Raw genomic sequence first — 55058 nt, 5'->3', positions numbered from 1 at the left:
CAGCCCGCCCAGCCAGACGCCGCTGAGGACCTCGCCCACGATCAGGACGAGGAGGCCGGAAACCTCCGCCGGAAGATCGGGAAGCCCCGGCGACAGGGGCGGAAGCAGCGCGAAGACCAGGCCCAGGGCCAGAGCCAGACGGACCGTCGTGGGAATTTCCGCCTCCCCCACGCCCGGCAGGAGCATGACCGCAGCACCCATCCGGCAAAGAAGAAGCGCTGCGTGGAAGGCAAGGCCGGGCAAGGCCGCCAGCAGCGCAACCTCGCCAGAGACGCTCATGGCAGCCCGCCGATCGCGATGACCTGATCGAACAGTCGCTGGGCCCAGGCCTGAAGCAGCCCGGCCATCGAGGGCCCCATGAACAGGAGGAGCCCGCCGATCGCCGCGAATTTCGGCAGGAAGGCGAGCGTCGCCTCCTGGATCTGCGTCAGGGCCTGCAGCAGCGAGACGACGAGGCCGATGGCCAGCACCACGAGCAGGGGCGGCGCGGCCAGTTGGAGGCAGACCCAAAGCGCCTCCCGCATCGCCATGACGACGGGCTGTTCCACCATTCAACCCCGCCTCCTGCGGGCAAGCGGCCGAGCCGATAGGGCCGCTAGATCGGCATGCGCATCACATCCTGGTAGGCCGAGACCACGCGGTCCCGCACCGCCGTGGCCATCTGGAGCGAGAGCTCGGCCCGGGAGACCGCCAGCACCACATCGGTCACGCTGCCCTGGCCCGTCAGCGCGCTGGTCGAGGCCGCGTCGGCGCGGCGGCCCGTGTCGATGGCCCCCTGCACGGCCCGCGTCAGGGTCTCCCCGAAGCCCGCGCCCTGCGAGATCGCTTCGCCCGCGCCCTGGACGGCACGGTAAGCGGCGGCGGCGGCGCCCGCGGCGCCGAGAATGGGAAGCGCCATCAGCGAAGCGCCTCGATGGCCCGCATCAGCATCCCGCGCGTGGTTTCCAGCACCGCCAGATTGGCGGAGTAGGAGCGATTGGCCTCGCGCATGTCCATGTTCTCGACGACGCTGTCGACATTGGGCGTGCGCACATAGCCATTGCCGTTCGCGGCGGGATGATCCGGCTCGAAGCGCTCCGGGAAGTCCCGGGAGTCACGGCCGATGCGCGCCACGCGCACCGTTTCCGCGCCGAGCTCGCGGTCCAGGCGGCTCGCGAAGGTCACGGTCTTGCGGCGATAGGGATCGGCCCCGGGCGATTGCCCCGTGCTGTCACGATTGGCGATGTTCTCGGCCACCACGCGCAGGCGCGTGGATTGGGCGGCCATGCCTGCCGCGGAAATCGAAAGCGCGCGATCGAGATCCATACGCCGTTTCCTTTCAGGGACGCCCCAGCGCCGTGCGGAACAGGCCGAGGTATTTCCGGTGCAGCCCTATCGCGAGCGCCTGCGCCTGATCGGTTTCGGCGATACGGATGGCCTCGTCATCGAGCGAGACGGCATTGCCGTTGCGGCTCCTCTCCACGACGCTGCGGTCCTGCAGGGCCAGGGCGACGTGCTGACGCGGCGAGAGGTGGCGCGTGTCCGTGGCGGCCATGGCCACCGGAAGGCGGCGCTGCAGCACATCCCGGAACGGAACGGCGTCACTTGGGCGAAAGCCCGGTGTATCGGCATTGGCGACGTTGCGCGCCAGGATGCGCTGGCGCGTATCGAGCCAGGCGAGCCGGTTCTCCGCGAGGTTGACGGGGCCACTGAAGGTCAGGTCCATGACCGCAGGAAACACGCCATCCGGTTAACGCATTGTGAAGACGGCGACGCGCGGCGATTGCAGCTTCCTTAACCCTCGCCCCCGCATCCTCCGCCCATGTCCGATGTCGCGAACCCACCCTTACCTGCCAGGAGCTTCGATGTCCTGGCCATCATGACCGCGATCGAGAGCCTGCTCGGCATCCTTGTCATGGCACGCGCGCTCGTCATGGCCGGACGCGCCATCGACCTCGCCGGGCTGGACAGGGAGGCGGCCCGGCTTGCCGCAGCCATTGCCTGCCTGCCCCCGGGCGTCGGGCATCCCTTGAAACCCTCGCTCGAGGCGCTGATGCGCGAGGCCGATCTCCTCGCGGAGCATCTGCCGCGCCCGTGACCCTCCCCCTCAGCGCCGGCAGGAGGCCGCGCCATGTCCTTTCTCGATACGACTTCCCTGGCCCAGATGATGGGCGCGCTCGGCGCGGTCCTGTTGCTGCTCTGGGGCATCTCGCGCCTGGCGGGCCATTCCAAGGCGATGCTCCGGCCCGGCGGAAGCCGGGTCGGCGTCCGCTCCATCTGCGCCCTGGATGCGCGCCGCCGCCTCGTCCTCATCGCCTGCGACGGGCGTGAAGGATTGCTTCTCGTCGGCCCTTCCGGCGACCTGTTCCTCGGCTGGCTCCCCAGCGCATGAAGGCCCTCGCGATCCTGGCCGCGCTGGCCCTGCTGGCCAGCGACGCTTCGGCGCAATCGGTGTCGATCGATCTGGGTGCCGCCGGCCAAGCGGGCGTCACCTCCCGCCTCGTGCAGCTGACGGCGGTGATCGGCCTGCTCTCCCTGGCGCCTTCCCTGCTGATCATGACCACCGCCTTCACGCGCATCGTGATCGTGCTGGCCCTGCTGCGCTCGGCGATCGGCGCGCAGGGCGTGCCGCCCAATCCGGTGCTGATCGGCCTCGCGCTCTTCCTCTCGCTCTTCGTGATGCAGCCAGTGCTGGAGGAGGCCTGGCGGCTCGGCATCGTGCCGCTGAACGAGGGCAGGATCGGCGATCTGGAGGGCCTGACCGCCATTGCCGAGCCCTTCCGCAAGTTCATGGCGGCCAATGTACGGGAAAGCGATCTCAACCTGTTCCTGGAGCTCGCGCGCCTGCCCCTCGGCCCGCCGGAGCAGGCGCCTTTCCGTGGCCTCATGCCCGCCTTCCTGGTCAGCGAGCTGAAGCGCGCCTTCGAGATCGGCTTCCTGCTCTTCCTGCCCTTCCTGGTGATCGACATGGTGGTGGCCTCCATCCTGATGTCGCTGGGCATGATGATGCTGCCGCCCTCCATCGTGGCGCTGCCCTTCAAGCTGATCTTCTTCGTGCTCGTGGACGGATGGACGCTGTTGTCGTCGAGCCTCGTCCAGGGCTTCGCCTTGCCGTGAGGTCACTCGCTCTCGGCTGGTGGCTCGTTCGTCCGGGATCGCGGCAAGGGAGGCGGCGGCACCCAGGGGCGGTCGCCGCGCCAGGCGCGATCCGACACCACGCGCGCCCGTCCATCCTCCAGCCAGATGGCATGCGCGCCGTCTCGCCAGACGGAGAAGCGGTCCACCACCTCGCTGCCATCGCAGGCGCCGCGGACGGGCTCCGGCGAGACGATCACCGGCGCCCGGCCGCAGGCCGGATGTGGCCCTGGGTCGAAGGCCGCCCGCTGGCCGCGCGGCAGCACGGGCGGGCGAAGCAGGATGAGGCCCGGCTCTCCGGTCGCGCTGAAAAGCGTGCAGGCCTCCGGGCGGCAGCGGATGCGCCCTTCCGCCGCCTCGCCATGAGCCGGCAGCGGCGATGCTTCGACTCCGCCCAGGCCGCGCAGCCAGGAATCGCCGATGAAGCGTGACGCGCCGGGTCGCCGCTCGAGGAAGACATGGCCCTCCGTCTGCAGGGCGAAGAGCCGCCCATCGGCTGCGGCCATGGCATCGGGTGGGCGGACGAGGTGCCAGCTCGCAAGGCCGGCGCCGATCGCCACAAGGCCTAGGAGCCGCCATCGCGTGCGCCACAGGCACAGCCAGCAAAGCCCCAGACTGAGCAGCGCCAGCCCCAAGGGTGGCAGCGGCGGCATCGCCATCGCCGCCCCAGGCCACGCCGCGACCCCGCGCGCCACGGCGAGGATGCCCTCGATGCCCCAGCCCATCAGGCGAAGGGGCCAGGCCTCGAGGCCCAGGGGGAGCAGCACCATCGCCGCCATCCCCGCCGGCATCACCAGCAGCGAGGTCAGCGGCACGGCCACGGCATTGGCGGCGACGCCATACAGCTGGAGGCGGCCGAAATGGTGCAGGCCGAAGGGCGTCGTCGCGGCGCCGGCGATGGCCGAGGTCGCGATGCCGCCCAGGACCACGAGCATCGGCCGCCACCACCAGGGGCGCGGCGTGCCGGTGCGCGACAGCCAGGGTCGCGCCGCCTCATAAGAGGCGATCAGCGCCATGACGGCGGCGAAGCTCATCTGGAAGGAGGGGCCCAGCAACGACTGGGGTTGCAGCGCCATCACGCCCAGCGCCGCGAAGGCCAGGACCCGCGGATTCAGCGCTCGCCGGCCGGCGAGCAGGGCCAGCGTGACCAGAGCCGCCATGAGAAAGCTCCGCTGCATCGGCACCTGGCTGCCCGTCAGCACCATGTAGAAGCCCCCCATCGCCAGGGCCGCGAGGGCGGCGAAGGGACGGGTCCCCCAGCGCAGGGCGAAGCCGGGCCAGAGGGCGAGAGCGGCACGCACGGCGGTAAAGGCCAGCCCCATCACGATCGCGATATGAAGGCCGGAGACCGAGAGCAGATGCGCGAGGCCCGAATCGCGCATGGCCTGCATGTCGGCCGCCGGGATCGTGCTCTGCCCGCCGGTCAGCAGCGCGGCGGCCACGGCGCCGACGCCGCCCGGCAGCAATCCCGTCACCCGCGCCTCGATCCGGCTGCGCATGGCCGAAAGGGGCGGCGCCGCGCCATTGCTGGCCAGAACCTCGACCGGACCGAGCGCGAAGCCGGAGCCGCCCAACCCCTCGAAATAAGCGGCGCGCTGAAAGTCCCAGGCACCCGGATGGGCGGGAGCCGAGGGGGCCCGGATGAGGGTCCGCAGCGCGACGGTGTCCCCCGGCAGGGGCCGGGCGGGATCATCGGTCCGGAGACGGACGCGGATCGCCCGTCTGGCCGGCATGTCCTGCCCCTCCCATCGCCCCTCGGCCAGGGTGATCCGGATCCCGCCCGGCAGGAGATCGGTCTCGGTCACCAGGCCGGTCAGCCCCGTGGCGCCACGCGGCAGCTCGAGCGGGGGCGGCGCCCGGGCCGCATGCCAGGAGGCCAGTGCGAAGCCGAGCCCTGCCGACCCCAGCAGCGCCAGCGCCCAGGCCGCCAGGGGAAAGCGGTCCCGGAGCCAGAGGGCCACCAGCCAGAAGACCAGGCCGGCATATCGCCATCCCGCCCAGGGCTCATGACGGGGCAGGAAATAGAACAGGATCCCCGCCGCCATCGCGACCGGCAGCCAGAGGGCCAGCCGCCCCTGCTCGGCAGCCAGGATCGCGGCGAGGCGCCCGGGGACGACCGATCCGGCCTCGCGCGGGGGCGCGAGGGCGCGGAACCACCTCCAGGAGGGCGCGGCCGGCAGCATGTCATCAAGACGTGCCCCAACCCCTCAACCGCGGGCAAGCGTCGTGTTAAGAATGCCGCATGACCGTCCGAACCCGCTTCGCCCCCTCGCCCACCGGCTTCCTCCATATCGGAGGCGCCCGCACGGCGCTGTTCAACAAGCTGTTCGCGCGCCGGCACGGCGGCGCCTACCTGCTGCGCATCGAGGACACCGACAAGGCCCGCAGCACGCGCGAAGCCGTCGACCAGATCCTGGAAAGCCTGGCCTGGCTGGGCCTGAGCCCGGACGAACCGCCGGTCTTCCAATCCTCGCGCGAAGCGCGCCATGCCGAGGTCGCCCGCGAGCTGCTGGCCAAGGGCAAGGCCTATCGTGCCTATGAGACGCCCGAGGAGCTTGTCGCCATGCGCGAGCGCGCGATGGCCGAGAAGCGCCCGCCCCGCTACGAGGGCATCTGGCGCGACCGCGAGCCGGGCCCCGAGCAGGAGGGCAAGCCCTTCGCCATCCGCCTGCGCGCCCCGCGCGACGGCGAGACGGTGATCGAGGATGCGGTGCAGGGCACGGTCCGCGTCGCCAATACCGAGCTGGACGACATGATCATCCTGCGCTCGGACGGCACGCCGACCTACCTGCATGCCGTGGTGGTGGACGACAACGACATGGCGATCACCCATGTCATCCGAGGCGACGATCACCTCACCAACACCTTCCGCCAGTGCATGGTCTATGACGCGATGGGCTGGTCGCGGCCGGTCTTCGCGCATATCCCGCTGATCCACGGCGCCGACGGCGCCAAGCTTTCCAAGCGGCACGGCGCCGTCTCGGTGCTCGACCTGCGGGAGCAGGGCCTGCTGCCGGAGGCGGTGTGCAACTACCTGCTGCGCCTCGGCTGGGGCCATGGCGACGAGGAGATCATCTCGCGCGAGCGGGCCGAGGAGATCTTCGACATCGGCGATGTGGGCCGTGCGGCCTCGCGCATGGACTACACGAAGCTGGCCCATGTGAACGGCGTCTATCTCCGTGCCGCTGACCCCGAGGCGCTGCTGCCGCAGGTGCTTCGGCGCCTGACGGCCGCCGGAGAAGGTTTCGGGACCGAGAAGATCGCGCGGCTCAAGATCCTGCTGCCCGCCCTGCAGGAGCGCGCGAAGACCCTCAACGACCTCGCGGACAGCGCGGCCTTCGCGGTGACCGACGGCACGCCCGAGATGGACGCGAAGTCCGCCGCCATCCTGACACCCGAAGCGAAGGGCCGCCTCGAGGACCTGGCGCAGTTCCTGTCCGGCGCGCCCTGGGAACGGCAGGACCTGGAGCAGTGGCTGCGGGATTATGCGGACGTGAAGGGCGTCAAGCTGAAGGACGTGGCGCAGCCGCTGCGCGTGGCGCTGACCGGCAGCACGATGAGCCCGCCGATCGACCTCACCCTCTTTGCGCTCGGGCGCGACGAGGCGCTCGCGCGCATGCTCGTGGCGGCCGGCGACGATCTGCTGCCGCCGGTTTAAGAGCCGTTTCGATCAGAAGGCCGGGCATCCTGTGCCTGGCCTTCTTTATTTCGAGGGGGCCTTGGCCGGCCGACATCCCCTCTTTAGGTCGCGACTGGCTCCAATAGCGCCTCACCTCGGCCCGCATCACGGGCCTTGTGGATTGTCTCGGGGCCGCTTGGGCGCTTCTATCCGGAAAACATCCGGGGAAACGTCGCCATGAACCTCTCCCGCCTCCTCGCGGCACGCGCTGCGGCAGGCCGGCCGATCACCGTCGGCGTCATCGGCGCAGGCAAGTTCGGCTCGATGTTCCTTGCCATGGCGGCGCGTTCGCCCGGCATCCACGTCGCCGTCATCGCCGATCTTTCCCCTCCCCGCGCCCGGGAGAATCTCGGCCGCATCGGCTGGAGCACCGAGCAGTCGGCGGCCAGCTCCCTCGACGCCGCCCTCGCGGCCCGCGCCACCTTCGTCACCGAGAATGCGGCCGCGGCAAACGACCCGCGCATCGAGGTGGTGGTGGAAAGCACCGGCAACCCCGCCGCGGGAATCCGTCACGCCCTGGCCGCCATCGCCGCACGGCAGCACATCGTCATGGTGAACGTGGAGGCCGATGTGCTGGCCGGCCCGCTCCTGGCCGCCCGCGCGGCGGCGGCCGGCGTCGTCTATTCCATGGCCTATGGCGACCAGCCCGCCCTGGTCTGCGAAATGGTGGACACCATCCGCGCCATGGGCCTGCCGGTCGTGGCCGCCGGCAAGGGCACGAAGTACCTGCCCGTCTTCCACGAATCCACGCCCGAGACGGTCTGGGGCCATTACGGCCTCTCGCCCGAACAGGCGAAGGCGGGCGGCATGAACCCGCAGATGTTCAACTCCTTCCTCGACGGGACCAAGAGCAGCATCGAGATGGCCGCCATTGCCAATGCCACCGGCCTGCTGCCGCCGGAGGACGGCCTCTCCTTCCCGCCCTGCGGCGTGCAGGACCTGCCGCATCTCTTCCGCCCGCGCGCGGAGGGCGGAATCCTGCCGCGGAAGGGCGTGGTGGAGGTGATCTCCTCCGTAGAACGCGACGCGCGCCAGGTGGTCGGCGACCTGCGCTGGGGCGTCTATGCGGTCTTCGAGGGCGAGACCGACTACATCCGCCGCTGCTTCTCGGAATATGGCGTGCATACCGACAGCTCCGGCCACTATGCCGCGCTCTGGCGGCCTTATCACCTCATCGGGCTGGAGCTGGGCGTCTCGGTCGCCTCGGCCGCCCTGCGCCGCGAGCCGACCGGATGCGGCGATACCTGGCGCGGCGATGTCGTGGCCACAGCCAAGCGCGACCTGCGCGCCGGCGAGATCCTGGATGGCGAGGGCGGCGCCATGGTCTGGGGCAAATGCATCCCCGCCGCCCGCAGCCTTGCCGAAAACGCCCTGCCCATCGGCCTGGCGCATGGCGTTCGGCTGCTCGCCGACGTCCCGAAGGGTGCCGCGCTGCGCCAATCGGACGTGGCGCTGGACGGCTCCGCCGAGGCCGTGAGGCTGCGCCGCGAGATGGAAGAGCTGCATCCGGCCGCCTGAGCCCCCTTCTGGCCCGGATGTAACGCGGCTAGGTTCCCGGCAACGTTTCTGGAGGGATCCATGAAGAATCTGTTCGACCTGACCGGCAAGGTCGCCATCGTCACCGGCGGAAGCCGCGGCATCGGCCGCGCCATCTGCGAGCGGCTGGCCCAGCACGGCGCCAAGGTCGTCGTCTCCTCGCGCAAGCTCGACGCCTGCCAGGAAGTGGTGGACGGCATCAAGGCCAATGGCGGCACGGCCATGGCCATCGCCTGCAACATCGGCCGCAAGCCGGAGCTCCAGGCGCTGGTCGACCAGACGGTCGCCGCCTATGGCCCGGTGGACATCCTGGTCTGCAACGCCGCCGTGAACCCCTATTTCGGCCCCTCGCAGGACATTCCGGACGAGTCCTACGACCGCATCATGAATTCCAACGTGCGCTCGAACCTCTGGCTCAGCCAGATGACGATCCCCTCCATGGCCGAGCGCGGCGGCGGTTCCGTGATCATCGTGAGCTCGATCGGCGGTTTCCGCGGCTCGCCGCGCCTGGGCATCTACGGTGTCTCGAAGGCGGCGGACATGCAGCTGGCCCGCGCGCTGGCGGTGGAATGGGGCCCGAGCGGCGTCCGCGTGAACGCCATCGCGCCCGGCCTGGTGAAGACCGACTTCGCCCGCGCGCTCTGGGAGGATCCGGTGAACCTGAAGAAGCGCACGCGCGACACGCCGCTGCTGCGCATCGGCGAGCCGGACGAGATCGCCGGCGCCGCGGTGTTCCTGGCCAGCCCCGCCTCGGGCTTCATGACGGGCCAGAGCATGGTGATCGACGGCGGCGTCCTCGCCGGCCCGCCGTTCAACGCTGACGAATAAGGCCACGAAGGCGGCCGGTTCCTGCCTTGGCAGGAATACCGGCCGCCGCCGCCTCTGACGTGAACGGGCCCAAGCCCAGGCGAGACCCTTCCGCAACGCCCCTCCACCGAGGGGAGCACCCGAACGAGGCAGCCCGCAGGCCGCGCCGCCCGGTGGCGGGACCGGAGAGCGAGAATATCGCCCGCCGGACAGAGACCTCGCCGCAAACACGCGCAAAGCACGGCGGCAGCCGGAAGACCGGGCCTGACCGACGGAAGAACCCGCCGACCAGGCCGAAGGCGAAATCAGCCCTCGAGGTTTTCGGAGATATAGGGCGGGAGCTGGAAGGCCCCCACGTGGATCTCCGGCGTCCAGTAGCGCGTCTTGCCCAGGATGCCGGCCTTCTCCGCCCGCGCCCGGATCTCGGCCACCGGCACGTCGCGCAGGCCCTTGGCCTTCGCCGCCCAGCCAAGCGTCATGTAGCCGCCGACATAGGTCGGAACCGCCGCGACATAGGCCCAGATGTCGGGGAAGAACTTCCCACGGCGCTCCGAGGTCTCGCGCAGCTCGTCGGCCTGCATGAAGGGCACGCCGCACTGATTCACGATCACGCCGTTCGCCGAGAGCAGGCGGGCCGCGTTCTGGTAGAACTCGTCCGTGAAGAGCACCTCGCCCACGCCGATGGGATCGGTGCTGTCCACGATGACGACGTCGAAGGAGCCGGCCTCGGCCTTGCGGACATAGTCGATGCCGTCGCCGACGATGACCTCGGCCCGCGGGTCGTTCCAGGCGTCGCCGGAGATGGCGGGCAGGAACTCCTTCGCGAGACGGATCACCTCGCCGTCGATCTCGACCATAACGGCCTTCTCGACATTGCGGTGCTCGAGCACGCGGCGAAGCACGCCGCCGTCACCGGCGCCGATGATCAGCACGCGCTTGGCCGCGCCATGCGCGAGCAGCGGCTGATGCGTCAGCATCTCCTGGTAGACGAACTCGTCGCGCTCCGTGATCTGGACCACGCCGTCGAGCAGCATCACGCGGCCATGCGAGAAGCTCTCGAAGATCAGGATGTCCTGGAAATCGCTCTTCACGCGGGCGAGTTCCTGCTTCACGCGGAAGCGCTGCGCCCAATCGGGGTAGAGGGTCTCGTTCACCCAGGTCTCGGTCATGGTCTCACCTCGTCGCCAATAAGAAAGGGCCGGACGTTGCCGCCCGGCCCCGTTCACATCTACCTCGGATTTATGTCAGCCGATGAGGCCGCGCTTGTGCTCCGCGAGCTGCACGCGTTCCGGAAGGAAACCGCGCTTCAGCACCGGGATGGCCTTGTAGGGATCGCAGTCGCCGCAGACGAAGATGTCCAGCGCCGCGTAGTCCCGCTCCGGCCAGGTGTGGATGGAGACATGGCTTTCGGCCAGCACCAGCACGCCCGACACTCCGCCGTTGGGCGAGAAGTGGTGGAAGTGCCCGTGCAGGATCGTCGCACCGGTCTCGATCGCGGCTTCGCGCAGCACCGCATCGATGTGCCCGGGGTCGCCGAGGTTGGTCGCGCCCCAGAGGTCGATGATCAGGTGCGTGCCGGCGTAACGGACGCCGTTGCGCTCCACGAAATAATCCTTCTGCTCCACCGGACCGTTGGCAGCCGAAGCATGAGTCGTCTGGGCGTCGCTCGGAAGAATATCCGAGTCCATCCCCAGTCGGACGAGAGAGTCCATATCGGGTTCCCTTTCCCACCAGTAGATGACCAGGTGTATCGGCTGTGCGGCCACAGTCGGCCGTCGGTTCGATAAGGTCAGCGGCGGCGCATATGGGCCATGGGGGTCGGGGGGTCAAATGAAATTCCTGCTCACCAGCCCGAAAAAATCGCGGACCTCCCCCCCACCCCACGCAAGACTCATCCTGCCGTGCGTTGCGCGGTCCGCAATGGCTCCAGACTTTGGGGGAATCGCCGGAAGAGATTCAGTTCGCGGCTGAGGCGCGGAAGATCGGCCAGGCCCCGAACTGGATCGACCGTCAGCGCCTCGAAGGCCGCGGACAGGTCGGGCCGCGTGACACGCCCGGCGCAGAAGGACCGATGCGCGGCGAGCCCCGCCTCGTCTCCCGCCATGGCGAGATACACCGCATTGCGAAGGGCGATGTATTGCAGGGGCTCAGACCATTCCGATCTCGCACCGATATTGGCCAGGTGGCGGGACAGGGCCATGGCGGCACCGGGAAAATCGCGCCCCTCTGCCAGAAGCTCCGCCAGCTGTTCGTCGCCGGCCGGGCCGAGCGCCCTTACCGCTTCCAGGGCGAGCTGACGGTTGCCGCGGCGCGCCTCGGCCTGAGCCGCCAGCAAGGTGCGGCGATCCGTCAGGGCGGAAGGAAGCCGCGGCGCCGAGCTGAGCGCCAGGGCCTCCAGCGCGCGGTCGGCTTCGCCTTCGCCGAGATGGCGCTCGGCGAGCAGCGCACCGAGCGTGGCTCGGCTTTCGCCCGCGGGCAGGCGCTCCACCGCGCGACGCAGCACTTCCGCCGCACGGTTCGGAAGATCCAGCGCGGTAAGCCGTTCCGACAGAAGGGCCAGGACCGCCACGCCCTCGGCGCCGGTGGGAAGAAGGTCCGGATAGGCATCATAGAGGCCCACGGCCCCTAATGGGGGCTCCATCTCGAGGGCCTGCAGGAAGGCCTGCTGGAGGCGGCCACGCAGAGCTGCGGCACGCTCCGGGAAGAGCGCTTCGGTCTCCCGCAGCAGTGCGAGCGCCGCGCGCGGATCGCCCGCCTGCCCCCGCAGCTCCGCCAGACGCTCCCGAAGGCTGATTTCCTGAGCATCGCCGCGCCAGGCGAAGAGCGTCTGTTCCAACTGCTGGGCCGCGGCTGCCGCGTCGAGACGCCCAGTTCCCAGGCGGAGCTCGGTCGCGCGGCGAAGGGCGCGCGCGCGGGCCAGACGATCCCGCCCCCCGATTGCGCGGTCATAGGCCTCCAGAGCCTCCGGGGCATTCCCCTGCGCTTCCTCGAGCAGGCCCTGGGCGAGCACCAGCGAAGGATCCTCTCCGGCCTGATCGAGGAGGCGCCGGGCCTCCGCCGGCCGGCCGCCCTCCGCCAGGGCTTCCACGGCGATCGGCAGGACTCGTCGCCGCAGGCCTTCCGGGTAGGACAGCAGGAGCGGCATCGTCGCCGCGAGGCCTGGCGCGGCATCGACCGGCTCGCCCCGAAGCGCGGCACGCAGCGCACGCCAGAGAAGCACCTCGTCCGATCTCGGCAGTTCCGCATCAAGTCCACCCGCCTCGCCCGGACGGCCGCCGATCAGGGCGCCCATCCCCGCCAGGAAGGCCAGCCGGCCCTCCTGCGCCGCCTGCGGGCTTTCCTGCGCTGCCACCCGCAGCATGGCCTGCGCCTCTTGCGGGAGGCCCAGCGCCAAAAGCGTCTGAGCGGCCGCCAGGCGGGGTTCGGTGCGCAACAGCGGCGCTGCCTCGCCGATGCTCGCCTGCTCGACCCGGAGGCGCTCCTGCAGGGCCAAAGCCGGCAGCGACGGCAGGTCGAAGCTGCGGGTCATGCCCGGGCGGGAAGCCGTCTCCCCCGAGAGTGATCCTGCCGCGGCAACGGCGCCGCCTTCGACGGAAATCAGGAAGCGACCGGCCCCCGCGCGCAAGGAAACCCGATCCGCGCGCGCGACCACGGCGGCGCCCAGGAAGGTCGCGACGAGATCGAACTCCGCCAGGCTCCGGCTCGCAACCAGCTGGGGTGCGGCCTCGATCACCGTGCCGATCAGGAGCGGAAGTCCCGTCAGCGGATCGCTGAGGGCGACAACGCGCGAAGGCTGTTCCGTCCGCAGGATGAAACGCTCTCCCTCACTCGTAAGATCCAGAGCTTCCGGAGTGGGCGTCGTGACCTGACTCCCCATCACCTGCTGCACAGACCAGTCCTGCCCCTCCCTCCGAAGCAGCAGCCGTTCATCCGCCGGCAACTTCCAGGTGATCAGCGTGCCACCGGCTAGCCGCTGCATCCTGATCTCGGGAAAAGCCGAAGACCGGAGGGCCTGCCCCAAATCGACCGGGCGATCGGCATCGAGGATGACCAGCGCGTGATCCCCCCGGCGCAGCGCTGCCGCTCCCACACCGGCGCCAGCCGGGATCCGGAGGATAGGCTGCTGCCCCTCCTCCCGCTGGAGGCGCGCCCTGATGGGCGCCGGATCGGCCAGACTCACCCGGGTGGAAGTGGGCGGAACGTGGTCCTGAACTGGCAGTACCGGAAAGGACTGCGGTGGGGCGGCAACCGCAGCCTCCTCAACAGGGCTTTGATGCGGCGATGGCCCCTCGGCCGGCTTCGTCGAAATGGCCTCCGCAGGCTCGGGTTGCGGACTGGGCGGCGCATTCGGAATTGCCTGCTCTTCGACCACGGCCGGGGCTGGTGGCGACAACTCAGGCACGGCGGGAGGTGCGGGAACGCCGGCCATGACCGGAGGCGCGACACGAGCCGGCGCGGCGGCCCTTCGCTCGCTCTGTGGATAAGGCGGATCCAGGAAGTCGAGGGCCACCTTTGGACCGTTGCGAAAATGCCGGAGACGGGCGCCAGGCGCCATCTGGAGCTCGATCACGCCATCCCCGCGGCTGACGGCCAGCAGGTTGCGTGGCAGGCGATGAGCGCCGGAGAGATCGACAGGCTCGATCGTCCGGAACCGCAACAGCACACGATCGTCTTGTACTTGCACCTGGTAACGGGGCGGCGCTGCCCAGTCGAAGACGATGCGTCCGAAGCCCGGATGATCGCCGGTCCGGACGCCGACGCGCTCTTGCGCCGCCGCCGTCCCTGCAAGCAGACCGAGAAGAAGGCAGAGCAGGACGCGGCGCATCAGTCGAAGCTCGCCAGGAGCTTGTCGATCTCCTGCTGGCTGCTGGCCGTGGCAGGAAGTTGCGGGCCATTGGCCAGGGCCCGCCCCTCCGTCATCGGAGACACGTTATCCGGCAAAGGAGGCGCCTCGGTACCGATAGAGAAGCGCGCGGACACCGCCGCGATCCTCGCCTCGATGGCCTTGAGCGCGCTGACGACCTTGCTGATGCGCTGACCGGTGATGTCCTGGAAACCGCAGGCCTCGTAGATGCGGGTGACGGCCGCCGCCAGCTTCTCCCCCTCCTCTGACGGCAGGCGCGCCTGCATCGCCTCCAGCCCTTCGCAGACATCGAGAATCTCGTTGGTCGCGGTCGCCGTATGCTCGACCACCGCGTCCAGCTCGTCGGTGGCGCTAGGGATGTGGCTTGCATTGATGTCGTCGACGCGCAGCGCCGCGATCTCCGTCTTGGCTCGCTGCACCTCGCGGCCCAGCGCATCCAGTTCGGCGAGCAACGCCGCTTCGGTCGTGGTCATGGCGCCGGCCAGGCTTTCGAGCACCTGCCGCACCGCGAGCTCGATGGCATCCGGTCCATCCCGCGCGATCTGGCTGTCAGGCATGGACGAGCACCTTTTCGATCTTCTCGCGCAGCGTCTCCGCGTTGAAGGGCTTGACGATGTAGTTGGAGACGCCTGCCTGCTTGGCGGCCACGACGTTCTCCGTCTTGCTCTCCGCGGTGATCATGATGAAGGGCAGGTGCTTCAATCGCGCATCGGCCCGGACCTCCTTCAGCAGGTCGAGGCCCGTCATCGGCTCCATGTTCCAATCGCTGATGACGAGTCCGAAATGGCCCGCGCGAAGCTTGGCCAGGGCCTCGGCCCCGTCGGTCGCTTCCTCGACATTATTGAAGTCGAGCTGCTTCAGAAGATTGCGGATGATGCGCAGCATCGTCTTGTAGTCGTCGACGATGAGAACATTCATCGTCCTGTCCATCGGCATATTGCGATCCCTTTCGCGGTGGGCTCTCCGGAGGCTTCAGTCATTGGGGCGTGAGCGATGGCGGGCGAGCTCGGTCGTGACGAGGCGCGCGCGTTCCGGGCGCATGGCCGCAAGAACCGGGGCCGCCTTCGCCTCCCGCATGCGCCCGACCACCTGGATCAGCACCGGCATGTCGAGTTCGTCGAAGATGCTCGCGGCCTCGCGCGCCCGCATGCCCTCATAGAGCCGCACCATCTGGCGCCAGCCCTGCTCGGTGCGCTCATCGCGCGCGCGGGCCTCGGTCTCGAGCTGCCGTTGCAGGGCCGAGAGCTCCTCCATTCGGCCCGTCAGCCGGCGCTCGAGGGCCGCGATCAGCATTTCTCGTTGGGCGAGCGCCGCTTCCCGTGCCTCGATCTCCGCGCGACGGGCTCGCAGTGATTCGAGTAGCGTGCGCTCCGCCGTGACATCCGGTGACAGCACCGTGCTCGAGTCGGCCGCCGGGCGCGCCGGCGCCGGCGAGGCCGTCGGAACCGCAGCGGCAGGTGCCGGCGGCGAGTTCGCCTGGGCCGAGCTCAGAAGCTCGACGGACGGCATTCCATCCCGCCGGATCCCGTCGAGCTTGATCGCCATCAGCGCCAGCATCGCCATCAGGGCAAGCGGCAGGAGGCGCGGCTGCGGCATCATGGCAGCTTCAACGCCCGAAGGAGGTCACGCTCCGCCTCGCTGCGGACCGTTGCGGAAGACGACGCGACGGCACCCGCCATCGGTCGCGCCGCCTGAACCGCACCTTCCAGGCGGTCGGCCAGGGTCTCGGACCGTTCGGCGAGGTAGCGGAGATCGTCCCGGACGGCCTCCGCCCCCGCCACGCATTCCGACACCTGTCGCCCCGCCAGTTCGGCCGTGGCGCGCAGCCGGATGAGGGCCGCTTCGGCGAGGCGCGAGGCCTCGGCGAGCTCCCGGGCGCCCGCATCCAGCGCGGCGCGATCGGCGCGCAGAGCGCGCAACATCCGGTCCAGCCGCCAGGCCATGGGCAGCGTGGCGCCCAGCAGCGCGATGACGGCGACCTGCACGGCCCATTCGGCGACGGTCATGCCACCAGATCCGCCATGTTGCGCAGCGTCTCGGAGATGCGGACGGCCGGGCGGTTCTCCCGTCGGCCGAACTCGCCCTGGAAGATGGGCACGGGGCCGCAATGCAGCCGCACCGGCGATCCCGGCGAGGTGTTGAGCATGATGCGGTCGCCGGGCTGCAACGCGATCACGCTCGAAAGCGGCATGATCTGCTGGTCCAGCACCACGTCCAGCGAGACCTCGGTATGCCGGAGCTGCTCCGCGAGGTGGGTTTCCCAGATGCTGTCGCGGCCGAACTTCTCGCCCATGAACTGCTGCAGCAGCAGCTCGCGCACCGGTTCCAGCGTCGCATAGGGCAGCAGGAGCTCCAGCCGCCCGCCCCGATCCTCCATGTCGACACGCAGCCGAGTCAGGACGCAGGCATTGGAGAGGCGAGAAATCGCCGCGAAGCGCGGGTTCACCTCCAGCCGCTCGAACAGGAATTCCACCTCGGTGATGGGCGCGAAGGCATCGCCCAGGTCCTTCAGCAGGACGCCGATCAGGCGCTCGACGAGCGTGCGCTCGATGGTGGTGTAGGGCCTTCCCTCGATCCGCATCGCCGCCGTTCCGCGGCGGCCGCCGAGCAGCACGTCCACGACCGAGTAGATCATCGGGGAATCCACGACGATCAGGCCGAAATTGTCCCATTCCTCGACCTTGAAGACCGCCAGCATCGCCGGAAGCGGCACGCTGTTCAGGTAGTCGCCGAAGCGCTGGCTCGCGATGCTGTCGATGGACACCTCGACATTGTCGGAGGTGAAATTGCGCAGCGAGGTGGAGAGGATGCGCACCAGCCGATCGAAGATGATCTCCAGCATCGGCAGCCGCTCGTAGGAGATGAGGCCGGAGTGGATCATCCGCTCGATGCCGGTCCGGGCGGCGTTGCCCCCTTCCCCGTCGCCCTCGAAGCCCAGCAGGCTGTCGATTTCCGCCTGGTTGAGGACGCGCGCGGCATCGGCCGACACCTTCGCCTCCGGCTCCGCCTTCCCGTCCTCAAGGGCTGCGCCCCAGGCGGCGGCGAGATCGTCCTCCTCCTCGCTGCTCATTGCACGAGGATCTCCGTGAAGAGGACGTCCGTGACACGCGCTGGCGAGGCAGCGACATTGGCGCGCGCGATGAGCTCCTCCCGCAGCCTATGCGTGCCGGCGCTGCCGCGCAGCTCCTCCGGCCGGATCTCGCGCAGATAGGTCGTGAAGAGGTCGACGAGGCGGGGCATGGCGGCGCGAAGCGTGGCGGCGTCCTGTGCCCCCGCCACCTCCACCTGGCTGCGGACACGGATGAAGGCGCGCCGGCCGGGCGCGTTGAGGTTGGCGGTGATGTCGGGCATCGGCACGAAAACCGGCTGCCGCGACGTGGCTGCGAGGTCCGCGGAGCCGCCACCGGCCTGCTTGGCCTCCTGACGACCAGTCGCACCGGGCAGAAAACCTCCGAACCAGAGACCGCCGCCGATGCCGGCCAGGAGCAGAGGCAGCGCCAGCAGAATCAGCTTCTTCTTCGCGGTGCGCGAAGAGGCGCCTTCTGCCACAACGAGGTTCTTCGTCGACACGCCGCCCCATCCTTCCGGCCTCAACGGCCCCGAGGGGCAATCTGGCGGCGGACGATTAACGAAGCCTTACGCGCGAAATGCCGTCCCAAGATTGCCGAGGCTGGGCAGCCCTTGCCCCGGCGGATCCGGCAAATCATGCCGGAAAACCCCTCCATCCATGGCACGGGCTTTGCCTCCGTGACGTCAGCCCCCTCACGGAGCGGACCATGGACAGCCCGAGCTACATCATCCTTTCGCGCCTCACGGCCCAGATGCGGGCGGGCGAGCTGACCGCCCACAATCTCGCAAATGCGGACACGCCGGGCTTCCGCGCCAGCCGTCCGGTTTTCGCCGAGGTGGTCACCCGGCAAGGGCGCGTGGCGGGGCCGCGCAGCGCCAGCGAGGTGGGCTACGCCTGGGATCGCGCGAGCTGGCGGGACATCGCCACCGGGCCGATCACCACCACCGGCAATCCCTTCGACCTGGCGCTCTCCGGCGAGGGATACTTCGTGATCGATACGCCGCGCGGCGAGCGCTACACCCGCGCCGGGCGCTTTGCGCTGGGGCAGGACGGCCGGCTCGTGGACCAGGCCGGCCATGCGGTGCTGAACACGAACTCGCAGCCCGTCGCGCTCGCGCCGAACGACACGCGCGTCGAGATCCAGGGCGACGGCACGATCCGCAGCGAGAACGGCATCCTGGGCCGTCTACGCGTCGTCCGCTTCGGCAATGAGCAGGCGCTCCGTGCCGAAGGCGACCGCAACTTCGATGCCGCGGGCGAGCCGCCGCAGGACATGCCGCGCCCCAGTATCGTGCAGGGCGCGATGGAAGGCAGCAACGTGCGCTCCGTGCTGGAGATGACGCGCATGATGGCCGAGCTGCGCGAGTTCCAGCTGGCCAACCAGTTCCTCGAGCGTGAAGGCGACCGCCAGCAGAGCGCCATCGATCGCCTGCTCCGGCGCCGGAACTAGGAGCCGCCCATGCGATCCCTCCATATCGCCGCCACGGGAATGCTCGCGCAGCAGACCAATGTGGAGGTGATCTCCAACAACCTCGCGAATATGAGCACGACGGGCTACAAGCGCCGCCGCGCCGAATTCCAGGACCTCATCTACCAGAACCTGCGCCGCGTCGGCTCGCAGAGCAGCGACACGGGCAGCGTGCTGCCCTCCGGCGCGCAGATCGGCCTCGGCGTGCGCGCCGCCGCCATCTACCGCGTCGTAGAGCAGGGCAGCCTGCAGCAGACCGAGAACCGCTTCGACCTCGCGATCCGCGGCAACGGCTATTTCCAGATCCTGATGCCCTCGGGTGACATCGCCTATACGCGCGACGGCACCTTCGCCCTGAGCCCGGAGGGCGTGATCGTGACGGCCGAAGGGCATGTGGTGCAGCCCGGCATCACCATCCCGGCCGCGGCCCGCGACGTCACCATCAATGCGAGCGGCGAGGTGCTGGCGAGCCTGGACGGCCAGATCACGCCGCAGAATGTCGGGCAGCTGCAGACCGCCATCTTCGCCAATGAGGGCGGGCTGGAAGCGATCGGCGACAACCTCTTCCTTGCCACACCCGGCTCCGGCCAGGCGCAGCAGGCGGCACCCGGCCAGCCGGGGCACGGGGCGGTTTCGCAGGGCTTCATCGAGACCAGCAACGTGAACACGGTGCAGGAGATCACCTCCCTCATCACCGCGCAGCGCGCCTACGAGATGAACAGCCGCGTCATCACGGCCTCGGATTCGATGCTCGAGACGCTGACGAGGCTCCGCTGATGCGCCGCCGGTCCTTCCTCGCGCTGCTCTGCCTCCCCGCGACGGTGCGGGCCGCCGAGCCGGTGCTGCTTCGCCCGCACGCGTTGCTCGAAAGCGACGTCCTTCGCCTCTCGGACCTCTTCGATCCCGCGCCGGAGACGGCCATCGCCGCTGCCCCCCTGCCCGGCCGGCGCATGGTGCTGGAGGCGCAGCACCTGCTGAATATCGCGCGGCGCCATGGCCTCGCCTGGCGCCCGATCACCGCCGCGGACCGGATCGTCGTGGAGCGTCCCGGCCGGCAGGTCCCGCGGCAGGATATCGAGGCGGTCCTGCGCGAGGAGCTTGCCCGACACGGCGTCGATGCCGAGATGGAGGTCGAGCTGCCGGGCCTCGTCCCGCCCATGATCCCCGCCGCCTCCTGGTTCCAGCTGGCGGTGGAGGGCGTGACCGTGGAGCAGCCGCAGCTGCGCTTCCAGGCAACGCTGGTTGTCCTGGCGGATGGCACAGGGGTTCAGCGCCTGCGCATCGCCGGGCGCGCCGTCCCGACCGTGCCGGTGGTGGTGACGACGCGGCGGATGGCGCTGGGCGACGTCGTGGGGCGCGACGATGCGCGGCTCGCCCGGATGCGCAGCGAGCGGGTCCGGCCCGGCCAGGCCCAGATGCTGGCGCAGGTGATCGGCCAGGAGCTCCGCCGCCCCATGGCCGTCGAGCAGGCCTATGCGCTCATCGACCTCGGCCCGCCTTCGATCGTGCAGAAGAACGCGCCGGTGACCCTGCTGCTGGAGGCGCCGGGCATCTCCCTCACCGCGCAGGGCCGCGCGCTGGAGGCGGCCGCCCGGGGCGGCACGGTGCCCGTGATGAACCTGACGAGCCGGCGGATCGTCGAGGGCGTGGCGGTGGGGCCGGGGCGCGTCAGGGTGGCGATGGGCAGCATTCCGCTGGCCGCGCGATGAGGGCGCTTCCCCTTCTTTGCGCCCTCCTGGCCCTGGCAGGCTGCGGCCAGGCCGAGCGCCTGTCGCGCATCGGCCGCGCGCCGGACATGTCGCCCGTCACCAATCCGACGGAGGATCCGCGCTGGCGCCCCGTCACCATGCCCATGCCGCAGCCGCGCGAGGCGCCGCCCATGGCGAATTCCCTCTGGCGCCCCGGCAGCAGCACCTTCCTGCGGGACCAGCGGGCGGCCCAGGTGGGCGATCTCATCACCATCCTCGTCGAGATCCAGGACACCGCCCAGCTCCAGAACCGCACGCAGCGCAGCCGCAACGGCTCCGAATCCATGGGCGTTCCCAACCTCTTCGGGCTGGAGACCCGGCCGCGCCGGCTGCTCCCCAGCGGGGCAGATCCTGCCAACCTCATCAACACCAGCGGCGTCGGCTCCAGCGACGGCAACGGGACGGTGCGGCGCAACGAGCAGATCATGCTGCGCCTGGCCGCGACGGTCACCCAGTCCCTGCCCAACGGCAACATGGTCGTCGCGGGGCGGCAGGAGGTGCGGGTGAACAACGAGCTCCGCGAGCTCTCGGTCCAGGGCATCGTTCGCACACAGGACATCGGCAGCGACAACACCGTGCGGCATGACCGGCTGGCCGAGGCGCGGATCGCCTATGGCGGCCGGGGGACGCTGTCGGACATTCAGCAGCCCCGGCTGGGCCAACAGCTGCTGGACATCTTGTCGCCCTTCTGATCGACGCTACCCTGCTTCCAAAACAGGGGACGCACGATGGACGAGTTCGACTACGTGATCGTGGGCTGCGGCGCCGCCGGCTCGCTTCTGGCGGCTCGCCTCAGCGAGGACCCGGCCGTCTCGGTCTGCGTGCTGGAGGCCGGCCCGAAGGACCGCAACCCCTTCATCCATATCCCCGCCGGCTTCATCAAGACGCTGAAGGACCCGGGCGTCACCTGGCAGTTCAGCACCGAGCCGACCGAGCGTACGGGCGGCCGGCGAATCGACACGGTGCAGGGCCGCACGCTCGGCGGCAGCTCCTCCGTGAACGGGATGATCTACAATCGCGGCCAGCCCGGCGACCTCGACCACTGGGCGCAGCTGGGCAATCGCAGCTGGGGCTATGCGGACAGCCTGCCCTACTACCGCCGGACCGAGCGGCGCATCGGCTTCGGCGACGACGCCAAGCGCGGCCGCACCCAGGGCATCCCTGTCACGGACATGGACTGGATCCACCCCCTGTCGGAAGCCTTCATCGCGGGCTGCGTGGGCATGGGGATTCCCCGGAACCCCGACTACAACAGCGGCGACCAGGCCGGCGTCGGCTATTTCCAGCGCGCGATCCAGAACGGCAAGCGCGTCAGCTCCTACCGCGCCTTCCTGCATGGTGCGCTCAACCGGCCCAACCTCTCGCTGCGTACCAATGCCCGGGCGAGCGCCATCATCCTCGACGGCAAGCGCGCGGCCGGCGTGCGCTACATCAGCCAGCGCGGCGGCACGGCCACCGAGGTGCGGGCGCGGCGCGAGGTCATTCTCTCCAGCGGCACGGCCAATACGGCGCGGCTGATGCAGGTCTCGGGAATCGGCCCGGCCTGGCTGCTGCAGAAGCTCGGCGTCGAGGTGAAGCACGAGCTTGCCGGCGTGGGCGAGAATTTCCGCGACCACTATGCCAGCCGCTTCGTCATGCGCGCCAAGCCGGGCGTCGAGACGCTGAACGAGCTGTCGCGCGGCCTGAAGCTGGGCAACCAGATCCTGCGCTGGGGCACGGGGCGGGACAGCATCCTCGCCACCGCGCCCTCGCATGTGCATGTCTTCTGGAAGAGCTTCGAGGGGCTCGACCAGCCGGACCTGCAATGCGTCTTCACGCCCGGCTCCTACAAGGAGGGCATGGTCTATGTGCTGGACGACTATCCCGGCATGACCGCCGGCGCCTGGCAGCACCGGCCCGAAAGCAAGGGCTGGGTGCGGGCGCGTAGCGCGGATGTCTTCGACGATCCCGAGATCCAGCCCAACTACCTCTCGGACGAGATGGACCGCCGCGTGCATATCGGCGGCATGCGGTTGCTGCGCCGCATGCTCTCCACGCCGGAGCTGGCGCCCTTCGTCGACAGCGAAACGCTGCCCGGCAAGGATGTTCAAAGCGAGGACGAGCTGCTCGATTTCGCCTTCAGGAACGGCAGCACGACCTATCACCTGATCGGCACCGCCCGGATGGGGCCCGACACCGACCCGATGGCCGTGGTGGACGACCGCCTGCGCGTGCGCGGCCTGCAGGGGCTGCGCGTGGTGGATGCCTCGATCATGCCCTCGATGACCAGCGCCAATACCTATGCGACGACGCTGATGATCGCGGAGAAGGCGAGCGACTTCATCCGGGGCCGCGAACTGGAATCCGCGGACTGATCGCCCTTCCCTAGGAGGAGGCCGAGAGCGCGCTGAGCTCCTCGAGGTCGAGGTCGCGCTCCAGGTCATGCAGCGTCTCCTCGTCGATCTCGAAGGCGCGGTGCAGGCGGACGAGTTCCGCCCGCCCCGCCGCGATGGCGGCCAGCACCACGTCGAAATGCGCCTTCAGATTGGGCGCTAGCTCCTCTTCACGGCCGGGATAATTGGCCCGGATCGCGGCCCGGCGCTGATAGGTATTGAGCAGCTGCGGGTGGATCAGCTTCCCCTCCTCGTCATAGGCCAGCCTCTCGACGACCTGGAGCTGGACCTGGCCGATGGCGGCCTCGGCCTGCGACAGGGTCAGCTTGGGACCGACTTCCTGGACCCGGCCGACGCCCGTCAGGCGGATGACGAAGCCCAGCGTCATGCCCTGGATGAGCACCGTGCCGAGGATGACGGCGAAGGCCGTGACCAGCATGAAGTCGCGCCCCGGCATTGCTTCCGGCAAGGTCAGGGCGACCGCGAGCGTCACCACGCCCCGCATCCCCGCCCAGCTGATCACCGTCGAGGCCCGGGGGCCGAGGGGCGGCTTGCGGGTCAGCCTGAGCCGGTGCGCCGCCGCGATGACGAGATCCGAGGCGAAGACCCAGGCGAACCGCGCCAACGTCATCGCCACCACGATGACCGTGACGGGCCAGGCCATCTGCTCGATCACGACCTCCAGCCCGCCCACGCGGTCCAGCACGCCGCGCAGCGAGAAGCCGATCAGGATGAAGACCGCGGCCTCGAAGAAGAAGACCATCACGGACCAGAACGACGTCCCCCGCATCCGCGTCCGGGCGGAGAGGACGACGTGCTGGTACCATCCGGTCACCAGCCCTGCCGTCACCGTCGCGATGACGCCGGAGACATGCAGCTTCTCACCCGCCAGATAGGCGCTCCAGCAGACGAGCATGGAGATCGCGATCACCAGGTCATCGTCGCCGAGGCGACGGGCCAGCAGGACCCAGAGCCCGCCGATCGCGAGGCCGACGACCACGCCGCCGACCGCCAGCACCCCGAAGCTCATCAGCGCGTCGCTGGCGCTGAAGGCGCCTGTCACCGTCGCGGCGACGGCGAAGCGGAAGAGCACCAGGCCCGTCGCGTCGTTGAGCAGGCTTTCCCCTTCCAGCAAGGTCATCACCCGCCGCGGCAGGCGCACGCGCTGCAGCACCGCCCGGGCCGAAACGGCGTCGGGCGGCGAGACGATGGCCCCGAGCGCGGCGCAGGCGGCCCAGGGCAGCGAGGGCAGCAGCAGATGCGCGACGACGGCGACAACGATCGTCGTGAAGACCACAGCGCCGATGGCCAGCGACAGGATGCCGACGAGATGTCGCCGGAAGTGGCCGAGGGCCGTGAACCAGGCGCCGTCCATCAGCAGCGGCGGCAGGAAGATCACCAGCACCAGTTCGGGATTGAGCGAAATCGCCGGCAGGCCGGGCAGGAAGGCCAAGGCAGTCCCCCCCGCCAGCAGGGCGACGGCCGGCGGTAGGAAGAGGCGGCGGGCGGCGAAGTGGAGAATGATGATCGCGAGGCACATCGCGATCACGAGTTCAAAAAGCTCGACAGGATGCATGCGATCGCCCTGCTTCAGGCCGGGACATCCGGCCCTGCGAAAAGCCCAATCTATGCCTCTGACTTCATCGAAAGCTATCGCGAACGACCGGAACTTCGTTACCGCGCCGCCAGCTCCTTGCCGACGATGGCGGCGAAGGTGCTCGCGCCGATCGGCAGAAGCTCGTCGTTGAAGTCGTAGCGGCCGTTATGGAGGGGGATCGCGTGGCTGCCCTCCTCCCCCGCCTGCCCGAGCAGGAGGAAGGCGCCGCCCGGCGAGGATTGCAGCATGTAGGAGAAGTCCTCGCCGGCCGTGAGCGAGGGAAAATCGTCCTTGATGCCCTCGGCGCCGACCACGGTCTCCGCCGCGTCGCGGGCGAGATCCGACTGCTCCGGCGTGTTGATCGTGGGCGGGTAGGAACGGCGATAGTCGAGCTCCAGCTCCAGCCCATGGGCCGCGGCGGTGCCGGCGACCATCTGGTGGAAGAGCTCGTCCATCTGCTTCCGGTTCTCCGGCGTGAGGGTCCGGATGGTTCCCCGCATCTCCACCTCCTCGGGGATCACGATGTCCGAGGTGCCGGCGTGGAACTGGCCGATGCTCAGCACGGCCGTGCTGTGCGGGCTCATCCGGCGGCTGACGAGGGATTGCAGCGCGCTGTAGAGCTGCGTCGCACCCGGCAGCGGATCGAGACCGCGATGCGGTTCGGCGGCGTGGCTGCTGCGCCCCCTCAGCTTGATCGCGAAGTAGTCCACCGCCGCCAGCACCGTGCCAGGACGGATCGCCACCACGCCGAGTGGCAGCTGCGGCAGGTTATGGATCCCGTAGACCGCGTCGCAGGGAAAGCGGTGGAACAGGCCGTCCTCTACCATGGCCAGCGCGCCGGTCAGGCCCTCCTCGGCGGGCTGAAAGATGAAATGGACGGTGCCCGCGAAGTCCCGCGTGGCGGCGAGATGCCGGGCGGCCCCCAGCAGCATGGCCGTGTGGCCGTCATGCCCGCAGGCATGCATCTTGCCAGGGTTGGTGCTGCGATGGGCGAAGTCGTTGAGCTCCGGCATCGGGAGCGCGTCCATGTCGGCCCGCAGCCCGATGCTGCGATTGCCGGGGTGCCGCCCGCGCAGCACACCCACGACGCCCGTCCGCCCGATGCCGCGATGTACCTCCAGGCCCCAGGCCTCCAGCTTCTCGGCGACGATGCCGCTGGTGCGGACCTCCTCGAAGCCGATCTCCGGATGGGCATGGAAGTCGCGGCGCCAGGCCGTCATCTCGGGCTTCAGGGCGATGAGAGCGTCGAGGACGGGCATGGCGTGCTCCTTCAGGATGAGCCGCCGGAAGCCGGCGGCTTCGGGTGGGTCGGTCCGCCTATTTCGCCCGGCCGGCGCCGAAGCGGCGGTTGTCGCCAGGTCGAAGGCGCATGTCCTCGCGCAGGGCGGTGAAGGGCAGCGTCGCGGGGTCGGCCACCACCGGGCCGGGCGCGGCCGCCACGATCACGGTCTCCGCGATCGGCTGGAAATGCGCGCGGAAATGCACGCTGGACTTCACGGCGACGATCTTCTGCTCGGAGGGCTCGACGCCGATGTGCCGGAACATCTCCTGGTCGTGCGCCTGCATCTTCCGGCTGACGATGACGACCCGCACGCCCCCGATGCGCAGCAGCGCGGAGAGGCCGAGATCGGCCGGATTGCCCTTCCCCATCGGGCCGGAGAGCGTGAACTTGCCGTCGGCCAGCCGCTCCACGACACCGGTGACCTGCAGCGGCGCGCCGTTGCTCTTGCCGCCGAGCGCGAAGCTCACCGTGGCGCCCTCGCCCGCCGCATGGCAGGCGGCCGCCGCTTCGGCGTCGTTCATCGGCGCGATGACCGCGCCCTGCGCGTCCTGGCGGATCAGTTCGGCGAGCAGGCCCGTGGTGTCGCCATGGCCGCCACCGCCGGGATTGTCCTGCGTGTCGGAGATCACCACCGGCTTGCCGGCATTGGCGGCCACGCGGATCGCCTCGGCCACGGCCTCGGGCGCTTCCTGCACGCCGCCGATGAAGGCGCTCTCCAGCCCCGCGATGTGCTTCGCCAGCGCATCGGCCGCCGCGGAGGCGGCTTCCTTCGTCTCGGCATAGGCGGCGATGGCCTGGCCGCAGCCGGGGAAATCCGCATAGGGAAAGCCGAAGCAATAGGCGAGCTCGACGATGTCCTGCTCGAGCTCCGCCCGCTTCGTCATCACGCCGGCCATGGGCTCGACCATGGTGCACTGGCTGGTGATGGGGATGAGGAAGTCGAGCTCACGGAACTCCATCGCCCAGGGCTTGCCGCTGGCGATGCGGGCCAGCAGCAGGCTCATCGAACGCCGGCCCACGGCCAGCATGTCGACATGCGGATAGGTGCGGTAGGGCACGATGACGTCGGAGAGCTCCGCCATCTGCCGCGTCATGTTCGCGTGCGGGTCGAGCGTGATGGCGATGGGAACATCGCGGCCCGCAGCGGCGCGGACGCGGCGCAGCACCTCGCCCTCCGCATCGGGAAAATCCTCGCTGACCATGGCGCCGTGGAGGTCGAGGAAGATGCCGTCGAGCGGGCCTTCCATCAGCGCTTCCGACAGCGAATGGACGATCATCGCGCTGATGCGCTCGAAGGCGTCGCGCGTGACGGGCCCGGCGGGCTGCGCGAAGGTCCAGCCGAGGGGGATGATCGTCGCGCCCTTCCCCGTCGCCTCGGTGATCGCACCCGCGGCGCAGACCGAGGTGCCGCGCAGGCCTTCGATCATCACCGCCGGACGCTGGAGCGGCGGCAGGCCGCCCGGCTGCAGGAAGTTGGGCCACATGGTCGCGACGGGAGCGAAGGAGTGGCTCTCGTGCAGGAAGCCACCAACAGCAATGCGCATCTTGTCAGTCCTTGAAATCGGCAATGGTGATGAAACGGAAGCTAGGGCGAGACGAGCCGGGCTGTCGCGATGGCGGCGTCGGCGAGCACCTGCATGCCGGCCGTGGCCCATTCGGGCGTGATGCTCTCCGCCTCGTTATGGCTGAGGCCGCCATGGCAGGGGCAGAAGACCATCACCGTCGGCACCTTGCGCGCCATGTAGACGGCGTCGTGCCCGATGCCCGTCGGGATGTCGCGCCACTTGAAGCCGCGGGCAGTGGCGCCGTCCCGCGCGCGCTGGATCAGCGCCGGATCGAAGGGCGTGAGCGGCGAGTGCCAGAAATCCGTGACGGCGATCTTCACGCCCCGCGAGGCGGCGAGATCCGCCGCACGCGCCTTCAGCGCGCTTTCCATGCGCGCGAGGCAATCCGGATCGCCATGGCGCAGGTCGACCGTGAAGTAGGCACGGCTCGGCGCGACGTTGCGGCTGGAGGGGTAGATATCCACCACGCCCACCGTGCCGCGCCCGGGCTCGCCCGTCGCCGAGACGGTGGAGCGCGCGATCTCCTCCACGGCGGTGATCAGCGGAGCGGCGGCCATCAACGCGTCGCGACGGCCGGCCATGGGCGAGCCACCATGCGCCTCCTCGCCTTCCACCACCACTTCGAACCAGCTCTGGGCCAGCGCATGGGTGACGATGCCGACCTCCTCGCCGCCATCCTCGAGCAGCTTGCCCTGCTCGATATGCAGCTCGAGATAGTGGCCGACCTTCTGCAGCTCCGTCGGATCGGCCGTGCCCTGCCAGCCGATGCGCTTCAGCTCCTCGCCGAAGACCGCGCCGTCGAAGGAGGTCTTGGCCAGGATCTCCGCCTCGGTGAAGACGCCCATGGCGCCCCCACTGCCCATCATGGGCGGCGAAAAGCGCGCGCCTTCCTCATTGGTCCAGTTGATGAGCAGCAGCGGCGCCTCGGTCTCCGCGCCGGCCTCATGCAGGGCCCGCATGATCTCGAGACCCGCCAGCACGCCCAGCACGCCGTCGAACTTCCCGCCCGTGGGCTGCGTGTCGAGGTGGCTGCCGATGGCCACCGGCGGCAGCGACGGATTCCGACCCTCGCGCCGGAAGACCATGTTGCCCAGGCGATCGACGGTGAGGGTCAGGCCTACGGCCTCGCCCCAGCGGCGGAGCAGCGCACGGCCCTCGGCGTCCACGTCGGTCAGGGTCTGGCGATTGCTGCCACCCTTCTCCGTCCCGCCCACCTTGGCCATCTCCATCAGGCTGTCCCAGAGGCGCGCGCCCGAAAGGGGAAGGTTCGTCCGGCTCATGCGCTTTCCACTCCACACCATTGCGCCATGGTCAGCGCGAGGCTGCGCGTGATGCCATGCATGCTCTCGATGCCGACGCTCTCGTCGATGCCATGGATCTCCTGCGCATCCGGACCGAAAACCATGCAGGGAATATCGCCGTGCAGCACGAAGTGCCGCGCATCGGTGAGTCCGAGGATGGGGAAGCCGCGCAGCTCCGTGCCCGTCGCCTCCGAATAGCTGCGGCGCGAAAGCCGGCCGATGTCGGTCTCCACGGAAAGCTCGCAGGCCTCGGCCATGAAGCCCTTGAATTCCAGCTTCACCTGCGCGCCGCGCAGCCGCTCGTCCGTGGCGGCCTTCGCAACCAGCCGCTCGATATCCTCGCGCACCTGGCGGGCGGAATAGCCGAGCATGACGCCGACGCGCATGCCGATGCGGCAGCGGGTCGCGACCGAGCTGTTCCATTCGCCGCCCTGGATCGTGCCGAAATTGACGTTCACCGGATGGTTCACGCCATGGAAGGCCGCGTGGATGTTCTCGGCGCGGTTGCGCTCGGCCTCGTAATCCTTGAAGGCGCCGGCGATGACGTTCGCCGCCTCGATCGCGTTGATGCCCGACTGCATGTCGCGCACATGCGCGGGCCGGCCGCTCACCGTCACCCAGGCCCAGACCACGCCGACCTCGGCGGAGTAGTAGGCGTCGACGCCCGGGCCGGGCTCGGGGATGATGGCGGCGTCGGCCTTGGGCATGGCTAGCATCGTGGCCAGCGCGCCGTTGCCCGTGCACTCCTCCTCGATGACGGCCTGGAGCTGAACCTCGGCCGCGGGCTGCAGCCCCGCCCGCTTCAGGGCGGCGAAGGCCATGCAGTAGCTGACCACGCCCGCCTTCATGTCCCCCGCGCCGCGGCCATAGACGCGGCCGCCGCGGATCGTCGGCTCATAAGGTGGCGATTCCCACATGTCGGCCGCACCCTCGGGCACGACGTCGACATGACCCTGGAGCACGAGGCTGCGTCCCTTCGTCACCTTCGGGCGATGAAGCGCCGCGACATTGTCGCGCCCCTCATAGCCGATGAGCGGCGGCGAGAAGCCGGGATGGCCCTCGAGCTTCTCCGGCACCGTGGGAATGCGCTGCGGCGCGAGGCCGAGATGGCGGTACAGCCGCTCCATCTCCTTCAGCGCCCCAGCTTCGTTGCCCAGTGTCGAAGGGCAGCGGACGAGGCGGAACAGCCAATCCAGCGATTCCTCGCGCAGGGAATCGGCGGCTTCGAGAATGGCGCGGCGGGCGCCGGCGTCGAGCGGGATCATGCCTGGCAGCATGGCCAGCGCAGGACGCGGTTGTCCAGGCCGGCAAGGCGCGCTTCACTGATCGGATGAAGGCGTTCCATCACCCCGACGAAGCCCGCCACGCACCGAAATTCTTTCTGACGCGCGGCACCGTGCGATCTAATTTCGAGGTTCCCGGACGCGCGGCCTCGCTACGGGCGGGGCTGGATGCGCTGGGCCTGGCCCCGGAAACGACGAAGCCCGCGACGCGCAGCGAGCTGCTGAAGCTCCATGACGCGGAGTATCTCGACTTCCTCGAGCATGCTGCAGCGCAATGGGCGGAGATGCCCGAAGCGGGCGCTGAAGTCGTGGCCAATATGCACCCGACGCCGGAGATGCTGCGCGAGTCGGATCGCGCCTCCACCCATGTCATCGCCCGCGCCGGCCGGCACATGGCCGATACGGCCTGCCCCATCGGCCCCGGCACCTGGGAGGCCGCCATCGGCGCGGCGGGCTGCGCGCTGGCCGCGGCGGATGTGGCGGCGAAGGGCGGGGCGGCCTATGCGCTCTGCCGCCCGCCCGGCCATCACGCCTATGCCGGCCGCGCCGGCGGGCATTGCTACATCAACAACAGCGCCCTGGCCGCCCAGCGGCTGCGCGACGCCGGTGCCGCGCGCGTCGCCGTGCTCGACATCGACAGCCATCACGGCAACGGCACCCAGGGCATCTTCTGGGACCGCGGGGACGTGCTGACGGTCTCCCTGCACGGCGATCCGTCGCGCTACTACCCTTGGTATGTCGGCTTCGCCGAGGAGAAGGGCGCGGCGAATCTCAACCTGCCCCAACCCTTCGGCACCGGCGACGAAGGCTGGCTCGCCGCCCTCGACACCGCCATCGCCGCCATCCGCGATTTCCGCCCCGACGCGCTGGTCGTGCCGCTGGGCTTCGACGCCAGCGAGTTCGAGCCGCTGGCCGCGCTGAAGGTCACCGAGGAAGGCTTCGCCCGCGCCGGGGAAGCCATCGGACGGCTCCGCCTTCCCACCGCCATCTGCCAGGAAGGCGGCTACAACGTGGATATCCTGGGACAGCTCCTGAAGCGCTTTCTCACGGGCTTCGGAGAAGCGAAGTGAACCAGATCACCCCCCTCGTCATCGACACGCATATCGACATCCGCTGGCCCGAGACGCCCGACTGGCTCTCCGACACCAAGCAATGCGTGGACCTGCCGAAGATGCTCGCAGGCGGCATGAGCGCCGCCGTCTTCATCGCCTATGTCGGCCAGGGCGCGCGTGACTATACCGGCCATGCCGCGGCCGCCGCACGGGCGGAATCGATGCTGCACCATATCCGCGCCCGCGCCGATGGCGTCGCGAGCCGCTTCTGCACGACGCCGGACGAGGTCGAGGCCGCTTTCGCCGACGGGGTCCCGGCCGTGCTCTCTGCCGTCGAGAACGGCTATGCGATGGGCCACGACCTCGGCCGCATCGCGCTCTGGCGCAGGCTCGGCGCCATCTACCTCACCCTGACGCATGACGGGCATAACGCGCTCTCCGACAGCGCGCGGCCGCGAAAGAACCTGGGCGACAGCGAGACCGAGCATGGCGGCCTCTCCGCCCTGGGCCGCGCGGCCATCCGCGAGATGAACCGCGTGGGGCTGATGCTCGACTGCTCCCATGTCTCCAAGGCCGGGATGATGCAGGCGGCGGAACTCTCCCGCGCGCCCATCGCCGTCACGCACACGGCCTGCGCGGCGCTCTGCCCACACCCGCGCAACCTCGACGACGAGCAGCTGGACGCCATCCGCGCCTGCGGCGGCGTGGCGCAGATCACCGCTGTCGCCTCCTTCCTCAAGGCGCCAGGCGCGAATGGCGTGACCCAGGCGAGCGTCGCCGACCTCGTGGATCACGTGGAGCATGCGATCCGCCGCATCGGCCTCGACCATGTGGGCATCTCCTCCGATTTCGATGGCGGCGGCAGCGTCGTCGGCTGGGCGAATGCGGCCGAGACGCGGAACATCACCGCCGAGCTGGAGCGCCGCGGCTACGGCGCCCGGGAGATCGGGCTGCTCTGGTCGGGGAACTTCCTGCGCGTCTGGCGGCGGGTGCTGCGCGACGCGGGTTGAGCGCCGGCGCCTGGACCGCCCCGTGGCCGCGGGATAGCTTTCCCGCCAAGTCCATCAAAGAAGGCCGCACTGGCGGCCACGGGAAACGTTCCGATGATCTCCTCGCTTCGCCGGCTCCTCACGGGGCTGGCCGTGCTGCTGCCGCTGGCCGCTCCCGCGGCTGCCTCCGCCCAGAGCTATCCCGACCGCGCGATCCGCGTCGTCATCACCTGGGCGCCCGGCGGCACCACGGATTTCGTGGCGCGCCTCTACGCGCAGCAGCTCGGCGCCGCGCTCGGCCAGTCGGTAGTGGTGGAGAACCGCACGGGCGGCAGCGGCTCAATCGGCTGGAACCAGGTCGTGCAGTCGCGGCCGGATGGCTACACCCTGCTGATCACCGACAATTCCATCGTGACGGTGCCGCCTCTGCTGCCGGATCTCGGCTTCGACATGCGGCGGGCGATGGAGCCCGTGGCCGAGCTGGTGGACTACCCGGTCATCTTCACCGTCCCCGCCGCACTGCCCGTACATAACCTTCGCGAACTCGTCACCATGGCCCGCGCGCAGCCGGACGCGCTGAACTACGGCTCCATGGGCAATGGCTCGACCATGCATCTCTACATGGAGGTGTTCCAGGACCTGGCCGGGATGCGCATGACGCATGTGCCCTATCGCGGCGCCGGACCCGCCTTCATGGACACCATCGCCGGGCGCATCCAGCTCGTGCTCGCCGCGCCAGCGACCATGATGTCGGGCATGCAGGCGGGCCAGGTGCGCGCCATCGCCGTCAGCACGCCGGGCGGCCCGGTCCCGGCCTTCCCGGGTGTGCAGACCGTGCGCGAGGCAGGCTACGACTTCGACCTGACCTATTGGTACGGGCTGCTGGCGCCGCGCGGCCTCGATCCGGCCATCGCCACCCGGCTGCGCGAGGCGGTGACCCGCGTGAATGCCGACCCGGCGGTGCGCGAGCGCTTCGCGGCCCAGGGCGCCGCCCCCCTCAGCGGCGACGGCGTCGCGCTGGGCCGGCGGATCGATCGCGAGCTGACGACCTGGACGCGGCTGGTGGCGGACAAGAACATCCGGCCCTGAGGCCGACGGGCAGTCAGCCCTTCACGAACCTGCGATTCCGCGTGGCGCCCTCCAGTGGCACCTCGCGGAAGCCGCAGGAGATCAGGATCTCGGGAATCCCGTTGCCCCCCGCCGCCGCATTGGCGCCGTCGATCTCGACCAGCACCTCGCGGACATGCGCGCGCAGCGTGGAATGCGCACCGAGGAGAATGGCCGGCTCGATGCCGTCCACGTCGAGCTTGATGGCCCCGGGCGGGGGCGCATTCATGTGCCGGACGAAATCGTCGATCGCGAAGCTCGGTACCGCCTGCCGGAAGCCGCCCTCGCGGGCCTCGATGCTGTGCATGGAATGGCCGGCCGCCGTGTTCGCCATGTTCAGCACGACCAGGCCGGTATTCTGCGCCAAAGCCAGGCAATAGGCCGAGACGCGGTCGTCGAAGCCGTTGATCTCGATGTTGCGGACCATCGCCGCGAAGCTGGAGGCCGAGGGCTCGAAGGCCAGGACACGCAGGCCGCGCTTCGCCGCGAAGAGGCTGTAAAGGCCGATATTCGCGCCGATGTCCCAGAGCACCGTGCCGGCCGGCAGGCCCGCGATCCAGGCCACCGTCTCCGGCTCGTCCTGGCCGAAACCGTGAGGATCGTGCAGCGCGCGCGCGGAAGGGCATTCCACCAGGACCGGCCCCGCCAGGGTCTCGACGGACACGCGCTGCAGCAGCGCCTCGGCCACCAGGGCGCGGGTCGAGGCCGCGCGACGCGGCTTCATGGGCGTGGTCGCCCGGAGCACGAGGCCCGTCAGGAAACGCGCCAGACGACGACTCATGTGATGTCAGTCTCCAACCGCGGCACCTTCGCGCCGGGGATCCGTGCCGCCAAGGAGACGCCGGGCCTCGCCCTCGCGCTGCAGGCGAATGATGTTGGTGCCGGAATTCATGACCCGCGCGGCCGCGGGCGCGCCCCGGCTCGTCAGCGCGTTCAGCAGGCTCGCCGCGACGGTGCCCTGCTCCAGCTCGGTTAGTACATGATAGGCGCCCGCATGCGGCAGCGCGGCGGCCGCCTGGGGATCGAGGTTCCAGTCGAGCGTGGCCATCACCGATTGCGCCACATAGCCGATGATGCGGGCGCCGCCGGCCGAACCCGTGATCAGCTCCAGCTCGGCGCCCCGGAAGGCCATCAGCGGCGACATGGAGGAACGCGGGCGCTTCCCGCCCTCGACGCGATTGGCCACCGGCCTCCCGTCGATCTCGGGCAGGAAGGAGAAGTCGCTGAGCTCGTTGTTGAGCACGAAGCCGCGCACCACGACGCGTGCGCCGAAGATGCTCTCGACCGTCGTCGTCATGGAGACGGCGCGCCCCTCGGCGTCCACGATGGCGAGATGCGCGGTGCCGCTTTCCGGCTGGGGCGGCTGGCTGGCCAGCGGCGGGCCGTCGCGCCGGGGATTGCCCGGGCGCGGGACGCGGATGGCGCGGTCGAGCGAGATCAGCTGCGCCCGCAGGGTCAGATAGGCGGGATCCAGCAGGCCGGCCGTCGGTACGGGGGAGAAGGCGGGATCCGCGAGGTAGCGGCCGCGATCGGCAAAGGCGAGACGCCCGGTCTCGCCCAACAGCATGGCGGCGTCGGCGCCGGTCGGCTCCAGATCCGGGCCGAAATGGGCCAGCAGGCCCAGGATCTGAAGCACCACCGCGCCGCCCGAAGGCGGCGGCGGCGCGCAAACGGTGTAGAGGCGATAAGGCAGGCAGATCGCCGTGCTGCGGCGCGGCGCATAGCCCGCCAGATCATCGCCGGTCATCAGTCCCGGATTGGCGTGGCGGCGCACGGCATTGACGATATCGGCGGCGATGGGGCCGCGATGCAGGGCATCCGCGCCCTGCTCGGCCAAAGCCCGGAGCGTTTCCGCCAAGGCGGGATTTCGCAGCACCGCCCCTTCGGCAAGGGGCGCGCCCGAGGCATCGAAGAACAGCGCGCGCGCGGCGGCGTCCCTGCGCAGGGTCTCGGCGCTGACGGCGATGGACTGGGCCAGCCGCGGCGAGACGGGGAAGCCTTCCTCCGCCAGCCGGATGGCCGGCGCGAAGAGATCGGCCCAGGGCAGCTTGCCATGCGCGCGATGGGCCTCCTCCAGCATGCGCATGACGCCCGGCACGCCGACCGCGCGACCGCCGACGATGGCGTCGAGGAACTCCATCGGCCGGCCGTCATTCAGGAACAGGTCGCCACGGGCCGCCGCCGGCGCCGTCTCGCGCCCGTCCCAGGCGGTGAGCTCGTGACCGGCTGGGTTCCAGTGCAGGAGGAAGGCGCCGCCTCCGATGCCCGATGCCTGCGGCTCGACCAAGCTGAGGACGGCCTGCACGGTGACCGCCGCATCCACCGCGGTCCCTCCCGCGCGAAGCACGGCCTGGCCGGCCTCGGCCGCAAGGGGATGGGAGGCCACGACCATCTGGCGCTCCGCCACGACCGGCTGCGCCAGCGTGGTGATCGGAAGCAGCAGCAGCAGGGCAAGGAGCGGCGCGCGGATCACGGCGCCGACTTAGACCGAAACAACCGGGCTCGTCACGCGGCGCGCCGCAGACCCCGCCTTCCGCGGTAGGAGAGGGCCTCGGCCACATGCGCGCGCCGGACCTTCGCCGCGCCCTCCAGGTCGGCGATGGTGCGGGCGACGCGGATGGTGCGCACAAAGCCGCGCGCCGACAGTCCCAGGCGCTCGGCCGCCTTTTCCAGCAGGTCCCGGGCCTCCGCATCGAGTCCCGCCGTCGCTTCGAGAAGCGCGCCGTCGGCCGCCGCATTGTGGCGTGGCCCCTCCACTCCATAGCGGGCGCGCTGACGGTCGCGCGCGGCCTGCACACGCGCGGCCACGATGCGAGTCGGCTCGCCTGCCGGCGCGCGCGCCAGCTCGCGGGGCGGCACGGCCTGGACCTCGAGCGTGATGTCCATGCGGTCGAGCAGCGGGCCGCTGAGCTTGTCGGCATAATCCTCGCCGCAGCGCGGCGCCCGCGAGCATTCGCGCGCGCTCTCCCCCAGATAGCCGCAGCGGCAGGGGTTCATCGCGGCGACGCATTGGAAGCGGGCCGGATAGTTCACGTGCGCATTGGCCCTCGCGATGACCACGCGGCCCGCCTCCATGGGCTGGCGCAGCGCTTCCAGCGCGGGACGCGGAAATTCCGGCCATTCGTCGAGGAACAGGACGCCATGATGCGCGAGGCTGATCTCCCCCGGCCTTGCCCGATGGCCGCCGCCGATGAGCGCCGCCTGGCTGGCCGAGTGATGCGGCTCGCGGAAGGGCGGCTGGGTGAGCAGCCTGCCGTCGCGCAGCAGGCCGGCGACGGAATGGATCATCGACAGCTCCAGCGCCTCGGGCGGGGTCAGCGCGGGCAGCAGGCCCGGCAGGCGCGAGGCGAGCATGGACTTCCCCGCGCCAGGAGGACCTATGAGCAACAGGTTGTGCCCGCCCGCCGCCGCGATCTCCAGGGCACGCTTGGCCGTCTCCTGCCCCTTTACCTCGGACAGGCATGGGCCACGCCATTCCTCGCGCTGCAGCGGTGGGGGCGATGGCGGGCTCATCACCTGCACGCCGCGGAAATGGTTGAGCAGCATGGGGAGATCGGCCGGTGCCAGCACCTCGCCGCGGCCGGCCCAGGCGGCCTCGCCTCCCTGCGCCTCGGGGCAGATCAGGCCGAGGTTGCGAGCCGAAGCGCCGAGGGCCGCGGGCAGAACACCGGCGACCGGAAGAACGGAACCATCCAGCGAGAGCTCGCCCAAGGCAGCGAAGCCCGCCAGCTCGTCGCGCGGGATGACCTCCATGGCGGCGAGCAAGGCCAGCGCGATGGGGAGGTCGTAATGGCTGCCCTCCTTCGCGAGATCGGCCGGCGCCAGATTCACCAGCACGCGCCTCGCCGGCAGAGCGAGGCCGAGGCCGATCAGCGCGGCTCGGACACGCTCGCGGCTTTCCGCCACGGCCTTATCGGCCAGCCCGACCACGAGGAAGGCGGGAAGTCCGGGCGCAAGCTGAACCTGCACCTCGACAGGAACCGCCTGGATTCCGGCAAACGCGAAGGTCGCGATGCGCGCGAGACTCATCCGGCTTTTCGTTCTCCCCCCCTGCATGCCGGGTGACGGCATGCGCGATGGTCGAACTCTAGCCTTCGATTCTGCGCTGCGTCCGCAGAAAACCGACGGGATCGCGACAGCTTGCAGCCACGATCCCGAAGGGGCGCCCTAGTCGGCGAGGGCGCTGCGCACGAGGCGCATGAACTCGTCGAGCTTCGTGCTGTCGAGCCAGCGCGACACGGCGACGATGCCGTCCGCCGGCTCCATCCAGGTGGTGGCGCCGCCCGCGCCGAGGAAGCAGACCGTGCCCTCGCTCGCGCTCGGCCACTTGGTGCGGCCCGTGTTCAGCCAGAAGAGGAAGCCGTAATGCGGATTCAGCGCGCAGGGCGTGCGGCAGAGATCGAGCCATTCCTTGCGGATGACCTCGCGCCCGTTCCACTGCCCATCCGCGGCGATCAGAAGGCCCACCTTGGCCTGATCCTCGGCATTGATGATGAGGCCGCCGCCCCAGTGGCCGCCGCCCGACACGCTCTCGATCACCTTGCCGTCGATGTCGACGCCCGAGGTACGGTAGCCGCGCCAGGTCCAGCCGTCGCTCGTGCCGATGGGCTGCATGATGCGCTCGGCCCAGACCTCGGGCAGCGGGCGGCGGAAGAGGTGCAGCAGCGCCAGGCTGAGCGCGTTCACGCGGACGTCGTTATATTCCCAATAGGCGCCGGGCTCCGCGAGGGGGCGGGTGCTGCGCTTCTTGCCCTGCCCTTCCACGCCGAGGTTGCGGCCGCGATCGATCAGGTCGCTCTTGCCGAAGAGCGTGCCTTCCCATTCGGAGGTGTTGGTGAGCAGCTGGCGCCAGGTCACCACGCCGTTGCGCGGGCCGGTGAAGGCCTCGTGCGCCACCTTGTCGGAGACCTTGGCGTCGAGATCAGTCAGCAGCCCGTCCCGCCAGGCAAGGCCGGCGAGGATAGCCAGGTAGCTCTTGGCGACGCTGAAGGTCATGTCGGCGCGGGTGGGGTCGCCCCATTCGGCGACGCGCTTGCCGTGCCAGTAGATGACGCCATTCGGACCACCGCGCGGCGCGGTCGGGCCAATCACCTCATTGTCGGGGGCAGGCTCGAAGAAGCCACTTTCCAGATGGGCCAGGATATCACGCGGCCAGGCAGTCTCGTTGGCGATGGCGAAGTCGATCGCCGCCTTCAATGCGGGTGTCATGCGTAGAACCTTCAAGCATTCTTGGAGGTTCATCTCACCCGCGCAGGCACGCCTCGGCAAGAGGCGAGGACCATATCGCCCTTGCGGGCACGATCCTCGGCTCGGTCAGGCCGCCTTGCCGGCGGGGCCCGGAAGTTCGATGTCGATCGCCAGCGTGGAGAAGTCGCCCCCACGCTCGAGATTGACCTGCACCTTCCCGGGATCGATCGAGACGTAGCGCGCGACCACCTGCACCAGCTCCTGCTGGAGCTTGGGCAGGAAGTCGTCCTTCGTCCGGCTCACCCGCTCGTGGCTGATGATGACCTGCAGCCGGTCCTTCGCGGTGGCTGCGGTGCCGTTCGTCTCGCGTTCCTTACGGAAGAAGTTCAGCCAGCTCATGCGGCCCTCCCACCGAAGAGCCGGCCGAGCAGGCCCTTCTTCTTTTCCACATCGAGGAACCGATGCGGCCTTTCCTCACCCAGGAAGCGGGAGACGGCGTCGCTATAGGCCTGCCCGGCCTGGCTCTCCGTGTCCATGATCACGGGATTGCCGGCGTTGGACGCCTTCAGGACGCTCTCACTCTCCGGGATCACGCCGAGCAGGGGGATGGCCAGGATCTCCAGCACATCCTCCAGCTTCAGCATCTCGCCGCGCTCGACGCGCGCCGCATCGTAGCGGGTGAGCAGGAGGTGCTGCTTCACCGGCTCCTTCTTCTCCTCGGCGCGCTTCGACTTGGACTGCAGCACGCCCAGGATGCGGTCGCTGTCGCGCACCGAACTGACCTCGGGGTTCGTCACCACGATGGCCTGGTCGGCGAAGTAGAGCGACATCAGCGCGCCCTTCTCGATGCCGGCCGGGCTGTCGCAGACGATGTAGTCGAACTCCTGCGACAGCTCTTCGATGATGGCCTGCACGCCTTCCTTGGTCAGCGCATCCTTGTCGCGCGTCTGCGACGCCGGAAGGATGGACAGGCCGGGGACGCGCTTGTCCTTGATGAGGGCCTGCGACAGCTTCGCCTCGCCCTGGACGACGTTCACGATGTCGAAGACCACCCGCCGCTCGACGCCCATGATGAGGTCGAGGTTGCGCAGGCCGACGTCGAAGTCGATGACCACGGTCTTCTTGCCCCGCTGCGCGAGGCCGGTGGCGATGGCGGCGGAGCTCGTGGTCTTGCCCACTCCTCCCTTGCCCGACGTGACGACGATCACCTGCGCCATGGTTGATTCCTTCTGGAGTTGGTCATCGGCTCACCCAAGGGGATCGAACCGCAATTGCTCGCCGTCGAGGCGCACCTGCACCCCGCGGCCGATCGGCGTCGAGGATAGCCCCTCGCGCACGGCATAGAAGCCGGAGATGGCGACCAGCTCCGGATCGAAATTCTGCGCGAAGATGCGGGCCTCCCCATCCTCGGAGGCACCCGCCACGGCACGGCCGCGCAGGGCGCCGTAGATATGGATATTGCCATCCGCGATCACCTCGGAGCCGGCATTGACCGAACCGATGATGATGAGGTCGCTGCCCTGCGCATAGATGCGCTGGCCCGCGCGGACCGCCTGCGTCACCATCATGGTGCGGGGCATCGCGGGGCGCGGCGGCTCGGCCATGACGGGCGGCGCGACATTGACGGGCGGCGCGCCCACGGGCGACGGCGCCTCGACCTCGGTCTCGCGCTGGCCGCTCGGGCGGAGCGTGGGCAGGCCCGCGCCGGCAGCCGCCGCCCGCAAGGGCTGCGAACCGCCGACCACGCCGATGGGAAGGATCTCCAGCGCGCGCAGCCCGTGGATGAGGGCATGAAAGTCCACCTGCTCGCCGCCCAGGTCGTCGAGTCCGATGGCGATGGGGGCGAAACGCAGGAAACCGGGCGCGCGGCGGAACTGGTCGCCCAGCGCGGGCAGGACCGCCTGGACGTCGCCGGAGAGCAGGCGCAGCGTCAGCAGGCTGTAGTTGCTGGCCCGCAGGCGGAAGACTTCGGGGGGCGAGGCGGGCCTCGCTGTGGCTGACATGGGTTCCTGGGGCTTCCCGGGCTACAAGGATGAACAAGCTGTGATAGCCGGCCCGGCGCCGCCAGCGAAGCCCCAACTTCAGGCGGCCGGCTGGAATCGACGCGGAATCGCCCGCTATGCTGCCGGCATGACGCCAACCTTGACCCTCGCCGAACCTTTCCGGGCGCTTTTCTACGCCCCCTATTATCTGACCGAGGCGCGGGGGGCCTATGGCCGCCAGGGGCTGAAGGTCCGCATGAAGACCGCCGGAAGCACCTCCCTCGCGGCCGAGGCCGTTTCCCTCGGCAAGGCGGACGTCGCCTGGAGCGGGCCCATGCGGGTCATGCAGCACCGCGCCGAGGACCCGACCACGCCCCTCACCGCCTTCTGCGCCGTCATCATGCGCGACCCCTTCCTGATCGTGGGCCGGTCCGAGCGCGAGGGCCTGCACCTGGCGGAGCTCCCCGGGATGCGGCTGGGGCTGGTGACGGAGGTCCCGACGCCGGTCTGGTGCCTCGCCGAGGCGGTGTCGCGCGCCGGCGGCCAGAAGATCAAGGACCGCTCGGGCGCGAGCATGACGCAGAACCTCGCCCGCCTGATGCAGGGCACGCTCGACGCCATCCAGGTCTTCGAGCCCTTCGCCGCGGAGGCCGAGGCAAAGGGCGCCCACGTCTGGTACGCCCAGGCCGAGGCAGGGCCGATGGCCTATTCCTCCCTCTACGCCCGGCAGGACACCCTGACGGAGCGGCGCGAGGCGATGCGCGGCCTGGTGCGCGCGCTGTCCGAGACGCTGGGCTGGCTGGCCGAAGCCGGCGCCGCCGAGGTCGCCGCCCTGCTGGAGCCCTATTTCCCGGAGGTGCCGCCCGAGATCCTGACCCGGGCCGTTGGGCGCTACCAGGAGATCGGCATCTGGCGCGACGGGCCGCGCTTCCCGCGCGCCGCCTTCGAGGCGCTGGGCGCGGCCATGCTGCGGGCCAAGGCGCTGCCGCACGTGCCGGCCTTCGAGCTCTGCGTGGACGAGGCGGTGGTCGAGGAGGCCCTGGCGTGAGAACGCCGCCCGGCCGCAGGGCGGATTATCGCTGGTTCCTCGCGATGCCGCTGCGCTGGATGGACAACGACATCTACGGCCACATGAACAACGTCCAGCACTACAGCCTGTTCGACACGCTGGTCGCGCGCTTCCTGCTGGCGCATGGCGTGCTGGACCTGAAGACGAGCACCGAGGTCGGCCTCGTGGTCGAGACGGGCTGCCGCTACCACGCGCCCGCCGCCTTCCCAGACGAGATCACCGGCGGCCTGCGCGTACAGCGCCTCGGCGGCTCCTCCATCACCTACGCGCTGGCCCTGTTCCGCAACGACGAGGACCAGGCGATCGCGGAAGGCCACTTCACCCATGTCTATGTGAAGCGCGACGAGCAGTCGCGGACCGTGCCCCTCCCCGCCGCGCTCCGGTCCGCCGCCGAGGCGCTGCTGGCTTGACGGCCCGTTGATTCTCGCCGTCCCTCCCGCCCCGACGCATCGTTCCAGGGAGGGACACATGCCCGAATTGAAGAAGCTCGCCATCCTCGACGACTACCAGGACGTCACCCTCGGGCTCGGCCCCTGGGACCGGCTGCCTGGGCTGGAAAAGACCGTCTTCCGCGACACCATCACCGACCAGGACGCGCTGGTGCGGCGCCTCCTGCCCTTCGACGGCATCCTGGCGATGCGCGAGCGCACGCCCTTCACGCGCGCGCTCCTCGAGCGGCTGCCGAACCTGAAGCTTCTCCTCACCACCGGCGAGCGCAACCGCGGCATCGACGCCGCCGCCTGCGCCGAGCGCGGCGTCACCTTCTGCGGGACCTCGAGCTTCGGATCGCCCACGGTGGAAATCACCTGGGGCCTCATTCTCTCCCTGGCCCGCCAGCTGCCATCCGAGACCGCCTCGCTGCGCGCCGGCAGCTGGCAGATCGGGCTGGGCTCGACGCTCGAGGGCAAGACGCTGGGCGTGGTCGGCCTCGGCAAGCTCGGCAGCAAGGTCGCGAAGGTCGGCCAGGCCCTGGGCATGAAGGTCATCGCCTGGAGCCAGAACCTCACCGAGGAGAAGGCCGCGGCCGAGGGCGCCACCCGCGTCGACAAGGCGACGCTCTTCGCCGAGGCCGATGTGGTGACCCTGCATGTCGTGCTGTCCGAGCGGTCACGCGGAATCGTGGGTGCTGCGGAGCTCGCGGCGATGAAGCCGACGGCCTTCCTGGTAAACACCTCCCGTGGGCCGCTGGTGGATCAGCCGGCGCTGATCGCGGCGCTGAACGAGGGCCGGATCGCCGGCGCCGGCCTTGACGTCTTCGACATCGAGCCCCTGCCCAGCGATCATCCGATCCTCTCGGCGCGGAACACGGTCCTGACGCCGCATCTCGGCTATTCGACCGAGGAGAATTACCGCGCCTATTTCGCGGGTGCGGTGGAAGCGATCGAGGCCTTCAACGCGGGCACGCCGATCCGCGTCATCAGCTAGAGCAGGCGGGCCCGGCGCCTCACGGGCGCCGGGCCGTTTTGTGCGAGCGGCGCGGCCTCAGCCGCCGCGCAGGAAGGCTTCCGCCGCATCGGCCAGGATGCGGATGTTCAGCGCCAGATCCTCTTCCTTCGTGTCCTCGGCCCAATGATGGCTGATGCCGTTGATCGACGGCGTGAAGAGCATGGCCGCGGGCATGATGCGCGCCATGTACTGCGCGTCGTGCCCGGCACCGCTCGGCATGTGCTGCCACTGGCCATTGGCATGCTTCGTCGCCGACTCGGCCAGGCTGGCCTGCATCGCCGGATCGCAGGGCGAGGGCTTGCTGCGGCTCATCACCTCGAGGGTCGAGACGGTGCGCTCGGTCCGGTTCATCTCCTGCACGATGGAGCGCAGGCACGCTTCCAGCCGCTCCAGCGTCGGCACGTCGATGTCGCGGAACTGGAACAGCACCTCGGCCTCGCCCGGGATGATGGAGGGCGCGCCGGGATCGAGCGCGATGCGCCCGCAGGTCCAGACCGTGCGCGGGCCGCAGACCATCGGGAACTCACGGTCGATGCGCGACAGCATCCGCACCGCGGTGAGGCCCGCATCCTTGCGCTCGGCCATGGTGGTGCCGCCGGCATGGTCCTGCATGCCCTGGATGCGGATCCGGTACTGCCAGATGGCCACGATGCCGGTGACGACGCCCGCGCGCAGGTTCTGCGATTCGAGCTGCGTGCCCTGCTCGATATGCATCTCGAAGAAGCCCTTGTAGCGGGCGGGATCGAGCCGAAGGCGCGGCTTACCTTCAAGCCCGGCCTCCTTCAGCGCCTGCCGCAGCGGCTTGCCGTGATAGCGGTTGGTGAGCGTGTCGATCTCGGCCTCGTCCAGCAGCCCGGTCATGGAGCGGCTGCCGATGAAGCTGCCGTAGTGGCCCTCCTCATCCGCGAAGGCGACAACATCCACGGGCAGGCCCGCGCGGGCCAAGGCCACGCCCGACACCACGCCCAGCGCGCCATCCAGCCAGCCGGCCTCGTTCTGGCTCTCGATATGGCTGCCGACCAGGAGATGCGGGCCGGGCCCGGGATGCCGGCCGAAGACATTGCCGATGCCGTCGATGGTGGGCTCCAGCCCGCATTCCCGCATGCGGTCCATCAGCCAGGCGCGGCTCTCCATGTCCTCGGGGGAAAAAGTGGGACGATGCACGCCCGTCCTGAACTCGCCGATCTTACGAAGCTCGTTGAGGTCCTTGAGAAATCGGTCCGTATCGACCTGGGCCATACCGCCATCTCCTTCGCGAAGCGCGCAGGATAGGACAGGATCGCGCCGCGACAAGGAGGACGCAGTATGCAGGACATCACGCGATTTGCGACGCCGACCGGCGGACGGCCCTTTCCCCCCTTCTCCATAGCCGTGCGCCATGGCGGGACGCTCTACGTCTCGGGCCTCGGACCGGTCGATCTGCAAGGCAAGATCGCGCGCGGCGACTTCGCGGCGCAATTCGCGCAGGTCATCGAGAACCTGAAGGTCGTGCTGGCGGAGGCCGGCGCCGATATGACGCGCATCCTCAAGACCAATGTCCTGCTCACCCGCGCGACCGATGTCGCGGAGATGAACAAGCTCTATGCGGCCGCCTTCCCGGCCGACCATCTTCCCGCCCGCACGACCAGCGTCGTCGCCGCGCTGCCCGTGCCGGATTTCCTGCTGGAGATCGAGGCGATCGTCGCCGTCGGATAACTCGACTCAGCTGAGGGTCAGGCCGCCATCCACCACGATGGTCTGGCCCGTCACCATCGCCGCGCCGGCCAGCAGGAAGACCATCACCTCGGCCAGGTCCTCCGGCTCGCAGCGCCGCTTGAGCAGCGCCTGGTCGATGGAACCGGCGCGCTGCTCATTGGTCCATTCGATCATCCAGCTCGAATTGACCGCCCCGGGCGCCACGGCATTGGCCCGCGCCTCGGGCCCCAGGGTGCGCGCCAGGTTCTTCGTCAGCGAGATGACGCCGGCCTTGGTGGCGCCATAGGCCATCGAAGAACCCGGCGAATCGAGGCCGGCGATGGAGGCGACGGAGACCAACGCGCCCCCGCTCTTCTTCAGGTGCGGCGCCGCGGCCTTCGCGCAGCGGAAGACGCCGAGCAGATTCACCTGGACGACGGCCTCCCACAGTTCCTCCGTGAGCCGGTCCAGCTCATGGGGGCCGATGGTGGTCCGCGTCCCCGGCGTGCCGGCATTGTTCACCAGATAGTCGAGCCGGCCGAGATCCTTCACCGCCTGCTCGACCATGCGCGGCCCATCCGCCGCGTCGCCGACATTGCCGGGTGCGGAGAGGACATCGAGCCCCTCCGCCCGCAGCGCTTCCACCTGGTCAAGGCCGCGCGGATCGTCGGCCAGGTGGTTGATCGCCACCTTGCAGCCGTTGCGGGCCAGCAATCGCACGGTCGCGAGGCCGATGCCCGAGGCCCCGCCGGTCACGATCGCCGTCTTGCCCTTGAGGTCGTAGCGGATCATGCCTCGTTCGCCTTCACGTCGAAGCCGGCCATGAAGCCGATGCCGCGCAGGCTCTGCTTGAGCTTGATGAGGCGGCGGTCACGCTCCTCGAAGAGCTCGGCGGGCGGCTTGCCGCCCCAGTCGTAATAGCCCTTGCCGTCGAAGACCCCGGCGTCGCCCTTGGCGACCAGCGCGTCCATGCTCGGGCTCGTGCCCGGCACAGGCGGGACATAGGTGCCGTTGCGCGCCGCGTGCTGCAGCATGCGCAGACCCGTGAAATCCGCCTTGGCCATCACCCCGATGATCTGCAGGCGCAGCCCGATGCCGTGGATGACGGCGGCGTCGATCTCCTGCGCCGTGGCGTAGCCGTTATCGATGAGGAATTGCACCTCGGCCTGCACCGCCGCCTGGATGCGGTTGGCGACATAGCCCGAGATGAACTTCCGCATGACGATCGGCACCTTGCCCATCGCCTCGATGACCGACTTCACCTCCTGCAGCACCGCCTCGTCGGTCTCGGCATGGGGCACCAGATCCACGAGATCGACGAGGTAGGGCGGCGTGTACCAATGCGCGATCAGCGCCCGCTTCAGCCGCGCCGGCGGCATCAGCGGGAAGACGTCGAGATAGCTGGTATTGCTGGCCCAGATGGCGTTGGCGGGCGCGCAGGCGTCGAGGCGCTTGTAGAGCTCCGTCTTCGCCTCGGGATTTTCCACGATGGCCTCGACGATCAGCTCCGCGCCATCGACGCATTCCTCGAGGCTGGCGTGCCGCGTGCAGGCCTGGGCAAGCTGCGCGCTGCCCCAGCCCTTGGGGGCCTCCCCCACCTCCTCGAGCGTGGCGAGCGCCTTCTCCATCAGGCCCTGGGCCCGATCCAGCGTCGCGGAATCAGAATCCGTCAGGCGGACGCGATGGCCGCCCATGGCGAAGACCAATGCCAGCGCGTGGCCCATGGTGCCGGCGCCCAGCACCGCCACCCGCAACTGCTTCGCCATTCCCGTCCCTCCCGGATTTATCCCGAAAGGGTGTCGCGCCGAAGGTCGAGGGTCAACAGTAAGTCACGGCCGCTGGCGTCACAGATACCCCATCGCCTTATCGTGCTCGCGCGCCGCCGCGGGCCGCTCTTCCGCGGGACCGAAGCCGCCGCCGCCCGAAGTCTCCAGCCGAACCACATCCCCCCGGCCGAGCGGCAGGTTGTCGGTCTTCGGCGGAATCGGCGTCTCCACCCCGTCCCGCCGCAGCACCAGCTGCCCCAACGCGGCCGGGCCACCGCCGGCGAGGCCGTAGGGAGGATGGTCGAAGCGATCCATATTGGAGGTGAAGAAGCAGCGCGGGCTGTCGATCCGCCATTCCCGCAGGAGGCCGAGGCCACCGCGGAACCGCCCCTCGCCGCCGCTGCCCTCGCGCAGCGCGTAGCGCAGGATGGTCAGCGGCAGCTGCGCCTCGATCATCTCGATCGGGATATTGCTGTTGTTGTGCATGCCGCTGGCATAGGCGTTCACGCCATCCTTGCTCGGATGCGCGCCGGAGCCGCCGATCTCGATCTCCACCAGCACTTCCCGCGTCTCGGCGACGGTCTGGAAGGTGGTGACGTAGCTGTTGCCGTAATAGGCGGCGGGGATCAGCTTCGGCACCGCCTGGTGCAGCGCGCCATTCATGGTGCCGAGCAACCGGTGCGTGACGGCCACCCGATGCGCGACGGGCGCGGGGTGCCGCGCATTCACCACCAGCCCCTCCGGCGCGATGACCGTGATGGGGCGGTAGCAGCCCGCGCTGATGTGCATGGAGGAGTCGGCGCAGCACATCAGCGCGAACATCACGGCGGAGTTGGTGCTGGCCAGCGTCGCATTGGTCGGCCCCGCGGCCTGCGGGCTGCAGCCGGAAAGATCCACCGAGGCCTCGTCGCCCTTGATGGTGAGGGCGACATGCAGGCGAATAGGCTTGCCGATGTCGATGCCGTCGTCGTCGAGGAAATCGGTGAACTCATAGGTGCCGTCGGGCATGGCCGCGATGGCGGCGCGCATGCCGGCCTCGCTCATGTCGAGGATGCGGTTCCCGGCCTCGATCATGGCCTCGGCCCCGAAGCGCCGCGCCAGGCGCAGAAGGGCGGCGGCACCGACATCGAGGCTGGCCAGCTGCGAGGAAAGGTCGCCCAGCAGCAGGTCCGGCTTGCGGATGTTCTGGCGGATCATCGCCCAGATGCCGTCGTTGCGGACGCCCCTGTCGAGGACCTTCACCGGCGGGATGCGCAGCCCCTCCTGGAAGATCTCTGTGGCCTTGGCGGCATAGCTGCCGGCGGCGAGGCCGCCCACGTCGATGTGATGGCAAAGCGTGCCGACAAAGGCGATGCGCCGCCCTTCGTGGTAGACCGGCTTATAGGCGACGATGTCCGGCAGATGCTGGCCGCCGCAATAGGGGTCGTTGGTGATGACGACGTCGCCCTCGTTCCACTCGCTCGCCGGCACGAAATTCGCGAGGATCTCGCGCAGCGCATGGCTCATGGAATTGAGGTGACCGGGAATGCGCGCGGATTGCGCGAGGTTCCAGCCCTCGGCGTCGAAGACGGCGGTGGAATAATCCAGCAGCTCGCGCACGATGGTGCTGCGGCTGGTGCGCCAGACGGTGACGTCCATTTCCGCTGCCGCCGCGTTGAGGGCGTTGCGGATGACTTCGATTTCGATGGGACCGAGCATCAGGCAACCCTCCTTGCGATCAGTGCCCCTTCGGGGTCGAGCTTCGCCTGCCAACCGGCGGAGATCACATGCGTCGCGAAGGCCTCCTCCACGATGGCCGGTCCCTGGATGACATCCTCGGCATGCAGCGTCTCACGCCGCCAGACCGGCCAGGAGGCGCTGACGCCGCCCTGCGAGACCTTGCGCGTGCCGGGCGCCGCGCGCTTCTCGGCGGCCGTGCCGGAGGTCTCCGCGGGCTTGGGAAGGCGGCCGATGGCGGTCATGCGCAGGGTCACGATCTCCACCTTCTCGTCCTCCGCGGCGTAGGAGAAGCGCGCCTTGTGGGTCGCGTGGAAGCGCTGGAGCAGCGCGTCGAGATTGGGCGCCTCCGGCCAGGGAACCAGGAGTTCGAAGGCCTGGCCATGGTAGCGCAGGTCGGCGGCGATCTCCGTTGCGCGCTGGTCCTCCGGCACCCCGTCGGCGATGAGGCGCGCCGTGGCTTCCTCCCGCAGGGCGGCGATGGTGGCCTCGATCTCCGGCAGCGACGCCGGCTCGACGGTGAGCAGCCGCGAGCGCGCGAGGTCCTGCGCCAGCTCGGAGAAGAGAATGCCATAGGCTGAAAGCGTGCCGGGCTCGCGCGGCAGGATAACCTCGGTGATGCCGAGCTCGTCGGCCACCTCCGTCGCGTGCAACCCGCCGGCGCCGCCGAAGGAGAGCAGCGCGAATTCACGCGGATCCAGGCCCTTCTCGAAGAGCGAGAGGCGCACCGCGGAGGCCAGCTGAACGTTGGTGACGCGCAGCACGCCCTCCGCCGCCGCTTCCACCGTCAGCGCCAGCGGTGCGCCGACATGCTGCGCCATGGCATCGCGTGCGGCCGCGACGTCGAGCGCCATGGCCCCGCCCAGGAAGAAGTCCGGATCGAAGCGGCCCAGCACGGCATTGGCATCGGTCACCGTCGGCAAGGTGCCGCCGCGGCCATAGCAGACCGGGCCGGGCCGGGCGCCGGCGCTGCGCGGCCCGGCGGTCAGGCGGCCCGAGGCATCGACCGCCGCGATGGAGCCGCCGCCCGCACCGATGGTGCGCATCTCCACCATCGGCAGGCGCACCGGCAGGCGGTCCACCTCGCCCTGGGTGACGAGGCCGATGCGATGATCCTGCACGACGCTCACGTCGAAGCTCGTGCCGCCCATATCGACCGCCACGAGGTTGGGCCGGCTTAACCGGCGCGACAGCCGCTCGGCCGCGAGGGCGCCACCGGAGGGGCCTGAGAGCAGCAACCGCGCGGGCTGCGCCGCGGCGCGCGCAAGGCTGCACATGCCGCCATTGGACTGGACCAGGAAGACGCGGGGTGAGAACCCGCCCTCGCCCAGCCGGGCCTCCAGCTTCTCCAGATAGGTCTTCACCACCGGCATCAGCACCGCGTTTAGCACGGTGGTCGAAAGCCGTTCGTATTCGCGGATCTCCGGACTGATCTCGGAGGAGATGCTGACGGGGATGCCAGGCAGCGCCGCCTGCACCGCGTCGCGCAGGGCCAGCTCATGAGCGGGATTCACATAGGCGTGCAGGAGCCCTATCGCGATCGCCTCCGGCTTCGCGGCCTTCAACCGCTCCAGGACGGGGGCAAGTTCCCCCAACGGAATCTCCACGCTGCCATCGGCTCGGATGCGCTCCGGCACGCCGAAGCGCAGGTCGCGCCCAATCAGGCAGGGCAAGGGATCGGGCGCCAGGCCGTAGAGGTCACGCCGGAAATGGCGAGTGATCTCCAGCACATCCTCGAAGCCGGCGGTGGTCAGCAGCACGCCACGAGCGAGCTTGCGCTCCAGCACCGCATTGGTCGCGATGGTCGTGCCGTGCAGGATCAACCCGACATCGGCGAGGGCGAAGCCGAAGCGCTCCGCCGCCTCCTGCACGCCGATCAGCAGGCCCTCCGAGGGGTCCGCGGGCGTGGTCGGCGTCTTCCAGGCGACGACGCGGCCATGCCGGGCGTCCAGGATCTGAAGGTCGGTGAAGGTCCCGCCGATGTCGACGGCGATGCGGACCGGGCGCTGTTCCATGGGGTCAGTTCCAGTTGATCAGGACATGAGGCTGGGCAGCCAGAGCGCGATCTCGGGAAAGATCAGCATCAGGACCACCGCGGCGAGATAGGCGAGGAGAAAGGGCATCACGCCCACGAAGACGTCGGTGATCGGCCCGGCCTTGGGGCGCATGCCCTGCAGCACGTACATCACCGTCCCGTCCGGCGGGCTGATCTGGGCGATCTCGACCAGCATGGTCACGATGACGCCGAACCAGATGGGATCGTAGCCGAGCGCCACCACGACCGGGAAAATCACCGGCACGGTCGTGATGATCATCGCGAAGCCTTCCATGAAGGTGCCGAGCGCGATGTAGAGGCCGATGATGCAGAGCATGATCGCCCAGGGCGGCAAAGGCAGGTCGGCGATGAGGGACGCCAGAGCCTGGGGCACGTTGATGGTGGTGAGGATGTAGTTCAGCAGATAGGCGCCGAAGATGATCAGGCCGAGCAGCGCGGTGTTGCGCGCGGTCGCCTCGGCCGAGGCGTTCAGCATCCGGAAGGACAGCTTCCCCTCCAGCGCCGCGAAGAACATGGCCCCGGTGACGCCCAGCGCCGCCGCCTCCGTGGGCGTCGCCCAGCCGGCATAGATGGAGCCGAGGACGAGCAGGATGAGCAGCAGCGTCGGCACGAGATCGGCCAGCGCGCGCACCTTCATCGCGAAGGGCAGCGGCGGCGGTTTGTCCATCGGATTGCGGAAGCCGTGCCAGGCGATCAGCGCCAGGAAGAGCCCCGTGACCAGGATAGAGGGCAGCAGCGCGGCGATGTAGAGCGCGCCCACCGAGGTCTCGGTGATCAGCCCGTAGATGATGAAGGTGATGCCCGGTGGGATGAGGTTGCCGAGCGCGCCGCCAGCCGCGAGCGAGCCTAGCACCCAGCGCTGATTGTAGGGCGTGCCCTGGAAATAAGGCAGCGCCACGGAACCCATCGTGGCCGCCGTCGCGACGCTCGATCCGCTGATGGCGCTGAACACCGCGCAGCTGACGATGTTCGTGTGCAGCAGCCCGCCCGGCAGGCGGTTCAGCCAGATGTTCAGCGCGCGATACAGGCGGTCCGACAGGCCGGCGCGCAGCAGGATCTCGCCCATCAGGAGAAACAGCGGGACGGCGACCAGCACGAAGTTGGAGGACGGCCCCCAGAGCGTCTGGCCCGCGAAGAGCCACCAGGGCCGGTCGCTGAACAGAAAGCCGGTGAGGAAGGCCAGGATGCCGAGGACGGCCGCGATGTACACGCCGGAGCCGAAGAAGAGGATGAAGACGCCTATCAACATCAGGATCTCGGCGATGGGCAGGCTCTGTGCCCCCGAGGCCGCGGCGACGATGACGACGCCGAGCAGCCCCAGCAGAAAGGCAATGGCAATCAAGCCTGTGATCCCCCCTTGCGCGCCATGGACACCGCCTCCAGCGCTTCCTCCGCCTCGTCGTCGATCGTGCGCGAGCCCAGCAGCCGGTCGAGCTGCGCGCCCTGCCCCGTCACCAGTGCCAGCGCACCCTCCAGAAGCAGGACCAGCGTCATGACGAGGAAGGCGGCGAGGCCGACCACCCAGATGCCCTGCGGGATCACCATGGGGATGCGCAGCGCGGAATTGTCATGCGCGTCGAAGAGCGCGCTTTCCTGGTAGAGTTCCCAGCCGGCCCAGGCCGCGAAGGCGGCAAAGCAGGCCAGCAGCGACAGGGCGAAGAGATGCAGCGGCGCGCGCCATTTCAGCGGCAGGCGCGTTACCAGCACGTCCACGCGGATATGGGCGCGCCGGGCCAGGGTATGCGCCAGCGCCCAGGCGATGCCGCAGGCCAGCATATAGCCCGTCACCTCCACGGTCGCGGCCGAGGAAACGCCGAAGACGTTGCGGCCCACGATGTCGCCCGTGATAAACACGGCGCAGGCGACGTAGTTCCAGCCGGCGACGAGCGCCATGAGCGTCGCTACCGCCGCGACGCCGCGGCGGAGCCTTGTGGCCCAGCTCAGCATGTTCAGCCGCCGAACCGGATGCCGGAAATGGGCGCGATGGTCTGATTGTAAATCTCGCCGCAGCGCGCGCCGCAGCGGCGCACGAAGCCTGGCAGCACCACCTGCTCGAAGATGCGGCGCGTCTCGGCCTTGTCGGCGTCGTTCGCGACCACCTCGGTCATCGGGCGGGTGGCCAGGGCGTGGATGCGGCAATTTTCCTGGCGGCCAATGGCGCAATCGATGCCGTCGCGCGTCGCTGCCGCGCCGAGCTCCCATTGACGGTCGCCGATCTCGCGGAAGGTCGCCTCGATCAGCGCGCGCACCGGCGGCTCCAGCCGGTTGAACCAGTTCAGGTTGACGATGTAGGCCGCCACGGCCCAGCTCACCGGCAGGTCGCTGATATGGGTGGAGACCTCGGGCCACCGGGCGGAGACGCCGGAGCCGGAGCCGGTGATGGCGCAATCGACCACCCCGCGCTCCAGGGCCGAATAGACTTCCGGGAAGCCGATGGAGGTCGGCTGCGCGCCGAGCGCCGTGTAGAAATCCACGAGGCTGTTGCCGAAGGTGCGGATGCGCCGGCCCCGCAGGTCGGACAGCCGGGCGAAGGGCTGACGACAGAAGAGGACCTGCGCCGGGAAGGGATACATCGCCATGATGCGGACGCCGAAGCGCTCAAGGTCGCGATTGGCGACGGGCGTCATGGCATCGGCGATCTGGCGCGCGAGGCCGATATCGGGCGCGAGGCCGGAGAGGTCCACGCCATCCAGGATGGGCACGTCGCCGGACAGGGTGGAGAGCGTGCCGGCGCCGATCTCCGCCTGCCCGGCGCGGACGAGGCGGACGATCTCGTTGCCGGCGAGGTTGCGCTCCGCATGGCTCGCGAGCGTCACCTGGATGCGTCCGCCGCTGCGCTCGCGCAGCCCGTCACGCAGGAGGCGCTGATCGACGAGGACGAATTGGGGCTGGGTCGGCAGCGGCTGGGTCACCGCCGTGATGGCGATCCTTGGTCCGGCTGGAATCGCCGTCTGCGCCATGGCGGGAAAGGCAAGGGATGCAAGACCAAGAAGCGCGGCGAGACCAGTGCGAAGCATGGAACCTCCTCCAATCCGGACGAGGCAGCATGGCACGAAGATGAACGCGCGCCATACATAGATTGCAGTAATGGAAGTGTAGAATGGGGCTGCTGCCTTGATGGGCGGCAGCCCCAGGTCATTATGCCCAGGGATTACTCTTGCCGGTGCCCGGGGCCTGCCATGGCGAAGCGCCCTTGGTGGTGGACGGCATCTGCGCGGAAGGCAGTTGCGGGGACGGCCTGCCGGGCCCCGTCATGGCCATGAGACGCGCGATGCGCTCCTCCGTCGGCGGGTGGGTGGAGAAGAGCCTGTCCAGCCGCAGGCCGGAGAGCGGATTGATGATAAACATATGCGCACTGGCCGGATTGGCTTCCGCGGTCTCGTTCACCCGGCCGACCTTGCCGCGCTCGAGCTTGGCGAGCCCGTTGGCGAGCCAGGTCGGATCGCCGCAGATACGCGCCCCCTCGGCGTCGGCCTCGTATTCGCGGGCGCGGCTGATCGCCATCTGCACCAGGGCCGCGGCCATCGGGCCCAGGATCATCATCAGCAGAAGGCCGATCATGCCCATAGGATTATTGCCGCGCTGATCGCCCCGGCCCCTGGCCATCATGCCGCCGAACTGGGTCATGAAGCCGATGGCGCCGGCCAGCGTCGCGGTGACGGCCATGATCAGCGTGTCGCGGTGCTTGATATGGGCCAGCTCATGGGCGACGACGCCCGCCACCTCCTGCTCGGTCATCAGGTCGAGAAGGCCGGTGTTCACCGCCACGGCGCCGCGCTGGGGGTTCCGTCCCGTGGCGAAGGCGTTCGGCTGATCCTCATGGATCACGTAGAGCGCCGGCATGGGCAGTCCGGCGCGGGCCGCCAGGCCCTCCACCATCCGGTAGAGCTGCGGCGCCTCGGCCGGCGTCACCGGCTGGGCATTGTGCATGCGCAGCACGACGCCGTCGCTGCCCCACCAGGCGAAGAGGTTCATACCCCCCGCGATGACGAGTGCGATCAGGGCCCCACCGCTGCCGCCCAGCATATAGCCGATGGCGACGAAGAGCGCCGTCAGCCCCGCGAGAAGAATGAAGGTCCTGACCATCTTTCCGAAATTCTCCTTTCGCCCCACATCGGGAGAATGACCGAGGAAGAAAAGCCCCCTGCCCCCTCCACAACGCCGCGCGCCGCGCCACCGTTGACCAAGTTCGACCGGCCGAAGCGCCCCTATTCGTCGCCCGCGCACGAGGATGGCGGCCCCGCCGGGCCCGAGCCCACCAGATACAATGACTGGGAACGCAAGGGACGGGTCAGCGATTTCTGAGGGCGGCTCTCGCCGCACCAAGCCTGCGAGGGCCTATTCGCCGTCGGCCGTGTCGGCGGTCTGGCGCCGGCGGGCCCAGATATTGATGGGCCGAAGCACCAGATTGGCCCCCAGCACGATCAGCGTGACGAGGAGCGCCGCGACGATCTCGCGCGCGCCCGCGGCCGCCCCGGCCGCCGCCACGCACCAGAGCGTCGCCGCCGTCGAGACGCCGCGGACGGTCGCCCCGTCCTTCATGATGAGCCCGGCGCCAAGGAAGCCCACGCCCTGCGCGATGGAGCCGAAGCCATTGGCCCAGTTCGAACTCTCCGCCCGCGTCACCACGAGGTCGGAGAAGGCTGCCGCCGCGACGCAGACCAGCACGCAGACGCGGAGCTGACCCCGATGGCCACGGAGCTCGCGCTCCGTCCCCATCAGCAGGCCGCAGAGGCAGGCGATCGGCAGCACGACGGCGGTCGGGTCGCGCTCCAGCATCCCGTACAGCCAATCGAGCACCGTTCGCCTCCGTCGTTCACACGTTGAAGCGGAAGAGCATCACATCGCCGTCGCGCACGAGGTAGGTCTTGCCCTCGACGCGCATCTTGCCGGCTTCCTTGGCGCCCTGCTCGCCGTTCAAGGCGATGTAGTCGTCGAAACCGATGGTCTCGGCCGCGATGAAGCCGCGCTCGAAATCGCCATGGATGACGCCGGCCGCCTGGGGCGCCGTCATGCCCTTATGGATGGTCCAGGCCCGGGTCTCCTTGGGGCCGACCGTGAAGTAGGTGATGAGGCCGAGCAGCCCGTAGCCGGCGCGGATGATGCGATCGAGGCCGCTGTCCTGAAGACCCAGCGTGTCCAGGAACTCGCCGCGATCGCCCTCGGCCATCTGAGCGATCTCCGACTCGATGGCCGCGCTGACGATGACGGCGGGCGCGCCATGCGCCTTGGCGAATTCCATCACCCGCGCGCTGTGCTCGTTGCCGGTGGCGGCCGAGCCCTCGTCGACGTTGCAGACGTAGAGCACGGGCTTGCTGGTCATGAGGC

General features: G+C 69.5%; 57 protein-coding genes (2 of these 57 cut by a window edge). 19 read left to right on the top strand and 38 right to left on the bottom strand.

The window, feature by feature from the left end; genetic code table 11:
- The 5 genes in view from KHU32_RS16935 to KHU32_RS16915 are tightly spaced (at most 44 nt apart) and all read right to left on the bottom strand, a layout consistent with a single transcriptional unit that may run on beyond the window.
- Positions 1–279 carry the start of a flagellar biosynthetic protein FliR gene (locus KHU32_RS16935; RefSeq protein WP_213671331.1) on the bottom strand. It extends 507 nt beyond the left edge of the window, so 279 of the gene's 786 nt are visible here — the first part of the coding sequence; it begins with the start codon at positions 277–279; the stop codon falls past the left edge of the window.
- Positions 276–551: a flagellar biosynthetic protein FliQ gene (locus KHU32_RS23340; RefSeq protein ID WP_213671330.1), complete on the bottom strand. Its 276-nt coding sequence runs from the start codon at positions 549–551 to the stop codon at positions 276–278. The genes KHU32_RS16935 and KHU32_RS23340 overlap by 4 nt, the downstream gene beginning before the upstream one ends.
- A 44-nt stretch (positions 552–595) precedes the next feature.
- On the bottom strand, positions 596–898 hold the full coding sequence (gene fliE, locus KHU32_RS16925) for a flagellar hook-basal body complex protein FliE (RefSeq protein ID WP_213671329.1): 303 nt from the start codon (positions 896–898) through the stop codon (positions 596–598).
- Positions 898–1305 (bottom strand): flagellar basal body rod protein FlgC, encoded by a 408-nt coding sequence (gene flgC, locus KHU32_RS16920; RefSeq protein WP_213671328.1) that lies wholly within the window; start codon positions 1303–1305, stop codon positions 898–900. The genes fliE and flgC overlap by 1 nt, the downstream gene beginning before the upstream one ends.
- A gap of 13 nt (positions 1306–1318) precedes the next feature.
- Positions 1319–1705, bottom strand: a complete 387-nt coding sequence (locus KHU32_RS16915) for a flagellar basal body rod protein FlgB (RefSeq protein WP_213671327.1) — start codon at positions 1703–1705, stop codon at positions 1319–1321.
- A gap of 96 nt (positions 1706–1801) precedes the next feature.
- Between KHU32_RS16915 and KHU32_RS16910 the strand changes: the two genes are divergently transcribed.
- The 3 genes from KHU32_RS16910 to fliP are packed head-to-tail and all read left to right on the top strand — an operon-like array spanning position 1802 to position 3096.
- On the top strand, positions 1802–2077 hold the full coding sequence (locus tag KHU32_RS16910) for a hypothetical protein (RefSeq protein ID WP_213671326.1): 276 nt from the start codon (positions 1802–1804) through the stop codon (positions 2075–2077).
- A gap of 33 nt (positions 2078–2110) precedes the next feature.
- Complete coding sequence (locus KHU32_RS16905) at positions 2111–2371, top strand: hypothetical protein (RefSeq protein ID WP_213671325.1); 261 nt, start codon at positions 2111–2113, stop codon at positions 2369–2371.
- Positions 2368–3096 carry a flagellar type III secretion system pore protein FliP gene (fliP, locus tag KHU32_RS16900; RefSeq protein WP_213671324.1) on the top strand — a complete coding sequence of 243 codons (729 nt, stop codon included), beginning with the start codon at positions 2368–2370 and terminating at the stop codon, positions 3094–3096. The genes KHU32_RS16905 and fliP overlap by 4 nt, the downstream gene beginning before the upstream one ends.
- A gap of 2 nt (positions 3097–3098) precedes the next feature.
- On the opposite strand, the gene KHU32_RS16895 is transcribed toward fliP, so the two are convergent.
- On the bottom strand, positions 3099–5297 hold the full coding sequence (locus KHU32_RS16895; protein WP_213671323.1) for a ComEC/Rec2 family competence protein: 2199 nt from the start codon (positions 5295–5297) through the stop codon (positions 3099–3101).
- A gap of 59 nt (positions 5298–5356) precedes the next feature.
- Here KHU32_RS16895 and gltX point away from each other — a divergent pair, with 59 nt between their 5' ends.
- The 3 genes from gltX (at position 5357) to KHU32_RS16880 (ending at position 9157) form a co-directional block, all read left to right on the top strand.
- Entirely contained in the window at positions 5357–6772 is a 1416-nt protein-coding gene (gltX, locus tag KHU32_RS16890) for a glutamate--tRNA ligase (protein ID WP_213671322.1), read from the top strand.
- Between the two features lie 198 nt (positions 6773–6970).
- On the top strand, positions 6971–8311 hold the full coding sequence (locus tag KHU32_RS16885) for an NAD(P)H-dependent oxidoreductase (protein ID WP_213671321.1): 1341 nt from the start codon (positions 6971–6973) through the stop codon (positions 8309–8311).
- A gap of 60 nt (positions 8312–8371) precedes the next feature.
- Positions 8372–9157: an SDR family NAD(P)-dependent oxidoreductase gene (locus KHU32_RS16880; RefSeq protein ID WP_213671320.1), complete on the top strand. Its 786-nt coding sequence runs from the start codon at positions 8372–8374 to the stop codon at positions 9155–9157.
- 284 nt (positions 9158–9441) lie between these two features.
- Here the strand turns inward: KHU32_RS16880 and speE are convergent, their stop codons facing one another.
- The 9 genes from speE to KHU32_RS23485 form a co-directional block, all read right to left on the bottom strand.
- Positions 9442–10305 (bottom strand): polyamine aminopropyltransferase, encoded by an 864-nt coding sequence (gene speE / locus KHU32_RS16875; RefSeq protein WP_213671319.1) that lies wholly within the window; start codon positions 10303–10305, stop codon positions 9442–9444.
- 75 nt (positions 10306–10380) lie between these two features.
- On the bottom strand, positions 10381–10848 hold the full coding sequence (gene speD / locus KHU32_RS16870; protein WP_213671318.1) for an adenosylmethionine decarboxylase: 468 nt from the start codon (positions 10846–10848) through the stop codon (positions 10381–10383).
- Between the two features lie 179 nt (positions 10849–11027).
- Entirely contained in the window at positions 11028–13961 is a 2934-nt protein-coding gene (locus KHU32_RS16865) for a tetratricopeptide repeat protein (RefSeq protein WP_213671317.1), read from the bottom strand.
- Positions 13961–14557: a protein phosphatase CheZ gene (locus KHU32_RS16860; protein WP_213671316.1), complete on the bottom strand. Its 597-nt coding sequence runs from the start codon at positions 14555–14557 to the stop codon at positions 13961–13963. Before KHU32_RS16860 ends, KHU32_RS16865 begins: the two co-directional genes overlap by 1 nt.
- Positions 14550–14918 (bottom strand): chemotaxis response regulator CheY, encoded by a 369-nt coding sequence (locus KHU32_RS16855; protein ID WP_456315949.1) that lies wholly within the window; start codon positions 14916–14918, stop codon positions 14550–14552. Before KHU32_RS16855 ends, KHU32_RS16860 begins: the two co-directional genes overlap by 8 nt.
- A 54-nt stretch (positions 14919–14972) precedes the next feature.
- Positions 14973–15599, bottom strand: coding sequence for a MotE family protein (locus KHU32_RS16850; RefSeq protein ID WP_213671314.1), 627 nt, complete (start codon positions 15597–15599; stop codon positions 14973–14975).
- Positions 15596–16006 (bottom strand): DUF6468 domain-containing protein, encoded by a 411-nt coding sequence (locus tag KHU32_RS16845; RefSeq protein WP_213671313.1) that lies wholly within the window; start codon positions 16004–16006, stop codon positions 15596–15598. The genes KHU32_RS16850 and KHU32_RS16845 overlap by 4 nt, the downstream gene beginning before the upstream one ends.
- The gene (gene fliM, locus KHU32_RS16840; protein ID WP_213671312.1) at positions 16003–17070 is read right to left on the bottom strand and encodes a flagellar motor switch protein FliM; all 1068 of its coding nucleotides are present in this window, start codon (positions 17068–17070) and stop codon (positions 16003–16005) included. Before fliM ends, KHU32_RS16845 begins: the two co-directional genes overlap by 4 nt.
- Complete coding sequence (locus KHU32_RS23485; protein WP_213671311.1) at positions 17067–17570, bottom strand: flagellar basal body-associated FliL family protein; 504 nt, start codon at positions 17568–17570, stop codon at positions 17067–17069. The genes fliM and KHU32_RS23485 overlap by 4 nt, the downstream gene beginning before the upstream one ends.
- A gap of 206 nt (positions 17571–17776) precedes the next feature.
- On the opposite strand from KHU32_RS23485, the gene flgF reads away from it, so the two are divergent.
- The 5 genes from flgF to KHU32_RS16810 are packed head-to-tail and all read left to right on the top strand — an operon-like array spanning position 17777 to position 22640.
- Positions 17777–18520 (top strand): flagellar basal-body rod protein FlgF, encoded by a 744-nt coding sequence (gene flgF / locus KHU32_RS16830; RefSeq protein WP_213671310.1) that lies wholly within the window; start codon positions 17777–17779, stop codon positions 18518–18520.
- Positions 18521–18529: 9 nt separating this feature from the next.
- On the top strand, positions 18530–19315 hold the full coding sequence (flgG, locus tag KHU32_RS16825) for a flagellar basal-body rod protein FlgG (protein ID WP_213671309.1): 786 nt from the start codon (positions 18530–18532) through the stop codon (positions 19313–19315).
- Positions 19315–20247 (top strand): flagellar basal body P-ring formation chaperone FlgA, encoded by a 933-nt coding sequence (gene flgA / locus KHU32_RS16820; RefSeq protein WP_213671308.1) that lies wholly within the window; start codon positions 19315–19317, stop codon positions 20245–20247. The genes flgG and flgA overlap by 1 nt, the downstream gene beginning before the upstream one ends.
- The gene (gene flgH, locus KHU32_RS16815; protein ID WP_213671307.1) at positions 20244–20978 is read left to right on the top strand and encodes a flagellar basal body L-ring protein FlgH; all 735 of its coding nucleotides are present in this window, start codon (positions 20244–20246) and stop codon (positions 20976–20978) included. Before flgA ends, flgH begins: the two co-directional genes overlap by 4 nt.
- Before the next feature lie 36 nt (positions 20979–21014).
- Complete coding sequence (locus KHU32_RS16810) at positions 21015–22640, top strand: GMC family oxidoreductase (RefSeq protein WP_213671306.1); 1626 nt, start codon at positions 21015–21017, stop codon at positions 22638–22640.
- Between the two features lie 10 nt (positions 22641–22650).
- On the opposite strand, the gene KHU32_RS16805 is transcribed toward KHU32_RS16810, so the two are convergent.
- The 5 genes from KHU32_RS16805 to KHU32_RS16785 form a co-directional block, all read right to left on the bottom strand.
- A complete protein-coding gene (locus tag KHU32_RS16805; RefSeq protein WP_213671305.1) occupies positions 22651–24234 on the bottom strand; it encodes a Na+/H+ antiporter in 1584 nt (527 codons plus the stop codon).
- A gap of 98 nt (positions 24235–24332) precedes the next feature.
- Entirely contained in the window at positions 24333–25514 is a 1182-nt protein-coding gene (locus KHU32_RS16800; RefSeq protein ID WP_213671304.1) for a M20 aminoacylase family protein, read from the bottom strand.
- 58 nt (positions 25515–25572) lie between these two features.
- Entirely contained in the window at positions 25573–27081 is a 1509-nt protein-coding gene (locus KHU32_RS16795) for a M81 family metallopeptidase (RefSeq protein WP_213671303.1), read from the bottom strand.
- A gap of 41 nt (positions 27082–27122) precedes the next feature.
- A complete protein-coding gene (locus KHU32_RS16790) occupies positions 27123–28382 on the bottom strand; it encodes a Zn-dependent hydrolase (protein ID WP_213671302.1) in 1260 nt (419 codons plus the stop codon).
- The gene (locus tag KHU32_RS16785; RefSeq protein ID WP_213671301.1) at positions 28379–29668 is read right to left on the bottom strand and encodes an ArgE/DapE family deacylase; all 1290 of its coding nucleotides are present in this window, start codon (positions 29666–29668) and stop codon (positions 28379–28381) included. Before KHU32_RS16785 ends, KHU32_RS16790 begins: the two co-directional genes overlap by 4 nt.
- Positions 29669–29799: 131 nt before the next feature.
- Here KHU32_RS16785 and KHU32_RS16780 point away from each other — a divergent pair, with 131 nt between their 5' ends.
- From KHU32_RS16780 to KHU32_RS16770, 3 genes are all read left to right on the top strand, one after another.
- The gene (locus KHU32_RS16780; RefSeq protein WP_347265568.1) at positions 29800–30756 is read left to right on the top strand and encodes a histone deacetylase family protein; all 957 of its coding nucleotides are present in this window, start codon (positions 29800–29802) and stop codon (positions 30754–30756) included.
- Complete coding sequence (locus KHU32_RS16775) at positions 30753–31748, top strand: dipeptidase (RefSeq protein ID WP_213671299.1); 996 nt, start codon at positions 30753–30755, stop codon at positions 31746–31748. Before KHU32_RS16780 ends, KHU32_RS16775 begins: the two co-directional genes overlap by 4 nt.
- Before the next feature lie 93 nt (positions 31749–31841).
- Positions 31842–32816 carry a Bug family tripartite tricarboxylate transporter substrate binding protein gene (locus KHU32_RS16770; protein WP_213671298.1) on the top strand — a complete coding sequence of 325 codons (975 nt, stop codon included), beginning with the start codon at positions 31842–31844 and terminating at the stop codon, positions 32814–32816.
- 13 nt (positions 32817–32829) lie between these two features.
- Here KHU32_RS16770 and KHU32_RS16765 read toward each other — a convergent pair whose 3' ends face one another.
- From KHU32_RS16765 to minC, 7 genes are all read right to left on the bottom strand, one after another.
- On the bottom strand, positions 32830–33615 hold the full coding sequence (locus KHU32_RS16765) for an FkbM family methyltransferase (RefSeq protein ID WP_213671297.1): 786 nt from the start codon (positions 33613–33615) through the stop codon (positions 32830–32832).
- 6 nt (positions 33616–33621) lie between these two features.
- Positions 33622–35307 (bottom strand): gamma-glutamyltransferase, encoded by a 1686-nt coding sequence (ggt, locus tag KHU32_RS16760; protein ID WP_347265567.1) that lies wholly within the window; start codon positions 35305–35307, stop codon positions 33622–33624.
- 32 nt (positions 35308–35339) lie between these two features.
- Positions 35340–36863 (bottom strand): YifB family Mg chelatase-like AAA ATPase, encoded by a 1524-nt coding sequence (locus KHU32_RS16755; protein ID WP_213671296.1) that lies wholly within the window; start codon positions 36861–36863, stop codon positions 35340–35342.
- Between the two features lie 138 nt (positions 36864–37001).
- Positions 37002–38042, bottom strand: a complete 1041-nt coding sequence (locus KHU32_RS16750) for a serine hydrolase domain-containing protein (protein ID WP_249681264.1) — start codon at positions 38040–38042, stop codon at positions 37002–37004.
- 105 nt (positions 38043–38147) lie between these two features.
- Positions 38148–38420, bottom strand: coding sequence for a cell division topological specificity factor MinE (minE, locus tag KHU32_RS16745; protein ID WP_213671294.1), 273 nt, complete (start codon positions 38418–38420; stop codon positions 38148–38150).
- Positions 38417–39238, bottom strand: coding sequence for a septum site-determining protein MinD (gene minD / locus KHU32_RS16740; protein ID WP_213671293.1), 822 nt, complete (start codon positions 39236–39238; stop codon positions 38417–38419). Before minD ends, minE begins: the two co-directional genes overlap by 4 nt.
- 30 nt (positions 39239–39268) lie before the next feature.
- Positions 39269–40024 (bottom strand): septum site-determining protein MinC, encoded by a 756-nt coding sequence (minC, locus tag KHU32_RS16735; RefSeq protein ID WP_213671292.1) that lies wholly within the window; start codon positions 40022–40024, stop codon positions 39269–39271.
- A 127-nt stretch (positions 40025–40151) separates the two neighbouring features.
- Here minC and KHU32_RS16730 point away from each other — a divergent pair, with 127 nt between their 5' ends.
- Genes KHU32_RS16730 through KHU32_RS16720 form a run of 3 tightly spaced genes read left to right on the top strand, consistent with a single transcriptional unit; the run spans position 40152 to position 42497 of the window.
- Positions 40152–41051 (top strand): ABC transporter substrate-binding protein, encoded by a 900-nt coding sequence (locus tag KHU32_RS16730; protein WP_213671291.1) that lies wholly within the window; start codon positions 40152–40154, stop codon positions 41049–41051.
- On the top strand, positions 41048–41482 hold the full coding sequence (locus KHU32_RS16725) for an acyl-CoA thioesterase (RefSeq protein WP_347265566.1): 435 nt from the start codon (positions 41048–41050) through the stop codon (positions 41480–41482). The genes KHU32_RS16730 and KHU32_RS16725 overlap by 4 nt, the downstream gene beginning before the upstream one ends.
- 58 nt (positions 41483–41540) lie before the next feature.
- Positions 41541–42497 (top strand): D-2-hydroxyacid dehydrogenase family protein, encoded by a 957-nt coding sequence (locus tag KHU32_RS16720; protein WP_213671290.1) that lies wholly within the window; start codon positions 41541–41543, stop codon positions 42495–42497.
- Positions 42498–42554: 57 nt separating this feature from the next.
- On the opposite strand, the gene KHU32_RS16715 is transcribed toward KHU32_RS16720, so the two are convergent.
- Positions 42555–43757 carry a Zn-dependent hydrolase gene (locus KHU32_RS16715; RefSeq protein WP_213671289.1) on the bottom strand — a complete coding sequence of 401 codons (1203 nt, stop codon included), beginning with the start codon at positions 43755–43757 and terminating at the stop codon, positions 42555–42557.
- A gap of 66 nt (positions 43758–43823) precedes the next feature.
- Here KHU32_RS16715 and KHU32_RS16710 point away from each other — a divergent pair, with 66 nt between their 5' ends.
- On the top strand, positions 43824–44213 hold the full coding sequence (locus KHU32_RS16710) for a RidA family protein (RefSeq protein WP_213671288.1): 390 nt from the start codon (positions 43824–43826) through the stop codon (positions 44211–44213).
- 6 nt (positions 44214–44219) lie between these two features.
- On the opposite strand, the gene KHU32_RS16705 is transcribed toward KHU32_RS16710, so the two are convergent.
- From KHU32_RS16705 to htpX, 8 genes are all read right to left on the bottom strand, one after another.
- Positions 44220–44984 (bottom strand): SDR family NAD(P)-dependent oxidoreductase, encoded by a 765-nt coding sequence (locus KHU32_RS16705; RefSeq protein WP_213671287.1) that lies wholly within the window; start codon positions 44982–44984, stop codon positions 44220–44222.
- Positions 44981–45958 carry a 3-hydroxyacyl-CoA dehydrogenase family protein gene (locus KHU32_RS16700; protein WP_249681262.1) on the bottom strand — a complete coding sequence of 326 codons (978 nt, stop codon included), beginning with the start codon at positions 45956–45958 and terminating at the stop codon, positions 44981–44983. Before KHU32_RS16700 ends, KHU32_RS16705 begins: the two co-directional genes overlap by 4 nt.
- Positions 45959–46036: 78 nt before the next feature.
- Entirely contained in the window at positions 46037–47656 is a 1620-nt protein-coding gene (locus KHU32_RS16695; protein WP_213671286.1) for a hydantoinase B/oxoprolinase family protein, read from the bottom strand.
- Positions 47656–49689, bottom strand: coding sequence for a hydantoinase/oxoprolinase family protein (locus KHU32_RS16690; protein WP_213671285.1), 2034 nt, complete (start codon positions 49687–49689; stop codon positions 47656–47658). Before KHU32_RS16690 ends, KHU32_RS16695 begins: the two co-directional genes overlap by 1 nt.
- An 18-nt stretch (positions 49690–49707) precedes the next feature.
- On the bottom strand, positions 49708–51072 hold the full coding sequence (locus tag KHU32_RS16685; RefSeq protein WP_213671284.1) for a TRAP transporter large permease: 1365 nt from the start codon (positions 51070–51072) through the stop codon (positions 49708–49710).
- Positions 51069–51677 carry a TRAP transporter small permease subunit gene (locus KHU32_RS16680; RefSeq protein WP_213671283.1) on the bottom strand — a complete coding sequence of 203 codons (609 nt, stop codon included), beginning with the start codon at positions 51675–51677 and terminating at the stop codon, positions 51069–51071. The genes KHU32_RS16685 and KHU32_RS16680 overlap by 4 nt, the downstream gene beginning before the upstream one ends.
- 2 nt (positions 51678–51679) lie before the next feature.
- Positions 51680–52747: a TRAP transporter substrate-binding protein gene (locus tag KHU32_RS16675; RefSeq protein WP_213671282.1), complete on the bottom strand. Its 1068-nt coding sequence runs from the start codon at positions 52745–52747 to the stop codon at positions 51680–51682.
- A 121-nt stretch (positions 52748–52868) separates the two neighbouring features.
- Positions 52869–53816 (bottom strand): zinc metalloprotease HtpX, encoded by a 948-nt coding sequence (gene htpX, locus KHU32_RS16670; RefSeq protein WP_213671281.1) that lies wholly within the window; start codon positions 53814–53816, stop codon positions 52869–52871.
- 36 nt (positions 53817–53852) lie between these two features.
- Here htpX and KHU32_RS16665 point away from each other — a divergent pair, with 36 nt between their 5' ends.
- Positions 53853–54035, top strand: coding sequence for a DUF1674 domain-containing protein (locus KHU32_RS16665; RefSeq protein WP_213671280.1), 183 nt, complete (start codon positions 53853–53855; stop codon positions 54033–54035).
- Between the two features lie 33 nt (positions 54036–54068).
- Here the strand turns inward: KHU32_RS16665 and KHU32_RS16660 are convergent, their stop codons facing one another.
- Positions 54069–54530: an MgtC/SapB family protein gene (locus KHU32_RS16660; RefSeq protein WP_213671279.1), complete on the bottom strand. Its 462-nt coding sequence runs from the start codon at positions 54528–54530 to the stop codon at positions 54069–54071.
- 16 nt (positions 54531–54546) lie between these two features.
- Positions 54547–55058 carry the 3' portion of a redox-regulated ATPase YchF gene (gene ychF / locus KHU32_RS16655; protein WP_213671278.1) on the bottom strand. The gene runs 583 nt beyond the window's last position, so only the last 512 of its 1095 coding nucleotides appear in the window; its start codon lies beyond the right edge, outside the window — the gene reads right to left on this strand; it ends in the stop codon at positions 54547–54549.

Origin of the sequence: Roseococcus pinisoli, assembly GCF_018413645.1 — a bacterium.
Lineage (GTDB): Bacteria > Pseudomonadota > Alphaproteobacteria > Acetobacterales > Acetobacteraceae > Roseococcus > Roseococcus pinisoli.
This window is presented reverse-complemented; position numbering and strand designations above follow the sequence as displayed.

Excerpts from the sequence above, each read along its gene's own strand:
- KHU32_RS16665 (WP_213671280.1), top strand. The coding sequence starts at position 53,853 with ATGACCGAGGAAGAAAAGCCCCCTGCCCCCTCCACAACGCCGCGCGCC.
- KHU32_RS16855 (WP_456315949.1), bottom strand. The coding sequence starts at position 14,918 with ATGAATGTTCTCATCGTCGACGACTACAAGACGATGCTGCGCATCATC.
- htpX (WP_213671281.1), bottom strand. The coding sequence starts at position 53,816 with ATGGTCAGGACCTTCATTCTTCTCGCGGGGCTGACGGCGCTCTTCGTC.
- KHU32_RS16675 (WP_213671282.1), bottom strand. The coding sequence starts at position 52,747 with ATGCTTCGCACTGGTCTCGCCGCGCTTCTTGGTCTTGCATCCCTTGCC.
- minD (WP_213671293.1), bottom strand. The coding sequence starts at position 39,238 with ATGGCGCAGGTGATCGTCGTCACGTCGGGCAAGGGAGGAGTGGGCAAG.
- KHU32_RS16770 (WP_213671298.1), top strand. The coding sequence starts at position 31,842 with ATGATCTCCTCGCTTCGCCGGCTCCTCACGGGGCTGGCCGTGCTGCTG.
- flgA (WP_213671308.1), top strand. The coding sequence starts at position 19,315 with ATGCGCCGCCGGTCCTTCCTCGCGCTGCTCTGCCTCCCCGCGACGGTG.
- KHU32_RS16905 (WP_213671325.1), top strand. The coding sequence starts at position 2,111 with ATGTCCTTTCTCGATACGACTTCCCTGGCCCAGATGATGGGCGCGCTC.
- KHU32_RS16695 (WP_213671286.1), bottom strand. The coding sequence starts at position 47,656 with ATGCTCGGTCCCATCGAAATCGAAGTCATCCGCAACGCCCTCAACGCG.
- KHU32_RS16715 (WP_213671289.1), bottom strand. The coding sequence starts at position 43,757 with ATGGCCCAGGTCGATACGGACCGATTTCTCAAGGACCTCAACGAGCTT.
- flgC (WP_213671328.1), bottom strand. The coding sequence starts at position 1,305 with ATGGATCTCGATCGCGCGCTTTCGATTTCCGCGGCAGGCATGGCCGCC.
- flgH (WP_213671307.1), top strand. The coding sequence starts at position 20,244 with ATGAGGGCGCTTCCCCTTCTTTGCGCCCTCCTGGCCCTGGCAGGCTGC.
- KHU32_RS16690 (WP_213671285.1), bottom strand. The coding sequence starts at position 49,689 with ATGGAACAGCGCCCGGTCCGCATCGCCGTCGACATCGGCGGGACCTTC.
- KHU32_RS16790 (WP_213671302.1), bottom strand. The coding sequence starts at position 28,382 with ATGAGCCGGACGAACCTTCCCCTTTCGGGCGCGCGCCTCTGGGACAGC.
- KHU32_RS16710 (WP_213671288.1), top strand. The coding sequence starts at position 43,824 with ATGCAGGACATCACGCGATTTGCGACGCCGACCGGCGGACGGCCCTTT.
- minC (WP_213671292.1), bottom strand. The coding sequence starts at position 40,024 with ATGTCAGCCACAGCGAGGCCCGCCTCGCCCCCCGAAGTCTTCCGCCTG.
- flgG (WP_213671309.1), top strand. The coding sequence starts at position 18,530 with ATGCGATCCCTCCATATCGCCGCCACGGGAATGCTCGCGCAGCAGACC.
- KHU32_RS16860 (WP_213671316.1), bottom strand. The coding sequence starts at position 14,557 with ATGCCTGACAGCCAGATCGCGCGGGATGGACCGGATGCCATCGAGCTC.
- KHU32_RS16800 (WP_213671304.1), bottom strand. The coding sequence starts at position 25,514 with ATGCCCGTCCTCGACGCTCTCATCGCCCTGAAGCCCGAGATGACGGCC.
- KHU32_RS16720 (WP_213671290.1), top strand. The coding sequence starts at position 41,541 with ATGCCCGAATTGAAGAAGCTCGCCATCCTCGACGACTACCAGGACGTC.
- KHU32_RS16700 (WP_249681262.1), bottom strand. The coding sequence starts at position 45,958 with ATGGCGAAGCAGTTGCGGGTGGCGGTGCTGGGCGCCGGCACCATGGGC.
- speD (WP_213671318.1), bottom strand. The coding sequence starts at position 10,848 with ATGGACTCTCTCGTCCGACTGGGGATGGACTCGGATATTCTTCCGAGC.
- KHU32_RS16750 (WP_249681264.1), bottom strand. The coding sequence starts at position 38,042 with ATGACACCCGCATTGAAGGCGGCGATCGACTTCGCCATCGCCAACGAG.
- KHU32_RS16885 (WP_213671321.1), top strand. The coding sequence starts at position 6,971 with ATGAACCTCTCCCGCCTCCTCGCGGCACGCGCTGCGGCAGGCCGGCCG.
- KHU32_RS16910 (WP_213671326.1), top strand. The coding sequence starts at position 1,802 with ATGTCCGATGTCGCGAACCCACCCTTACCTGCCAGGAGCTTCGATGTC.
- KHU32_RS16765 (WP_213671297.1), bottom strand. The coding sequence starts at position 33,615 with ATGAGTCGTCGTCTGGCGCGTTTCCTGACGGGCCTCGTGCTCCGGGCG.
- KHU32_RS16845 (WP_213671313.1), bottom strand. The coding sequence starts at position 16,006 with ATGACCGTCGCCGAATGGGCCGTGCAGGTCGCCGTCATCGCGCTGCTG.
- KHU32_RS16805 (WP_213671305.1), bottom strand. The coding sequence starts at position 24,234 with ATGCATCCTGTCGAGCTTTTTGAACTCGTGATCGCGATGTGCCTCGCG.
- KHU32_RS16755 (WP_213671296.1), bottom strand. The coding sequence starts at position 36,863 with ATGAGTCTCGCGCGCATCGCGACCTTCGCGTTTGCCGGAATCCAGGCG.
- KHU32_RS16680 (WP_213671283.1), bottom strand. The coding sequence starts at position 51,677 with ATGCTGAGCTGGGCCACAAGGCTCCGCCGCGGCGTCGCGGCGGTAGCG.
- fliP (WP_213671324.1), top strand. The coding sequence starts at position 2,368 with ATGAAGGCCCTCGCGATCCTGGCCGCGCTGGCCCTGCTGGCCAGCGAC.
- fliE (WP_213671329.1), bottom strand. The coding sequence starts at position 898 with ATGGCGCTTCCCATTCTCGGCGCCGCGGGCGCCGCCGCCGCCGCTTAC.
- KHU32_RS16895 (WP_213671323.1), bottom strand. The coding sequence starts at position 5,297 with ATGCTGCCGGCCGCGCCCTCCTGGAGGTGGTTCCGCGCCCTCGCGCCC.
- KHU32_RS16865 (WP_213671317.1), bottom strand. The coding sequence starts at position 13,961 with ATGCGCCGCGTCCTGCTCTGCCTTCTTCTCGGTCTGCTTGCAGGGACG.
- gltX (WP_213671322.1), top strand. The coding sequence starts at position 5,357 with ATGACCGTCCGAACCCGCTTCGCCCCCTCGCCCACCGGCTTCCTCCAT.
- KHU32_RS16705 (WP_213671287.1), bottom strand. The coding sequence starts at position 44,984 with ATGATCCGCTACGACCTCAAGGGCAAGACGGCGATCGTGACCGGCGGG.
- KHU32_RS16730 (WP_213671291.1), top strand. The coding sequence starts at position 40,152 with ATGACGCCAACCTTGACCCTCGCCGAACCTTTCCGGGCGCTTTTCTAC.
- KHU32_RS16795 (WP_213671303.1), bottom strand. The coding sequence starts at position 27,081 with ATGCGCATTGCTGTTGGTGGCTTCCTGCACGAGAGCCACTCCTTCGCT.
- KHU32_RS16810 (WP_213671306.1), top strand. The coding sequence starts at position 21,015 with ATGGACGAGTTCGACTACGTGATCGTGGGCTGCGGCGCCGCCGGCTCG.
- speE (WP_213671319.1), bottom strand. The coding sequence starts at position 10,305 with ATGACCGAGACCTGGGTGAACGAGACCCTCTACCCCGATTGGGCGCAG.
- KHU32_RS16785 (WP_213671301.1), bottom strand. The coding sequence starts at position 29,668 with ATGATCCCGCTCGACGCCGGCGCCCGCCGCGCCATTCTCGAAGCCGCC.
- fliM (WP_213671312.1), bottom strand. The coding sequence starts at position 17,070 with ATGAGCAGCGAGGAGGAGGACGATCTCGCCGCCGCCTGGGGCGCAGCC.
- flgF (WP_213671310.1), top strand. The coding sequence starts at position 17,777 with ATGGACAGCCCGAGCTACATCATCCTTTCGCGCCTCACGGCCCAGATG.
- minE (WP_213671294.1), bottom strand. The coding sequence starts at position 38,420 with ATGAGCTGGCTGAACTTCTTCCGTAAGGAACGCGAGACGAACGGCACC.
- KHU32_RS16915 (WP_213671327.1), bottom strand. The coding sequence starts at position 1,705 with ATGGACCTGACCTTCAGTGGCCCCGTCAACCTCGCGGAGAACCGGCTC.
- KHU32_RS23340 (WP_213671330.1), bottom strand. The coding sequence starts at position 551 with ATGGTGGAACAGCCCGTCGTCATGGCGATGCGGGAGGCGCTTTGGGTC.
- KHU32_RS16880 (WP_213671320.1), top strand. The coding sequence starts at position 8,372 with ATGAAGAATCTGTTCGACCTGACCGGCAAGGTCGCCATCGTCACCGGC.
- KHU32_RS16850 (WP_213671314.1), bottom strand. The coding sequence starts at position 15,599 with ATGATGCCGCAGCCGCGCCTCCTGCCGCTTGCCCTGATGGCGATGCTG.